Raw genomic sequence first — 57671 nt, 5'->3', positions numbered from 1 at the left:
AGTTGCGGACCCAACTGGTCGAAGATCTCGTAGAAGCAGTTGTGCACGAACCCCACACATACCGCGCCGACGACCGCGCCCCAGTCCCGGAACACGCCCAGGCTGCGCACCACTTCGTAGGCCACCGTCATCATCGCGGGGTACAGCGCGACGATGTAGATCGGCAGCCGGTCATACATGAACTGGACCGTGAAGACGTTGTGCGCGAAGACCGCTCCGATGGAGTCGTCGACGCCGAAGACCGTGGGAAAGTACAGGGGCGGCTCGACGATGAGCAGGTAGATGACCGTGGCAAACCAGATCACGATGTTGGCGGGGTCCCTGTCGCGGCGCAGCCGGCGGATCGCCCACCAGAGCGCCAGCGCCGCACCCGCAACGACCAGCAGTTCGAGCACCGGCAACGTCCAATTCACCAAGTGCAAGGGGTTCCGCAGTGTCATCCATGGCGACGTGTGCTCGCAGCTGAACCCCAGACGGTTGGCGAGGCGTTCGATGTCGTCGCTACATTGACCGCTCATCCGTGGGCGTCCTCAGGGTTGTGGCGTGCGTACGCGGATACGTGCTTACCGAAAGGCTGACGATACATGTCTAGCAAGAGTGTGTCGCCAATGTCCAGCCTCGATTACATTTGCAGCCATGCGGACCCACGGATGGCAGGGAAAACCGCCGAGTAGCGACGAGGACGCCGTCGCGCGGATCGTGGCGGCGGCGGACCGCTGCGTGCGACGCCGCGGCGGGCAGACCACCATCGCCGACGTCGCGGTCGAACTCGGCGTCAGCAGGAAGACGGTGTACCGGTACTTCCCCAGCACCACGGTGTTGCTGCGGGCGGCGGCCACTGAAGGCACGCGAAAGTTCTTGGAAACCATGGCCGAACGCTTGAGCGGGATCGACGATGTCGCCGAGGCCGTCGTCGAGGGGGTCGTCCTGACGGTCACCGCGGTGCCCGACGAGCCCTACCTGCAGCTCCTTCTGGACGAGCCGTCGCACGCGCTGCTGCGCAGCGTCACCTCGGAGACGGCGCGCCGCATCGGGCAGTCGGTTCTCGTCGAGAACACGTCGATCGACTGGGAGCGAACGCCGATGGCGTCGCAGACCTTGGACGAGCTGGTCGAATGGGCGCTGCGCGCCGTGCACTCGTTCATGGCCAACCCCAGCGATCCCCCACGGGACGAGGACGAACTCCGCGGCTACCTGCGGCGCTGGCTGGCCCCGGCGATCAGGGACTGGGCGCAACACTCGGCGGCCGGGGCCCTCGGCTGACGTCAACGCTTCGCTGACGCCCGTCATTGACGACCGTCAGTCATCAAGCGTACGGTGCCTCCATGAAGTCACCCCGCGCGCAGTCCGCGTCCGGGTCGCCGGCCGGGGGTGTCCGCGAAATGCGCCGGCTGGAAACCCGGGCGCGCTTGCTCGACGCGGCACTGGCCGAGATCTCCTGCCGCGGGCTGGCCGGCGCGGATGTCAGCGCGATCGTCGCGGACGCGGGTGTGGCCCGCGGGACGTTCTATTTCCACTTCCCGACCAAGGAGCACGTTCTCCTCGAAGTGGAGCGCGCCGAGGAGACCAGGATCATCAGTGAATTCGGCGACGCCACGGGCGATCTCGAGTCGGTCCTCTCGCAATTGGTGCATCATGTGCTCAGCGCCGAACGCCGTCTGGGCGAAGCGGTTTTCCGGGACATGCTCGGATTGCATTTCTCCTCAACTCGTCCGATCGAAGACGAGTTCGCGCAGCACCCCCTCGGACTATTCGTGGTGGACATCATCGGTCGAGCCCAAGAAGCAGGGCAGGTCAACTCCGCCGTCGACGCGGCCGAACTCGCGACGTTCTTTCTCACCGGGCTTTTCGCGCTGCTCGCGACCGGGGCACACGATTCCGCGCTGTTACGCCGTTACGTGACAACGACCGTCAAGGGAATGGAGAAACGATGAATCGCACCAGTATCGAGGGCTACCGCGACTTCCTGGCAAGGCGTGACGGCGACGCCGATCTGCTCAACAGACGATTGGCCAATCGGGAGCGGTTCTTCACCGACCTCGAATCAAATCCCATCAGGTCAGCCCACCCCGCCGACCGAAGCACCTTCCTGCGCAACCTGCGCCGCCGGCGACCCGAACCCGGCCTCGACGGCAAGATGCTCTTCCTTCTGGCAACCGCCAAGCTGAATCAAGCGGAGCGGTTCGGCGTGGGGCTGGGTGAAACCTACGGACGCAACAGTGACGAAAGCGTGCCGCCCGAGCGCGTGTACGTCGAACTGGAAGAGCACTACCACACCCGGCTGCTGGCATACGCGCTCGACGTGTTCGATCTGACCTTCCAAGTCGTCCCGCCGCCCTTCGTGCTGCGCCAGTTCGTCAAAGCGAACGTGTTCCTGCCCGAACGGCTCGGCTTCATGTTCGTCGGGGCCGCAGAGATGGCGGGCTGCATCATGTTCGACGAATTACGCCGTGCCGGCAGAAGGCTTTTCGCCGACGAACCCCAGGTCGCCGAACGCATCGAACTGCTCTACAGAGAAATCCTCACCGATGAAGTCGGCCACGTCGGCTACTGCGCGTCGCGCTGCACGTCCGCCGAGCGGGCGATCATGCGCCGAATCTATCCGTTCATCGGCAGGCTCTTGGCCCGTCAGACCGCGGAAATAAGCCTGCTGATCGATCCCAAGGAGTTGCACGCACGGCTCGACCGCCCCTTCGACGTCGAGGAACTCACCGCCGACTTGGGCAACGAAACCTATCTCGTCACACACCCCTGACGGTGGCGAAGGACCCCCTCATTCGATGCGTTCAACCCACTGCGCCCGGGACGGCCCAGGCTCGAAAGGATCGGCGAAGTACTGCGTCTCGCGGACCACTTCCCCGCCCTCGAATTCCATGACGCTGACCGTGTAAAACGGCTGTCCGTCATAGGTCAGGACGAGTTCGCTGATCCAGAGGTCACCGCCACCCAGCATGCGTCGGACGTTGAAGCGTTTGGCATTCGGCTGAGCGGCGCGTGACGCCTGGATGTTGGCGCGGCCCCGGATTCGCTCGCCCGATTGCGGATACTCGAGAACAGCGTCGACGCGATATATTTCGTGTTCCGTCGCAAAGTCGTTGGTGTCGGAAGCCGCCCAGTGGCGCAGCAGAGCGTTGCGTACATCGTCATCATTCATGGCCGTCCCCTCGCGAGTGGATGTCATTGATGTTCCGCCATCAGACGCCTGCGCGCAGCCCTTGCGACCTTTACCAGGGCGCATCGCGGGGGTATCGTTCGCGCGTGCAGCCAGGTGTGGTGAGCACGGTCGGAGGTGATGCCCGTGGGTCGTGTCGCGGTGATCACCGGAGCCAGCCGCGGAATCGGTGCGGCAACCGCAATGGTCCTGGCGGAGCAGGGATTTCGGGTCGTCGTCAACTACCGGTCCAGCGCCGAGGAGGCGGACGAGGTGGTCGCGGCCGCCACCGCCGCCGGTGGTGAGGCGATCGCGATCCGGGCCGATGTCACCGCACCCGACGATGTCGCAGCAATGGTCGACGAAACCAATGAAAAGTGGGGCGCGGTAGACGTACTGGTGCACAACGCATTGATTCCATACGATGTCACCTCGTTCGCCGACCTGAGCTGGGAGCAGCTCGGCGGCAAACTGGACCGAGAACTGCATGCAGCCTTCCTGGTGACCAAAGCCGTTGTCCCCGACATGATTTCGCGAAGCTATGGCCGGCTGGTCTATCTCACCACGGTACTGTCCCGCCGGCCCCGGCAGGGCATGATCACGGTGGGCACCGCCAAGGCGGCGATGGACCAGTTCGTCCGGTACGTCGCCCTCGAGCTGGCTCCGCACCAGATCACCGCCAACCTCGTGTCGCCAGCCACGGTCGCCGATCCCACGGCGAACGCATTGTTGACACCCGAGGAAGTGCATCAGCTCGCGGCGACAAACCCCATGGGACGGCTGGTGAGCCCCGAGGAGGTGGCCAAGACGGTGGCGTTCCTGGCCGGCGACGATTCCGGTTTCATCACCGGTCACTGCCTGGAGGTCAACGGCGGCCTCGCCATGGATTGACATCCGGCTACGGCCACTGGGCCTACCGGTTCGTCGGGAAAGGGGATGCGGCGTGCACACGATCGATCTCGCCTACGTCGGGCGTGGCATTCACGAGGAGCTGGTCGCCCACGTCGCCGACCAGGAAGGCTATTTCCAGGACGAGGGTGTCCACGTCGCCATCCACGACGGGATCGGCTGGACAGCCGAGCGGCTGCGCCATGGCGCGGTGATCGGCCTGGGCCGGGCCCTGCTGTCGCGGCTTCACGACGGGATCGGTTGGAAAGCGTTGAGCGTCAACACCGATCGCCCGCTGTTCTGGTTTCTGGGCAACGCCGAGGTGAAGTCCATGGCGGATCTTCGCGGGCGGCGACTGGCCGTACACGCCGCCGACAACCCCCCGGGCACCTTCGCCCGGATCGTCCTGCGTAAGCACGGCCTGGACCCCGACCGCGACCTGCGCTGTGTGGTGCGGCATCCGGGTGACTACCAGATGGACCTGCGCCGGCTGCGCGACGGCTCGATCGACGCCGCCTACGTGGGCAGCACCCTGTCCCCCGAACAGGTCGCCACCGAAGAGGGGTTTCACCTGCTGGCCTGGGTCGGCGATCACTTCCAGATCCCCACCGTGGGCGTCGCCGTGGACCCCGCCCACATCCCCCTGGACAGCCCCGCGCTGCGGGCCCTGCTACGGGCCAATCAGCGCGCACTGCGATTTCTCGCCGAACAGCCAAGCCGTGCAGTCGATTACATCCACTGGTTTCTCGACCGGCTAACGCCCGATGAAGCGCAGCGGCACTACGAGCGCTACGTCGGCCCGTACTTCACCCCCGACTATCGGGTTGACCTGCAGATCGCGCAGCGGGCGATCGACGCGGTGGCCGGCGAACTCGGCGTCGCCCCGATAGATGCTATGAACTTCTATGACTGCGGCACCGGCGCACTTTAACCGGAGAATGCCGATAGTCGCGATCAGACTGGGTACGCGACAGGAATGCCAGCGAACCGACGAATCTCTCGAGTGCTGGACGAACACCGCTTCCATGCGCTCACAGCGGCATTGGCGCCGAAGTCCGACAATTCCGCGCTGATGTTTTTGGACCGCGACCTGTGCATTCGCGGACTGAACGGACCCTACGAAACGATCTCCCTGCGCAAGCGCGACGAGATGCTCGGCGGCTTCGTCGCCGACGTCTTCCCGGAGAATCCCGACGACCCGCAGGCCAGCGGCCTGGAGCTGCTGGTGGCGTCCGTCGAGTCCGCGCTGGGCCGCAATGGGACCGACGTCATGCCGATCATGCGTTACGACATCACCGATCCGCACAATCCCGGCGTCTTCCTGCCGAAACTGTGGACCGCCCGCAACGTTGCAGTCCACGACGGCGACGGGACCATTGGCGTGCTGCACCAAGTTGCCGAGATCACGTCATTCGACCAAGCCCTATCGGCGCTGTCGCTCACCAACGCGGGTGGCCGAGCGTTCGACGGGGCCGAACAACTCCATGTGCTGGCCGCGCTGTCCGCGCAGGCCCGCGCGGGCCCGGACGGTGCGTCGGCAATGGCCCACGAGATCCGGCAACTTCAGCGCGCTCTCGAAACCCGCGACATCATCGGCCAGGCCAAAGGCATGCTGATGGAACGTTTCGACATCGATGCCGCCTCAGCCTTCGATCTGCTGGTGAGGTTGTCGCAAACCTCTAACACTCCGCTGGCCGAGCTGGCCGCCAAGCTGATCCGGATCGACCACCCCAGCAGATGACGGTCCCGCTCGAAAAGCCAACGGGCGGTTAGGCGGCCAGGTCGTCGTTGCCGGCCCGGCCGGCAGCGTCCGCGCGCTTCCCGCGCCGCCAACCACGCACCGCGGCAATCGCGGACTTGAGCCCGCGACGGCGGCCGGTGGCCGGATCCGTGCCCAAGAAGCCGGGCTCGAGTTCGGCGAACATCCGCTCGCTGCGCGTCTCCGGCGCGTTGTCGGCGTCGTCGCGCAGGTACTTGTTCGGCAGCGACAGCTTGGCCAGCGTCCGCCACGTCTTGGCGTACTGGAACAGGAATGAGCCTGTGGTGTAAGGCAAGTCGTACTTGTCGCACACCTCACGCACCCGGACCGCGATCTCGGCGTACCGATTGCTCGGCAGATCCGGGAACAGGTGGTGCTCGATCTGGTGGGACAGGTTGCCGCTCATGAAGCGCAGCGCCGGGCCGGCCTCGAAGTTGGCGCTGCCCAGCATCTGACGCAGATACCACTGCCCCTTGGTCTCGCCGATCATGTCGGTTTTGGTGAATTTCTCTGCGCCATCAGGGAAATGGCCGCAGAAGATCACGGCGTTCGCCCACACGTTGCGAATCACGTTGGCGAGCGCGTTGGCCTTCAACGTGGACATGTAGGTGGCGCCGGGCGACAACGAGGTCAACGCCGGGAACGCGACATAGTCCTTGAGCACCTGACGGCCGGCCTTGGCTAAGAACTCGTCCACGCGTTGCCGGGCGTCGTCGTTGTCCATGCGGCGCTTGGCGATCTTGCCGAGTTCCACATGCTGCAGGCCGACCCCCCATTCGAAAAGCAGCGCGAGCAGGGTGTTGTACACCAGGTTGAAGATGTTGAAGCGCTTCCAGCGCTGGTCGCGTGTGACGCGCAGCAGGCCGTAGCCGACGTCGTCGTCCATCCCGAGGATGTTGGTGTACTTGTGGTGCACGAAGTTGTGGGTGTAGCGCCAGTGCTTGGACGACCCGCTCATGTCCCACTCCCACGTCGAGGAATGAATCTCCGGGTCGTTCATCCAGTCCCACTGGCCGTGCATGACGTTGTGGCCGATCTCCATGTTCTCGACGATCTTGGCCACGCCCAGGGTCGCCGTCCCCGCCCACCAGGCCGAGCGCCGCGAACTGGCGGCCAGCAGCAGCCTGCCGGTCACCTCCAAGGCGCGCTGAGCCGCGATGGTGCGGCGGATGTAGCGGGCGTCCCGCTCGCCGCGCGAGTCTTCCACGTCCTGGCGGATGGCATCGAGCTCAACGGCCAGGTTTTCGATATCGGCGTCCGTCAGATGGGCGAATACGTCGACGTCGGTGATCGCCATCGTCCTTCTTCTCCCTACGGTCGTTTGTCGGTCTTCAACGTGTTCCAGACCTACGCTATCGTAACCTACGAAGCCGTAGGTTACCTATGAGTAGCCTTTATATGTCCAGCACGCAATCGCCGGAAGCGGCGGACACACAGGTCTGCACCCGGGTCCCCGGATCATGCTCCTGACCGGTCCGCAGATCGCGCACGTGACCCTCCACCAGGCCGACCACGCACGACTGGCAGATCCCCATCCGGCACCCGAAGGGCATCTGCACCCCCGCGCCCTCGCCGGCATCCATCAACGACGTCGCGGCATCGGCGGTGACGGTGCGTCCGCTGCGGGCGAACGTGACCGAGCCGCCGGCACCGGTGGGTGCGGCCTTGGACACCGCGAACCGCTCCAGGTGCAGGCGCTCCCCGGCACCCGCGGCCGACCACACCCGCTCGGCCTCGGCGAGCATGCCTTCAGGACCGCAGGCCCAGGTCTGGCGTTCACGCCAGTCCGGCACCTGCTCGTCCAGCAGGGAAAGGTCGAGCCGGCCCTGGGTGCGCGTTTCGCGAAGCCGCATCCGGTAGCCGGGGTGCTCGGCGCCCAGCGCGGCCAACTCGCCACGAAACATCACGTCGGACTCGGTGGGCGCCGAGTGCAGATGGACGATGTCATCGATTTGGTTGCGCCGCAACAAGGTTCGCAGCATCGACATCACCGGCGTGATGCCGGAGCCGGCGGTGAGGAACAGGATCGACGCGGGCGCCGGATCGGGCAGCACGAAGTTGCCCTGGGGCGCGGCCAGCCGGACGATGGTGCCCGGCTCGACACCGGCCACCAGGTGCGACGACAGGAACCCCTCGGGCATCGCTTTCACAGTGATGGTCACGGTGCGCGCCGAGCCGGATCCGGACGTCTCGGCCGGGCTCGACGTGAGCGAATACGACCGCCAGCGCCAGCGCCCGTCCATCAGCAGTCCGATGCCGATGTACTGACCCGGCTGGTAGCCGAAGTCAAAGCCCCAGCCCGGTCTGATGACCAGGGTCGCGGAGTCCTCCGTCTCGCGGCGCACCTGCAGGATCCGGCCCCGCAGTTCGCGGGCCGACCACAGCGGATTGGCCAGATGCAGGTAGTCATCGGGCAACAGCGGCGTCGTGATGCGCGCGGCGAGCTTGCGCAGCGCGTGCCAGCCCGGGTGCCGGTCCGCGCCGGCGACAACAGGTCGCGTGGTGTCGACGACGTTGCCCGTGATGGATGGGTTACGTCTGCCCAGGGGAAGCTCCTGCTCACTACGCGGCGTATGACTGACGCTCACATTGTGATCGATTCTGTGCGCTTCACGAAACCTACGGTACCGTAACCTACGGTTCCGTAGCTAGCTCTGTGGCTCGGAATGCCTCACATTCGGCGTCACATCAGCTCGAGCAGGAATGGCAGTTCCTGGTTGGCGTACCAGGCCAAATCGTGGTCTTGCGCATCGCCGACGATCAGGTCGGCATCCTCATCGCCCAGGTCGGCGGCGTCGACGGCCTCGATGGCCCTCGCCACCGCGGGTTCGGCGCCGGCGTTGTCGACGTAGGCGGCGATCACGTCGCCGATTCCGACCGGCCCCGCCAGCCTGACCACCGCGTCGTCGAGGTCGGGACGGTACGTGACGTCCTCGACCTCGGCTGCCAGCACCGCGCGGCGGGGCGGGGCGGATTCCGAAGACGCGCCGGCCCCCTCCGCCGCTTCGGCCTCCCGGGCCGCGAGCAGGCGCAGCGACGCCAGCGCCGCCTCGCGCAGTGCGACGTCGGCGAGCTCGTCGTCGTCGCCCTCCGCGTAGGCCTCGCGCAACATCGGCGTCAGGGCGAATGCGGTGCCGTTGACCGGCCACAACGAGCCGTCGGCGACGAGCTGCTGCAACATGGGCAGCGTGGCGGGAATGTAGACGACCGTCATACCTATCCCTGCCGACCCGCTGCGACCGGCTGCGCCGCTCTTGCGATCGTCATGAATCCCCGATCAATGTGGCCGCGTAGTCCTCGACGTACTTGGACAGTTCACGCGGCGGGCGTTGGTAGTTCCCGCTCACCACCGGCTCTTTCGGCAGTTTCACGTGCGGTCGCTCGACGTCGTGGTACTCGATCGTAGACAGCAGATGCGCCATCATGTTCAGCCGCGCATGCTTTTTGATGTCCGATTCCACGACGTACCACGGGCTGACCGGGGTATCGGTGTGCACCATCATCTCGTCCTTGGCGCGCGAATAATCCTCGCGCCGATACAGCGATTCCGCATCCATCGGACTGAGTTTCCATTGCCGCACAGGGTCATTGCGCCGCGCCCTGAATCGGCGCAACTGCTCGGCCGCGGAGACCGAAAACCAATATTTGCGCAGCAGTATCCCGTCATCGATCAACATCTGCTCGAAGATCGGGGTTTGCCGCAAAAACAGCACATGCTCCTGCGGCGTGCAAAATCCCATGACTTTCTCCACGCCGGCGCGGTTGTACCAAGACCGGTCGAACAGCACTATCTCCCCTCGGGCGGGAAGGTGGGCGATGTAGCGCTGGTAATACCACTGACCGCGTTCACGATCGGTCGGCGCGGGCAACGCCACGATGCGGGCGACGCGCGGGTTGAGGTACTCGGTGATCCTCTTGATGGTTCCGCCCTTGCCCGCCCCGTCGCGGCCTTCAAAGATGATCACGAGACGTTGGCCGGCGTAGCGCACCCACTCCTGCAATTTCACCAATTCCGTTTGCAGCCTGAATAATTCGGCTTGATATACCTCGTCGGAAATCTTGTGCGGGTTCGGCGCCGTTGGTTTCGCCGGCTTCGCCGGCGCCCCGTCGCTTTTCGCGGTGCTCACAGCACGAATACTAGCCCCACGCAGGGGTTTTCACTGCCGACTAGGACCGGGAGGCCTCCAGCAGTTCGTCGAGCGCTTGATTGAGCAATCCGGGCAGCAATTCGACATCGCTCATCGCTTCGCGGTCGGCGTTGATCCCGTAGTACAGCTCGCCGTTGTACGACGTCACACCGATGGCCAGCGCCTGATTGTGCAGCAGCGGCGGCACCGCGTAGGTCTCCAGCAGTTTGGTGCCGGCGATGTACATCTGCGACTGGGCGCCGGGGGCGTTGGTGATCAGCAGATTGAACGTGCGCCTGGAGAAGCTCGGGAAACTGGTCGCCACCCGGATGCCCATGGCGTGCAGCGTCGGTGGGGCAAAACCCGACAGGGTGACGATCGTCCTGGCGTCCACCAGTTGGGCGGCCGTCGGGTTCGACTCGGTGGCGTGCGCGATCTGCGACAGCCGCACCACGGCGTTGGGCTCCCCCACCGGCAGATCGACCAGGAACGGCATCACCTGGCTGATCGCCTGACCGGGGCCCGTCGCGTCGAAGTCGTCGTCGTATACCGACAGCGGCGCCATCGCGCGCACCGTCGCGGTCGGCGACACCGCCACCCCGCGTGACATCAGCCAGTTGCCCAGCGCGCCGGCGATCACCGCCAGCACCACGTCGTTGATGTCGCAGTCGTAGCGCGCCCGCACGGCGCGGTAATCGTCGAGGCTGCCGCGCGCGACGGTGAAACGGCGGTGCCGCGACACGGTGGCATTGAGCGGGCTGCTGGGCGCGGTGCCCCGGGCCACCGTGCGCACGAAATCGACCGCGCGGCGGCCGACATCGAGCAGCTCGCCGTGGTTGGTCACCAGGCCGCCGATCATCGACCCGACGGACTGCAGCTGGGCGCCGGGGCCCACGACCCACTCACTGATCGCGCCCAGCACCAGCCGGGTGTTCCCGGGGTCGCGCTCCGGTATCCAGATGTCCTCGGGAAACGGCGCCGGGCGCTTGGTCCGATCGGCGATGACGTGGTTGATCTCCAGCGCCGACATGCCGTTGATCAGCGCCTGATGCGATTTGGTGTAGAGCGCGACCCGGTTCTTGGACAGGCCTTCGACCAGGTACATCTCCCAGAGCGGGCGCGTTTTGTCCAGCGGGCGGGCGGCCAGCCGCGCGATCAGCTCGTGCAGCTGCTCGTCGCTGCCCGGAGAGGGCAACGCCGAGCGCCGCACGTGATAGGTGATGTCGAAGTCGTTGTCGTCGATCCACACCGGCCGGGCGGTGCCGACGGGCACTTGCCGAACCTTTTGCCGGTAGCGCGGTATCTGCGGCAGCCGCTGCTCGACCGTGGCCAGCAGCGTCTCGTAACTCAAGCCGGCACGGGGGCGGCGCAGGATCGACAGCGATCCCACGTACATGGGGGTGGCGGTGTTTTCCAGGCGGTAGAACGACGCGTCCGGCGGGGACAAGCGACTCACCATGTGGCGCTGTCCTCCTGGTCAGTTCGTCGCCGCTGCGCCGGGGGGGCCTGCGGGGCCCGGAACCCGATGTCCCGCCCACGGTAATCGGGTGCCCGCGCACAAGTCAGCGTGGGTACGCGTGCGGTCGAGTTGTGCCATGATGACCACTGACTAACCACTGTCTGCCCCTCTCCAGCAGGCTTGAAGGTCCGGCCGAGACTTGGAGAGTGCGCGTTGAACACTAGTCCTGCGAAGCCATCCGGCGCTTTCACCGTCATACCAGTCGTCGACTATGAGCCGCCGACGCAGGACGCGCCGCGCCCCGTTCCGCAGTGCCGGCAATCCTCGCGCCCGCCGTTGCGGCGCCGCAGCGGCCACGCGCCGCCCCGGGCCTACACCGGGGCGCCCAGCAAGCCTGCGGCACCGGATTCCGCCCCGGTCATGTCCGCGCGGCTGCGCCAGGCGGCCGTCTTCGCCGACGCGGCGCTGCGCCGGGTGCTGGAGGTCATCGACCGTCGCCGTCCCGCCGCCCAGTTGAATCCGCTGCTGGCGCCCAGCCTGGTGGATTCGGTGGCCTCGGTTGCCCGTTCGGCCGCGGCTCACGGGGGCGGAAACCGAGGTGCCGCGGTGTTGCGCGGCATGCGGCTGCAGCCGGCCGGCCACCGCGACCCGGACTCGGCCGCTGAAGTCTTCGGTTCCTACAGCCGCGGGAACCGGATCCACGCCATCGCCTGCCGGGTCGAACAGGTCAGCGGGGCGGGCGCAACCCGGTGGATGGTGGTGGCCCTGCACATCGGTTGATCCCGTCGGTCGGAGGCCGCAGGTCAGGTCGCCGCGCCGGCCGGCCGCGGGCCGCCGGCATAGCGAGTGAGCACGGGCCCCGCGATCGCCATGATGAAGACGTAGGACGTCGCCAGCGCCGCCACCGCGGGCAGCGACTTGCCGGCCAAGCCGATGATGATCAACGAGAACTCGCCGCGGGCGATCAGCGCGGTGCCCGCGCGCAGCTGCCCGCGCCGGGCGACCCCGTCGCGGCGGGCGGCGAAGATCCCGGTGGCCACCTTGGTCGCCGCCGTCACCGCGGCCAGGACCAGCGCCACTGGAAGCATCGGAACCAGCTCGTGCGGGTCCACCGAGTACCCGATCGCCAGGAAGAAGATGGCGGCGAACAGATCGCGCAGCGGGCCCAGCACCTGGCGGGCCCGCTCGGCCGTCTCGCCGGTCAGGGTGAGGCCGACCAGGAACGCGCCGACCGCGGCCGAGGCATGCAGGGACTCGGCCATCGCCGCCACGATCAGGGTGATGCCCAGCACCCGCAGCATCAGTTGTTCGGAGTCGGGGTGTTCCACCAGCCGTTCGACGTGGTGGCCCCACCGGTAGGAGGCGGCGAACGCCGCCACCAGGGCGCCCACCGCCACGACCATGCCGCCGACGGCGTGCAGCCATCCGCCGCCGGAAGCCAGGACCGCGAACAGCGGCAGGTAGGCGGCCATCGCGAAATCCTCGAGCACCAGCACCGACAGCACAGACGGCGTCTCGCGGTTACCGAGCCGGTGCAGGTCCTCCAGCAACCGGGCGATGACCCCCGACGAGGAGATGTAGGTGACGCCGGCCAGACACAGGATCGCCACGCCGTCCAATCCCAGCAGCCAGCCGGCGATTGCGCCTGGCGCGGCGTTGAGGACGATGTCGACGGCCGCGGACGGCAGGTGGTGGCGCATGCTGCTGGAGAATTCGGCGGCCGAGAACTCGCACCCCAGGGTCAGCAGCAGCAACACGACACCGATGGGCGCGCTCGTCGTGATGAACTGGCCGCCGGCGGCCAGCGGAAGGATCCCGCCCTTGCCCAGGGCCAGGCCGGCCAGCAGGTAAACGGGTATCGGGGACAACGCGAAACGGCGTGCGGCGGCGCCCAATACGGCCAAGGTGGCCAGGAGGGCGCCGAGTTGCAGCAGCAGCGTCCCCGAAATCTGCACCGGCTCAACCTTTGTCGATAATTTTCTCGACGCCCGCGATGCCTTCTTCGGTGCCGATCACGATCAGAACGTCTTGGGCGTGCAGCGTTTCGGCGGGGCCGGGCGAGGCGAGCACTTCCTCGTTGCGCACGATCGCCACGATGGACGCCCCCGTCCGGGTGCGGGCCTGGGTATCGCCCAGCGGATGATCCGCGAAGGGGCTGCCGGCCGGGATGTGCACCTGCCCCGTCTCGAGCCCCGGTATTTCCCGCGCCAGCTCGGTGAACCGCTCGGCGATCCGCGGCGCCCCCAGGATCTGGGCCACGGCCTCGGCCTCCTGGTCGCTGAGGTGCAGCAGCGGCCGGGCCTCGTCCGGATCCTCGCGGGCATACACGACCACGTCGAAATCGCCGCTCCGCCGCGCGATGATGCCGATGCGGTCACCCCGTTGATCGGTGAATTCGTAGCGGAGACCGACGCCGGGAAGCAGCACCTCCTTGACATCCATACCGTCAATCCTGACAGGTCGCTCGGCGCTACTGTAAGCGGATGGATGGAAACACGGTCAGCGTCGAGCGTGTCATCAAGGCGCCGCCGAGCGCGATCTTCGCGTTGCTGGCCGACGCCGGCAAACACGCCAGCTTCGACGGCTCGGGATCGCTGAACCACGCGTCGGAGAAATCGATCCCCCTGACCACGGGTTCGAAATTTTCGATGGCCATGCGTGGCCGCAAGGAGACGCTGTTCCTGCCCTACCGCACCACCAACACCGTCGTCGAGTACGAACCGGACCGCCGCATCGCGTGGCAGACCGCCGCGTTGGGGGGCCTGGTCGGCGGCCGCATCTGGCGTTACGAACTGACACCGGCCGAAGGCGGCGCCGGCACGTTGGTGCGCGAAACCTGGGACGTGTCACGCGACAAGCAGAAGCGGATGATCACCAGCGGTTCGATGCCTCGTCAAACCGAACAGGGCATGGCCGCGACGCTGGAGCGGATCGCCGCGCTGCTCGAAAGCTAATGCTGGCCGGCCGGTTGGGCCGGTTGGGCCGGTTGCCGACCAAGCCGGCGTTGCGGCCGACGGGCGAAGGGCACCAGCATCGACACACTGCGGCGGTACTCGTGGTAATCATCGCCGAGCACCGTGACCAGATCGCGCTCCTCCAATTGCACCGCGATCAGGATGTAACTCGTCATGCCGATCGAGAAGAGTAGGTGTCCGGCCGTCATGGTCGGCGTCGCCCAGAAGGCGATGAGGAAGCCCAGCATGAGCGGATGACGCACCAGGCGGTACAGCAGTCGAGCGTGAAAACCTATGTGGGTGTAGGGCTTTCCGCGCCACGCCAGATACACCTGGCGCAGTCCGAACAGATCGAAGTGGCTGACCATGAAGGTCGAGGCCAGCGCGATCGCCCAGCCCAGCCAGAACAACGTCCACAGCGCCAGACGCCCGGCCGGCAGCCGCACATCCCAGATGACGGCCGGCATCGTCCGCCATTGCCAATAGAGCAGCACCAGCACAGCGCTTGACAGCACCACGTACGTGCTGCGCTCGATCGACGCCGGCACGAATCGCGTCCACCACGCCTTGAACGCCGGCCGCGCCATCACACTGTGCTGGGCGCCGAACGCGGCAACCAGCAGCACGTTGACCAGTACCGCCTGGCCGATGGGCGCGGAGAGCCCGTGATCGACGGTGCGCGGCACCCAGAGCCCGGCCACGAAAGCGACGAGATATAAGAATGCGGCGAGAAACATCAGATATGCGCCGGCGCCGTAACCGACCGTCAAGTATCGCTTCATAGGCCAAGTGTGGGCCGCCGGCGGGCGCTCGCCTATGGGCCATTTGCCTCATTTTTTCCCTGCCGGGCTCTAGCCAATTTTGACTAGTCCATGTCGGCGCGTCCCCGCCGGCGGACTCTGCGATTTGAGGCAAACGCCTCATGCGAGCACGGTCTCCCCAGACCGATGATCGGCCGGACAAAGCCACTTCGAAAGGCACGGAGGCCAGATCATGACCGAATCGACATGCACCGCAGCGACAATGGATCGGCTCGGTACTCAGCGACCGGATCACGCGGTAAGGGCGCCCGGCGGCGCACGGGTCGACGCGATCGACATCAGCCGGCGGGTGGGCGGGCGCCAACTCCTCCACACCCTGTCGCTGTCGGTGGAACCGGGCGAATTGGTCGCGATCGCCGGCGGCAGTGGCGCGGGCAAGACCACCTTGCTGGAAATCCTCGCGGGCCTGCAACCGCCGAGCGCCGGGGAGCTTCGGCATGACGGCCGTCCGCGCGTCGGCTCCCACGTCGGCTACGTGCCCCAGGACGACATCATCCACCTGGAGATGCCCCTGCGCCGCACGCTGCACTACGCGGCGCTACTCCGCCTTCCCGCGGGCACGTCCGCGGCGGAGGCGGACCGGGTGGTCGAGGAGACCCTGGCCGACCTCGACCTGACCGACCGGGCCGACGTGCCGGTGCGCGCGCTGTCCGGCGGTCAACGCAAGCGGGCCAGCATCGCCGTGGAGCTCCTGACCCGGCCCCGCCTCTTCTTCCTCGACGAACCCACCTCGGGACTCGATCCCTCCACCGCCGCCGAAGTGATGCGCCTGCTGCGCCGCCTCAGCCAACGCGGGGTCACCGTCGTGCTGACCACCCACGAGCCGGCCGGCATCGACCGGTGCGACCGGGTCGTGTTCCTGGCTCGCGACGGCCACCTGGCCTTCACCGGCAGCCCGGCCGCGGCGCGGCGCTACTTCGGGGTGGACACCCTCGCCGAGGTGTACGAGCGCCTGTCCGGCGAGCACACTCCGCGCGGCTGGGCGGAGCGATTCGCCGCGAGCCGCGTGAATTCGGCAAACCGCGGCGGCTCTCCTGGACGGTCGGCACCGACCACCCCGTCCGGCGTCAAGGGCACGGGCGCGATCCGGCAATGGTGGCTCCTCACGCGACGCAATGTCGATGTCCTGGCGCGCAATCGGCTGACCCTGGCGATCCTGCTCGGCTCGCCCGTCCTGGTGACGGCGATGATGGCGACGCTGTTCAAACGCGGCGAGTTCGATGCGGGCAGCGCGGCCGGCGTCGGCCCGGCCCAGATCGTGTTCTGGATAGCTTTCGACGGCTTCTTCTTCGGCCTGACCTACGGCCTGCTCCAGATCGTCGGTGAGATGGCCGTTTTCCGTCGTGAACGCCTGGCCGGGCTCAGCGTGGGCGCTTACGTGGCCTCGAAAGTGACCGCGCTGCTTCCGGTTCTGGCGGGAGTGAGCGCGGTGCTGCTGGTTGTGCTGCGCGCACTCGGTCGGCTCCCCGCGGCCGGATGGGACGTGTACGCCTCGCTGTTCGCGACGATCCTGGTCGAAGCGACCTCGGCGCTGGCGCTGGGACTGCTCGCCTCGGCCGCCGTCTCCAACGCCGCGCAGGCGGCCCTCGCCCTGCCGATGCTGTGCTTCCCGCAGGTGCTGTTCGGTGGCGCAATCGTCCCCGTCGACCGGATGGCCACCCCCGGACGGATGATGAGCCTGGTCCTGTCCAACCGCCACGCCTTCGATGCGCTGGGCCGCGACCTGGGGCTCGACCGCTACACCGCCACGCTGCCGGCGATGTCCGCCTACCGCAGCACGTTCCATGGCGGCACCGCCGCCAGTCTGATCGCGCTGGCCTCGTTCGCCGTCGCGCTCACGCTGGCCACCGCCTGGGTACTGCACCGTCGCTCCCGGCCCGGCGCATCCCGACGGTGATCCCCGCGCGTTCCGGGCCCGCGACACTCAGCAGAGGTCGCGGGCCCGGGCGTTCGGCTCAGGACTTGTGGACGAAGACGTCGACCGGCACTTCGTGTCCCCGCAGGTTCAGCGTGCGCGGCTGCAGGTGGGCGGTCATTTCATCGGCGACCCCCGCGGCGATCAACAACTCGCCGCCGGCGGCGCGTTGCTGCAACCGGGCAGCGGCGTTGACGGGCCGACCGAGGGCGGTGAAATCGACGACGGCGTCGCCGACGTTGCCGACGAAGGCAACGCCCGCGTGCACGGCGACGCCGACGTCCAGCCAGGGACCACCCGGTGTGCCGTACCCGACCGCGTCGAGCAGGTCGACTCCCGCCTCGATGGCCCGTTGCCGGTACCGGGGGCCGCTGATGCCTCGGACGAAAAACGCCATGACCTCGTCGCCGATCAGCTTGTCGATCACCGCGTCGTGGCGCAGCAGTGTCTGCGTGGCGGCGCCGTAGAACCGGTTGAGCAGCGCGGCGAAGTCCGCGGCGGCCCGACGCTGACCCAGCGCGGTGGAGCCGCGAACGTCGGCGAACAGCACCGCGATATCGACCTCCGCTCCCCCGCGCGGCAGCGCATCGCAGCAGCGCATGCACAGGTTCGGGTTCTTGCGCGATCGGCGGAATCCGGCGGCGGCGAAGAGGCGGCCGACGGGGCCGCCGAACGGGTTGTTGCACAGCTTGCATCGCGGTGCGGAGGGCAGGTAGCGGAACGCGTGCCGCGCTTTGACCAGGGACGCGTGGCCGTCGGTGAGCACCTTGTCCCACAGTGCCGACTGGCGTTCGTACGGGAATGCCGCACCGCCGTAGTCGATCTCGTCGCGCTTCGGCAACACGCGAACGCCGCGTGAACCCGGGTTCGGCGAGGGGCGCAGGGTTGCTTGGTGACGGCCGCCGCTGGTCATGCGGAAATGGTCGCCCCGATCCGCCGAACGCACATGGGGCATCCGCCCCAAAACCTCCGCGCGTTCGGCGAGTGACCTCTGGCCGGGTGGCCTCTAGCCGGGTGGGCTCTGGTCTGATGCGCTTCCGGTCAGGCCGTGCCGGGTCGCGTACAGGCTGGCCCCGATCCGGTTCGAGACCCCGATCTTGGCATAGATGTGCTCGACGTGATTGCGCACGGTCTTCTCGGAAATCCAGAGCGCCGAGGCGATCTGCCGGTTCGACAACCCCTGTGCGACGTGGACCAACACCTCGGCCTCGCGCCGGGTCAGCCCGGCCGGCCTGGCGGCTCTGCGCGACGGCCGGTGGCCCGCGGCTTCCAGCACAGCTTCGACCGCGTCGCCGTCCAGGAGCCCGCCGGCCGCCTCACTTCGCAGTTGCCTCGCCGCGGCGTCCCCGTCCCGTGCATCGCGATACGGTCGCGGTTCCATTGAGGCGCAATAACTTTCGGCCGCAGCGAGCAGACGGTCGCCGACGGAAAGGTCCTCGCCCCGCAGACCGTTGGGATAACCCGAACCGTCCAGGCGTTCGTGATGGTTCACCGCGACTTCCCGGACGGCCTTCAGTCCACCGACCCGGGCCAGGATCCGGCCGGTCAGATAGGGATGCAGGTGCACGCGCTCACGCTCCGCGTGGGTCAGTTCACCCGGCTTTTCCCACACCCTGTTCGACACACCGATCCGACCGAGATCGTGAACGTAGCCCGCGCGGCGCAGGACGTCGATATCGTCGGGCGGCAGGCCGGCGCACTTCCCGGCGTTTTCCGCAAGCTGCGCCACGGCGCGCGAATGACCAAGCGTGAAGGGACATTTCAGATCCGCGAAATCCCCCATCGCGCACAGCAGCCGGTCCAGCGCGGGATCGCTCAGCGGCTCACCCGGATCCGGCGCCAGGCCGGCGGCGGTCGACCACACGTCTTCGTTCTCGCGCAGCAGGTCGTCGGCGGCCTCGGTGAACGCCGCGACGATGTCCGGGTCGAACTGTTTGCCGCTGCGGCGGCGAACCTCCGCGATCGCGGCGCTCGCGCCGAACGCGCGATGGTGCACCTCGGCGATGTCGGCGAGTTGCGCCACCCGCATCGCCACCGGTATCTGGCTTCCCGCCGCCCCGTCCGGAAGTCCGTTGCCATCCCAACGTTCGTACGCGTAGGGCAGGGCCTCACACACCTCGGCGCCCAGCCCGATCTCCTCGGCGAGCAGTGCGGCCGAAAGGCAGTGCGACTGCACCAACCCGCCCAGATTCCCGCGGGCGTCCCAGAAAACCTTGGCCGCCAATCGGGCTCGTTTCGGCAGACTCGCACCCCGGCCCAGGTTGCTCACCAGAAAACGCCGGTAAGGCGCGCCGGACCAGTCGATGTAGTGGCTGGCCCGTCGCACCGCGATGTCGTCGCCGAACCACCGCGCATACTCGTGCGAGTCGGCGTGGCAACCGATCCACATCACCAGGCCCGTATAGAAAACCGTCCCGCGGTCACGCTCGTCGAGCCCGAGCCGCTCGGCCAGCCTCGAGCCCATCGCCGCCGACCGGAGCATGTGATCCATCGGCTGCCCAAGCCCAAGGTCGATCGCCAGCGATAGCGCCGCCAGGACCTCGGTCCGCGACACGGCTCCGCCGAAGGGCATGGAACTCGCCCCTTTCTCGACCAGTCAGGGCTGCAGCGTCGGTGTAGCCACACGGAGGCCGATGCCTGATAACCCTAGGGCATCGGCGTTGCTGCCGTATCGAGAAGTGCTCGTCGCGCGAGGGCCTGGCCGCGAATGTGCGGCCAGCCGCACACCGGATGGCGAATGTGCGGCCAGCCGCACACTCGTGCCGAACGTGGGGCGGCTAGCGCCGCTTGACCGACTTGGGCGGCTTGGCGCCGCGGCCCTGTTGCCGCGCCGCCGCGCGCCGCTCGCGCCGGCTGGCGCCCCCGGGGACCCCGGCCGGCGCCTTCGCGCCGTCGCCGCCGTTGCGCTGCACCGCCGCCGAGCCGTCCTCTGACGGTCCGGAGTAGGTCATGGCCGGGGCCTCGTTGTCAATTCCCTTGGCGCGCAACTGGGGTGGGGCCTCTTCGCGCACTGCCGTCCCGGTACCCCCAGTGCCGCCCTGGCCGGCGGCGGCCGTGGCGAATTCCTGCAGCCCCTCCGGCGTCTGGACCGGCGCGACCTGCGGGGGCGGCACCGCCTCGACGGTGACATTGAACAGGAAGCCGACCGACTCCTCCTTCATGCCGTCGAGCATGGCCATGAACATGTCGTAGCCCTCGCGCTGGTACTCCACCAGCGGATCGCGCTGCGCCATCGCGCGCAGGCCGATGCCCTCCTTGAGGTAGTCCATCTCGTAGAGGTGCTCGCGCCATTTGCGGTCGATGACGTTGAGCAGCACGTTGCGTTCCAGCTGACGCATCGCGCCCTCGCCCGCGATCTCCTCGAGCTCGGCTTCCCTTGCGGCATAAGCGTTTTCCGCGTCCTTGACTAGCGCCTCGAGCAACTCCTCACGGGTGAGGTCGTCGCGGTCGGAGTCCGCGTCGTGGTGCGTGAGCGTCTCGTGGCTGATGCCGACCGGGTACAGCGTCTTCAGCGCCGTCCACAGGGCCTCCAGATCCCAGTCCTCGGCGTAGCCGTCGGCGGTCGCGCCGTCGACATAGGCGGTGACCACGTCGCGCACCATGTCCAGCGCCTGCTCCTTGAGGTTCTCGCCCTCCAGGATGCGGCGGCGCTCGGCGTAGATCACCTTGCGCTGCTGGTTCATCACCTCGTCGTACTTCAGGACGTTCTTTCTGACCTCGAAGTTCTGCTGCTCGACCTGGGTCTGGGCGCTCTTGATCGCGCGGGTGACCATCTTGGCCTCGATCGGCACGTCGTCGGGCAGGTTCAGCCGGTTGAGCATCGCCTCGAGCGCGGCGCCGTTGAACCGCCGCATGAGTTCGTCGCCCAGCGAGAGGTAGAACCGCGACTCCCCCGGGTCACCCTGCCGGCCGGAGCGGCCGCGCAACTGGTTGTCGATGCGGCGCGACTCGTGGCGCTCGGTGCCCAGCACGTACAGGCCGCCGGCCTCGATCACCTCGGCGGCCTCGGCGCTTACCTCCTCCTTGACCTTGGGCAGTTCCTCGTGCCAGGCGGCGTCGTACTCGTCGGGCGTCTCGACCGGGTCCAGACCCCGCTCCCGCAGCCGCTGGTCGGTGAGGAAGTCGGCGTTGCCGCCCAGCACGATGTCGGTGCCGCGGCCGGCCATGTTGGTGGCCACGGTGATGCCGCCGCGGCGGCCGGCGACGGCGACGATGGTCGCCTCCTGCTCGTGGAACTTCGCGTTGAGCACGTTGTGCGGCACGCGGCGCTTCTGGAACTGCCGCGACAGGTACTCCGAGCGCTCGACGCTGGTGGTACCGATCAGCACCGGCTGGCCCTTTTCGTAGCGCTCGACGACGTCGTCGACCACCGCGATGTACTTGGCTTCCTCGGTCTTGTAGATCAGGTCGGACTGGTCGGCGCGGATCATCGGTTTGTTGGTCGGGATGGGCACCACGCCGAGCTTGTAGATCTCGTGCAGCTCGGCCGCCTCGGTCTGGGCGGTACCGGTCATGCCGGCCAGCTTGTCGTAGAGCCGGAAGTAGTTCTGCAGGGTGATGGTGGCCAGCGTCTGGTTCTCGGCCTTGATCTCGACGTGCTCCTTGGCCTCGATGGCCTGATGCATGCCCTCGTTGTAGCGGCGGCCGTAGAGCACGCGGCCGGTGAACTCGTCGACGATCAGGACCTCGCCGTCGCGGACGATGTAGTCCTTGTCGCGATTGAACAGCTCCTTGGCCTTCAGCGCGTTGTTGAGGTAGCTGACCAGCGGCGAGTTGGCGGCCTCGTAGAGGTTGTCGATGCCGAGCTGGTCCTCGACGAATTCCACGCCGAGCTCGTGCACACCGACCGTGCGCTTGCGCAGGTCCACCTCATAGTGGGTGTCTTTCTCCATCAGCGGCGCCAACCGGGCGAACTCGAGGTACCAGTTGGAGGCGCCGTCGGCGGGTCCCGAGATGATCAGCGGGGTGCGGGCCTCGTCGATCAGGATGGAGTCGACCTCGTCGACGATGGCGAAGTTGTGCCCGCGCTGGACCAGATCGTCGAGCGAATGCGCCATGTTGTCGCGCAGGTAGTCGAACCCGAACTCGTTGTTGGTGCCGTAGGTGATGTCGGCGTTGTAGGCCACCCGGCGCTCGTCGGGCGTCATCTGGGCGAGGATCACCCCGACGTCCAGGCCGAGGAAGCGGTGCACGCGGCCCATCCACTCGCTGTCACGTTTGGCCAGGTAGTCGTTGACGGTGACGACGTGCACGCCCTTGCCGCCGATGCCGTTGAGGTAGGCCGGCAGCACCGAGGTCAGGGTCTTGCCCTCACCGGTCTTCATCTCGGCGACGTTGCCGAAGTGCAGCGCCGCCGCGCCCATCACCTGGACGTCGAAGGGGCGCTGGTCGAGCACCCGCCAGGCCGCCTCCCGGGCCACCGCGAACGCTTCGGGCAGCAGGTCGTCGAGGCTTTCGCCGTCGGCGTGCCGCTTCTTGAACTCGTCGGTCTTGGCCCGCAACTCGGCGTCGGTGAGCTTCTCGATCTCGTCCGACAGGGTGTTGACGTAGTCAGACACCCGCTTGAGACGCTTGAGCATGCGACCTTCGCCGAGGCGCAGCAACTTCGACAGCACAGCTATGTCCCCTGTTGGTAGGAGTCTTCTTTAAGGCGACTCCCATGGTAGGCGACGACGCCCCGAGGGCCGCCGAACCTCAGGAGAGCCCGATCAGCCCAGCCGGATCAGGCCGTAGTCGTAACCATGGCGGCGATAGACCACGCACGGCCGTTCGGTCTGCTTGTCGTGGAACAGGAAGAAGTCGTGCCCGACGAGCTCCATCTCGTAGAGCGCGTCGTCGACCGTCATCGGCGTGGCCGGGTGTTCCTTGGTCCGCACGATCCGTCCGGGCTCGTGGTCCGTCTCGGCGCCATCGACCGATGCACCGCCTTCAGCGGGCGGCGGCGCGCTGCTCGACGGGGCGGGAGGGGGCACCGCGGTGGCGGCGGCCAGTGACACCGGGGTCTTGTCCCCGTAGTGAACCTTGCGGCGATCCTTCACGCGGCGCAGCCGGTTCTCCAGCTTGTCGACCGCGGACTCGAATGCGGCGTAGAAACTGTTGGCGCAGGCCTCCGCCCGGGTTACCGGACCCCGGCCGCGGGCGGTGATCTCCACGCGTTGACAAGATTTGCGCTGACGCCGGTTGGGCGCGTGCTTGAGCTCGACATCGAAGAGATAGATGGAGCGATCGAACCGCTCGAGACGGGCGAGTTTTTGCGAGACGTACAGACGGTAATGATCGGGGATTTCTACGTTGCGCCCCTTGAACACAACATCGGCGGTGGTTGTCGGCGGGGCTTGCCCATCGGTGACGGGCGGTTGGTCCAGAATCTGACCGGAATCCACGGATAGCCTTGACATACGTGACAACTCGTTTCTCTTTTCACGTCGCACGCGCCCTGCGTGCCCGGCTGCTCAATGCGCCGACGAGGTGGGAGCGGTTCGAGACTGGCTACCGCCGCAGGCTGCCCGCCGGTGCAAGGTGTCGATTACTCACCCCTTCCCGCGAATGGGTCTCACCTGGAAAATCAGCGACCAGTGAGTCAGACCGATGAGTCGTTCTTCGTTGTTCTCGACGTTAGCTCTTGTTCGCCTGCCGATGCCACTGATTTGGTCGAGCTGTTGCGAGTTCTTCACATCCTCTTGGCCGGCTCCTGGGTTTGGCCCAAGCCGCGCTCGGTTCACACGGCGGCGATCGCCAGCACCGCGGTGACCCGGACCCCGGCGGCATGCAGGATCCGCACCGATTCTCGCGCCGTCGCGCCGGTGGTGACGATGTCGTCGACGAGCAACACCTCGGCGCGCGGCGGCCGACCGCGCAGCACCACCCGGCCGGCGATGTTCCGCTGGCGCGCGGCGGTACCCAGGCCCACCGAGTCACGCGTCAGCGCCCTGAGCCGCAACGCCGGCGCGACGGTGATGTCCGGATGCCCTGCCACCGCGGCGCGCACCAGGCGGGCGACGGGATCACCGCCGCGCCGGCGCGCGTCCGCACGCCGAGTGGGCGCGGGCACGACGGACAGCGGGGTCGGCACGATGCCCCACGACAGCAGCCGGTGCACCCCGACGGCCAGCGCACACGCCAGCGGTGCGACGAGATCGGCGCGGCCCTGCTCCTTGAGCGCCAGGATCGCGCGACGGCGCGCGTTCGCGTAGCGGCCGAGCGCGAACACCGGGACTTCCGGGTCGATGCGCGGGTTCACCACGTGCGGCTGGTCGGCGGCCACCGACAGCTCGCCGGCGCACGCGTCGCACCAACGGGTCGACGGCGCCCCGCAGCCGCCGCATTCGGCGGGCAGGAACAGGTCGAGCATGGCGCCAGTGTGACCGACGGGGGTGACATGTGCGGACCGCCGCCAGCCCGATGGTGGCGACCCACTGCGCCCGGCATTTCGCCGGTCAGCCCGGCAGCACGGGGGCCGCCCCGGGCACCGTCAGCCCGGGCACCTCCGACCAGCCCTGCTGACCGTCGGCCGACGGCGAATACTGCAGCACCCCTTGCGGACCCGCGACGTAGGCCGTCGACGGGTTGGCGACCACCGTCGTCACCGGCATCTGCAGACCATGCGGCGGCGCGTCGGAATTCACGCCGTCGATGTTCACGTAGGACACCGGATGGCTGGCGTCGGTGCGGGTCACTACGATGTCGTCGCCGGTGCGCCACGACAGCGACACCACCGAATTGCCCAGCCCGAAACCGAGCCGGCGCGGGAAGGTCAGGGCGTACTGCCCGGCCTGGGTCTGCTCGACGCTGGCGAGGATCACCTGGCCGCCGATCACCATCGCGGCGCGGGTGCTGTCCCGGGACAGCTGCAGGTCGGTGATCGGTCCCGGGAACCGGGTGGCCACCGCCACCGAATCCACCGGAAGGCGCGCGGGCTGCCCGGACGCCGGCTCCTGGATGGCCCGCAACACGTTGTTGCCGTCGACCACCACCCAGACCACGTCGTCCAGCGACCAGGTGGGCCGCGACAGGCTGTGCCCGTCCGCGGCCTGCACCGCTTCCTGGCCGAGGTCACCGATCCACAGGGAGGCGGCCATGTCCGGGGCGCCGCGGTGCAGCGTCACCACCGACGCCACCTGCCGGCCGGTGCGCGACAGCGCGGCGCCCGTCTGGTCGCCCACGCGCCCGAACGCACCGGGCACGGTGACGGTGTGCTGGCCGTCCAGCGACACCAGCGAGCCGTTCACCAGGGCATGCAGCCCCGCACCCGCACCGTCGGCCGCGCCGGGATCGGTGGCCGCGACGTCGGAGGTGGTCCACCCGTCGCGGAATCGGTCGTCCAGCGGTGCACCGTCGGCGCTGATCACATACGGGCCCCGGATGTCGGCCCGGGCCAGCGTCCAAATGATCTGTGCCGCAAGCAATTGCCGGCTGTGCGGATCGGTGGTGGACAGCTTCTCGAGATCGACCCGCGCCCCGCCGTAACCGCGCCCGATGCCGTTCTTGCCGCCGTCGGCCCGGGTCACCGGCCCGCGCAGCCGCAGCGGCGGGGCGAGCAGATTGCGGACCGTGTGCGCCATCTCCGGCCGCGGCCCGGCGATCACCTTGGAGATCAGTTCGGTGGCCAACTGGTCGTGGTCGGGCACCGCGACGTAGCGCGGATCGGGCACCACCGTCTTGCCGGTCGGGTCGGCGAAGTAGAGGGTGTTGCGTTTGTAGGTGGACTGGAACTGCTGCCAGTCCAGGAAGACCCCGTTGGGCAACCGGTCGATGCGCCAGCCGCCGGAGGTTTTGACCAATTCGATCGGACCGGGGTCGGGCAGCACACCCTCGGCGGTTTCGAACACGCCCATGTCGGACAGCGAACCCAGGATGTCGGCCCGCATTGTCGCCGAAACCCGTTCGGCCGCACGGGTTTCGACGAACACCACGTGGTCGATCAGCAGCGCGCTACCGGCGTCGTCCCAGGCGTTGGAGGCCGACTGAGTGAGGAACTGGCGGGCGGCAAGGTGCCGGTTCGCGGGATCGGATGTGGCCTTGAGGAATTCGCGCAGCAGCACGTCGGGGTCCATGCCCGGGGTCGGCTTGGGCAGGTTCGACGGCGCCGGCCGCTCGACGGTGCCGATGGCTTGCGGCGCCGACGAGCTGGGCACTCCCGCGCAGCCGGCGAGCAGCATGGCCAGCATCAGCAGGCCCAACAACCGCCGCATCACAGGGTCCTCTCGGCGTGCTCTCGTTGGCGCGGACGGTCTTTCGCGTGCTGCGGGCCGGACGGGGCCGGCTGCGGTACGGGCTTCATCGGCAGCGGGCTGGTGGTGACCTTGTGTCCGCGAACCAGCGGCAGCGTCAGGCGGAAGCACGAGCCGTCGCCCGGTTCGCCCCACGCCTCCAGCCGGCCCTGGTGCAGTCGCGCGTCCTCGATGCTGATCGCCAGGCCGAGCCCGGTGCCGCCGGAGCGGCGAACCCGCGACGGGTCGGCCCGCCAGAACCGGCTGAACACCAGCTTCTCCTCGCCGGGCCGCAGCCCGACGCCGTAGTCGCGCACGGTGACGGCGACCGTGTCCTCGTCGGCGGCCATCCGGATCTTGACCGGCTTGTGCTCGGCGTGATCGATGGCGTTGGCGATCAGGTTGCGCAGGATGCGCTCCACCCGCCGGGTGTCGACCTCGGCGATCACCTCTTCGGTCGGCAGGTCCACCTTCAGTTCGATGCCGGCGTCTTCGGCCAGATGCCCCACGTTGCCCAGCGCGCTCTGCACGGTGGTGCGCAGGTCGACCGCCTCCACGGACAGCTCGGCGACACCGGCGTCGTGCCGCGAGATTTCCAGCAGGTCGTTGAGCAGCGACTCGAACCGGTCCAGCTCGTTGACCATCAGCTCGGTGGAGCGCCGCAGCGTCGGGTCCAGGTCTTCGCTGTGGTCGTAGATCAGGTCGGCGGCCATCCGCACGGTGGTCAGCGGGGTGCGCAGCTCGTGGCTCACGTCGGATGTGAAGCGGCGCTGCAGATTACCGAACTCCTCCAGCTGGGTGATCTGGCGCGACAGGCTTTCGGCCATGTCGTTGAACGACACGGCCAGCCGCGCCATGTCGTCCTCGCCGCGCACCGGCATGCGTTCGGACAGATGCCCCTCGGCGAACCGCTCGGCGATGCGCGACGCCGATCGCACCGGCACCACCACCTGCCGCGAGACCAGCAGCGCGATCCCGGCCAGCAGCACCAGCAGCACCGCGCCGCCGGTGATCATCGTGCCGCGCACCAGCTGGATGGTGGCCTGCTCGTTCTTGAGCGGGAAGATCAGGTACAGCTCGAGGTTGGCCACCTGCGACGACGCCGGCGTCCCCACGATGAGCGCCGGGCCGGCGAACCCGTCGGTGTGCACGGTGGCGTACTGGTAGGACGCCTGCCCGGCCTTGACGAAGCCGCGCAGGGAATTGGGCACCTGGTCGACCGGACCGGCCGTGGTCGCGGCGCGCGGGCCGTCGCCCGGCACCATCAGCACCGCGTCGAAGGCGCCGGCCATCCCCGCGCCCGACGCCGGGTCGGTCTTGGACGTCAGGGTGTTGCGCGCCAGCTGCAGGCTGCTGTCCAGCGAGCGTGCCTCTTCACCGTTGACGATCCCGCCGACGGTGGTGCGGGCCCGCTCGATCTGTTCGATGGCGGCCTTGACCTTCACGTCGAGCACGCGGTTGGTGACCTGACTGGTCAAGACGAAGCCGAGCGCCAAGATGACCGCAAGCGACAGCCCCAGCGTCAGAGCCACCACCCGCAGTTGCAACGAGCGCCGCCAGGCAGTCCCGACGACTCGGCTCACGGCGCCCATGCCGCGAGTCATCGGGCCAGAACGCCCCCAGCGGCTCCGAGTGCGTCGCCGGGAGCCCCAGATCACGTGAGGCGCTCCTCCTCGCGACGCTCAGCAATGTCGCCGAGGATCACGGAGGTCCGGCCTTGTAACCCACTCCTCGAACGGTCAACACCACGGTCGGGTTCTCAGGGTCTTTCTCAACCTTGGCCCGCAGACGCTGGACGTGCACGTTCACCAGGCGGGTATCCGCCGGGTGTCGATAGCCCCACACCTGTTCGAGCAGCACATCACGAGTAAACACCTGCCGCGGCTTGCGCGCCAACGCCACCAGCAGGTCGAATTCCAGCGGCGTCAGGGAGATCTGCTCGCCGTTGCGTGTGACCTTGTGCGCAGGCACGTCGATCTCGACGTCGGCGATGGACAGCATCTCGGCGGGCTCGTCGTCGTTGCGCCGCAGCCGCGCCCGCACCCGGGCCACCAGCTCCTTCGGCTTGAACGGCTTCATGATGTAGTCGTCGGCGCCCGACTCGAGGCCCAGGACCACGTCGACGGTGTCGGTCTTGGCGGTCAGCATCACGATCGGCACGCCGGAGTCGGCGCGCAACACCCGGCACACGTCGATGCCGTTCATGCCGGGCAGCATCAGGTCCAACAGCACCAAATCGGGGCGCAGTTCGCGCACCGCAGTCAGGGCCTGGGTGCCGTCACCGATGACCGCGGTGTCGAAACCCTCCCCACGTAGCACGATGGTGAGCATCTCGGCTAGCGAAGCGTCGTCATCGACGACCAAAATCCTTTGCCTCATGGAGTCCATGGTGTCACCAGATCGGGACAAAATTGGGGCGCCACACGGGCGTTTCTCGGCTCGATGGGCGATTTTGGATGCAAATTCGGGTAAAAGCGCCTATTCGGCCGCCCCGGCGCGCCCGTCCCGCGCGGTCGCGGCGCCCTCAGTGCCGGTCAACGCGGCGGCCAGCCACCCGGGGTCGACGTCCGGGTCGACGGCCAGCCAGGGGCCACCCCAGCCCGCGGCGGCCAGCTCGGCGTAGACCGCGCCGGTGCGTTGCTGTAGCCCGTCGTCGCGTTCGTAGCTGTCGCGCGCGCGGCCCGGATCGGACTCGGCCCGGCTGCGGGCGCGCTGCCCGGCCAGCTCGGCCGGCACCGCGAGCAGCACCTGCCAGTCGGGCGGCGGTAGCGCGAGGCGCTCGTATTCCAGCGCGTGGACCCATTGCACGGCCGGGCCGTCCGCGCCCTGGTGCAGACGGGCGGCGGTGTAGGCCGCGTTGGAGGCGACGTAGCGATCGAGGATGACCACGTCGTGTTCGCGGCGCAGCGCCTCGATCTCGGCGACCGCCCCGGCACGGTCGAGCGCGAACAGCGTCGCCATCGCATAGACCGACGACGCGAGATCTCCGTGCTCGCCGTGCAGGGCCTCGGCCGCGAGGTCGGCGGTCACCGATTGCCCGTAGCGCGGGAAGGCCAGCATGGCCACCGACTTGCCGTCCGCCGCAAAGAGGTTGCGCAGCTTGTCGGTCAGCGTCCGCTTACCGGCGCCGTCGATGCCTTCGATCGCGATCAGCACGGCGCGAGCCTATCGCCGGTCTGGGTGCACGAGTGTGCGGCTAGCCGCACACTCGGCGCCCAGTGTGCGGCTAGCCGCACACTCGGCCGCGTGCACCTGCTCAGTACCGGTAGTGGTCGGCCTTGTACGGGCCGTCGACGTCGACACCGATGTACTCGGCCTGCTCCTTGGTGAGCTTGGTCAGCTCGCCGCCGAGGGCCTCCACGTGGATGCGGGCCACCTTCTCGTCGAGGTGCTTGGGCAGCCGGTAGACCTCGTTGTCGTACTCGTCGTTCTTGGTCCACAGCTCGATCTGGGCGATGACCTGGTTGGAGAAGCTGTTGCTCATCACGAACGACGGGTGTCCGGTGGCGTTACCCAGGTTCAGCAGCCGGCCCTCGGACAGCACGATGATCGACTTGCCGGTGTCGGGGAAGGTCCACAGGTCGACCTGCGGGCGGATGTTGGTCTTGGTGGCACCGGAGCGCTCCAGCCGCGCGATCTGGATCTCGTTGTCGAAGTGGCCGATGTTGCCCAGGATCGCCTTGTCCTTCATCTGCTTCATGTGCTCGAGGGTGATGATGTCCTTGTTGCCGGTGGTGGTGATGATGATGTCGGCCTCGCCGATCACGTCCTCCACCCGCTTGACGTCGAAGCCCTCCATCAGCGCCTGCAGGGCGTTGATCGGGTCGATCTCGGTGACGGTCACCCTGGCGCCCTGGCCGGCCACCGACTCGGCGGACCCCTTGCCGACGTCGCCGTAGCCGCAGATCAGCACCTTCTTGCCGCCGATCAGCACGTCGGTGCCGCGGTTGATGCCGTCGATCAGCGAGTGCCGGCAGCCGTACTTGTTGTCGAACTTGCTCTTGGTGACCGAGTCGTTGACGTTGATCGCCGGGAAGGCCAGGTCGCCGGCGGCGGCGAACTGGTAGAGCCGCAGCACGCCGGTGGTGGTCTCCTCGGAGACGCCCTTGATGGACGCGGCGATCTTGGTCCACTTGTCCTTGTCGGTCTCGAAGCGCTTGCGCAGCAGGTTCAGGAACACCCGGTGCTCGGCCGAGTCGTCTTCTTCGTCCGGCGGCACCACGCCGGCCTTCTCGTATTGCGCGCCGCGCAGCACCAGCATGGTGGCGTCACCGCCGTCGTCGAGGATCATGTTGGCCGGCTCGTCGGGCCAGGTCAGGATCTGCTCGGCGGCCCACCAGTACTCCTCGAGCGTCTCGCCCTTCCACGCGTACACCGGGACGCCCTTGGGCTCCTCGGGGGTGCCGTGCGGGCCGACGACCACCGCGGCGGCGGCGTGGTCCTGGGTGGAGAAGATGTTGCAGGACGCCCAGCGGACCTCGGCGCCCAGCGCGACGAGTGTCTCGATCAGCACCGCGGTCTGCACGGTCATGTGCAGCGAACCCGAGATGCGCGCCCCCTTGAGCGGCTGCACGTCGTGGTACTCGCGGCGCAGCGACATCAGACCCGGCATCTCCTGCTCCGAGAGTTCGATGTCCCGGCGACCGTAATCCGCCAGCGACAGATCGGCGACCTTGAAATCGATGCCGTTTCGAACCTCGGGGGTGAGTGCGTTTTCGGTCGTCGTCATAGCGTGTTCTTCCTTCTTCGGCTCGCTCGCCTGTGGCTCGCTCGGATGAAAGCGGTAATTAGCTTAGGTATGTTCTTGCGCCACTGTAGTCGCGGGTCGGCGCGCACCTTCGATCAGGGAAGGGACCGGGAAGCGCTCAGGGAACGTTGATGACGCCGTGACGTTCGGCGAACGGCGTCATGAGCCGCGCCAGGTCCGCCGCGACATCGTGGTCGGCCTCGGGCGGCATCGACACGTAGCTCAACGCCAGCCGCACGATGGCGCGCGCCAGCACCCCGGCGTCCTCGTCGCTGGTGGCCACCCAGCTGTGGGTCAGCGCCGCGGTCAGCCGTTCCGACGCGCGGGTGATGATCGGGGCGCTGTCGGTGGTGATGATCTGCAGCAGGTCCGGCTTGGCCACGCCGGTGAGCAGCGAGATCACCAGCGGGTCCGCCGACAACTCGGTGAACAGGTCGCGGAAGCCCTGCAGAAACGCCTCGTAGAGGTTGCCGACGTTGGCTTGCAGCGCGGCGTTGACGGCGTCGACCAGCCGGTCGGCCAGGCGCAGCCCATACCCCTGCGCCAGGCCCTGCCGTGAGCCGAACTCGTTGTAGATCGTCTGCCGGCTGATGCCCGCGGCGCGGGCCACGTCGGACAGCGTGATCGCCGACCAGTCCCGGGTTACCAGCAGATCCCGCATCGCATCCAGCACCGAGTCGCGCAGCAGCGCCCGCGACGCCTCGGCGTACGGCATCCGCTTCACAGGCGCGACAATAGCGGCTTTCGCAATGGCGTTGGTGCCGATCAACGCGCCGCTCCTCCTCATCGCTACGCTCTGCATCGTCGCCCGGCGGTCACGAACGGGCGATCTCCACCATCTCGAAGTCGGTCTTCGCCGCGCCGCAATCCGGGCAGCTCCAGTCGTCGGGGATGTCGTCCCACCGGGTGCCGGGGGCGATGCCGTCCTCCGGCCATCCCTTGGCCTCGTCGTACTCGAATCCGCACTGCACGCAGATGAAGAGCTTGTAGTCGCTCATTGACTCACTCCTATCCCAAATTCTTCGAAATCGGCCTTCTCGCGCACCGCGCAATCGGGGCAGCACCAGTCGTCGGGGATGTCACTGAAGGGCGTGCCCGGCCGAAAACCTTCCCGCGGTGCGCCTTTGGCTTCGTCGTACGTGTAGTCGCAGCCGGGGCAGCGGTAGGCGGTCATGCCGCTTCCCCAGCCGCCCCGTAGCGCGCCAGCACCCGCTCGCGCAGCCGCGGCTGGATGTTCACGCGCGTGATGTCGCCGTCATAGTGCGCCAGCACCCGGTGGTCCATCACCTTGCGCCACAGCGGCGGGAAGTAGGTGAGCGAGATCATCGACGCGTATCCGCTCGGCAGGTTGGGCGCGCCCGTCATGCTGCGCAGCGTCTGGTAGCGGCGGGTGGGGTTGGCGTGGTGGTCGCTGTGCCGCTGCAGGTGGTACAGGAACAGGTTGGTGACGATGTGGTCGGAGTTCCAGCTGTGCACCGGCGCGCAACGCTCGTAGCGCCCGCCGGCGTTCTTCTGCCGCAGCAGCCCGTAGTGCTCCAGGTAGTTGACCGACTCCAGCAGGCTGAAGCCGAAGACCGCCTGGACGATCACGAACGGGATCAGCGCCGGGCCGAAGATCGCGATGAGCGCCCCCCACAGCACCACCGACATCAGCCAGGCGTTGAGGACGTCGTTGGACAGGTACGTCTTGGGGTGCCAGGGGCTGGCGCCCTGCCGGCGAATCCGTTGCGCCTCCAGCCGCAGCGCGGAGCGCAGGCTGCCGAACACGCTGCGCGGCAGGAACTCCCAGAAGGTCTCGCCGAAGCGCGCCGACGCCGGGTCCTCCGGGGTGGCGACGCGGACGTGGTGGCCGCGGTTGTGCTCGATGTAGAAGTGCCCGTAGCAGGTCTGCGCCAGGGTGATCTTGGACAGCCAGCGCTCCAGCGAGTCCTTCTTGTGGCCCATCTCGTGCGCGGTGTTGATGCCGACGCCGCCGAGCACGCCGACCGACAGCGCCAGCCCCAGCTTGCCGCCCCAGCCCAGGGCGCCGTCGAAGCCGAGCCAGTGCAGGTTCGAGGCGGTGAACAGGTAGGCGCCCATGACCACGCTGAGGTACTGGAACGGAACGTAGACGTAGGTGCAGTAACGGTAGTACTTGTCGTTCTCCAGCTGCTCCATCACCTCGTCCGGCGGATTCTGTCCGTCGGGCCCGAACCGCAGGTCCAGGATCGGCAGCAGGACCCAGAGCAGGATCGGCCCGATCCACAGCGGCACCTGCGCGGCGGCGTGCCAGCCCAGCCGGTTCAGGCCCCAGACCAGCGGCAACATCACGAACAGTGCCGTCGGGGCGATCAGCCCCATCAGCCATAGGCGACGCTTCTTGTCCCGCCAGACGACCGGCCCGGTTCCCTGGCTCAGTTGCGGTTCGAATGTGGTCATATGCCAAACCTCCTTGTGAGTCACACCACGTTGAGGTTGGACAATACCGACGTTTGCGTCTCCTGTCTAGACAAAAGGCGGTTTTTTGTAAACGACCGGCGGCTAGGGCACCGGGCTGTGCGGATCGGCCTCGAGGGGTTCGCTGCGTGCGGTCTCCCCCACGTCGCGCCGGCCCTGCACCGAGTGCCAGTAGCCGTACCCGGCGTAGATCGCCGTGCCCACCACCAGCCACACACCGAACCGGACCCAGGTGAGCGCGGTGAGGTTGAGCATCAACCACGCACACGCGGCGATCGATGCGATCGGGAGCAGCGGCACCCACGGCGCCTTGAATCCGCGCTCCAGGTCCGGCCGCGTTCGGCGCAGGACGATCACCCCGGCCGAGACCAGGACGAAGGCGAACAGCGTTCCGACGTTCACCATCTCCTCGAGCTTGGTGATGGGGAACACCGACGCGGTGACGGCCACCACCAGGGCGACCAGCACGGTGATCCGCACCGGGGTGCCGTGCGAACCGGTCTTGGCCAGCGACCGCGGCAACAGCCCGTCGCGCGCCATCGCGAACAAGACCCGGCACTGGCCGAGCATCAGCACCATCACCACGGTGGTCAGGCCCGCCAGCGCGCCGATGGAGATGATCTTGCTGGCCCAGTGGATGCCGTTCGCGGTGAAGGCTGTGGCCAGGTTCGCCTGGCCGTGGCCCGGGACGGTCTTGAGTTGGGTGTAGGACACCATGCCGGACAGCACGATCGCGACGGCGACGTAGAGCAGAGTCACGATGCCCAGCGACGCCAGGATTCCCCTGGGCACGTCGCGCTGCGGATTCTTGGTCTCCTCGGCCATGGTGGCGACGATGTCGAACCCGATGAACGCGAAGAAGACGATGGACGCCCCCGCGAGCACGCCGTACCAGCCGTAGTGGCTGCTGTGCGCGCCCGTCAGCAACGACAAGACGGACTGGTCGATCCCCTTGGCCTCGCGACCGGCCTCGGGTTTGGGGATGAACGGCGAGTAGTTGGCGCGCTTGATGTAGAAGGCGCCGACCACCACGACGAAGATCACCACCGACACCTTGATCGCGGTGATCACCGCCGAGAACCTCGACGACAACTTGGTGCCCAACGCGATCAGGGTCGCCACCCCCCCGACGATCACCAGCGCCCCCCAGTCCACCTGGACCGAGCCGAATTTGGCCGTGCCGCCGGCGAATCCGAACACGGTGCCCAGATAGCTCGACCAGCCTTTGGCCACCACGGCGGCGCCGATCGCCAGTTCCAGCAGCAGGTTCCAGCCGATGATCCAGGCCAGGAACTCCCCGAAGGTGGCGTAAGAGAAGGTGTAGGCGCTGCCGGCCACCGGCAGCATCGAGGCGAATTCGGCGTAGCACAGCGCGGCCAGCGCGCAGGTGCCCGCCGCGATCACGAACGACACCCAGATGGCCGGGCCGGTGATGTCACCGGTGGTCGACGCGGTGACCGTGAAGATGCCGGCGCCAATCACCACCGCGACGCCGAACACGACCAGGTCGCGCCAGGTCAGATCCTTGCGGAGCTTGGTGTCGGGTTCGTCGGTATCGGCGATTGATTGCTCGATCGACTTGGTCCGCCATCGATTGGCCATGCACTCGCCCTTTCCCAGCGCTGGGAGCCGTTGGTCCGTCACAGTACTGGGTACCCTCCGCAAATGCCGGATAGAGCAACGGCCAGGGATCACGCCGTCGTCATTGGGGGAAGCATCGCCGGTCTCTGCGCGGCGCGGGTGCTCTCGGATTCGTATTCGCGGGTGACGGTGTACGAGCGCGACGAGTTGCCGGATGCACCGGCGAACCGGGCGACGGTGCCCCAGGACCGGCACCTGCACATGCTGATGGCGCGCGGGGCCAGCGAATTCGAGAGCCTGTTCCCCGGGCTGCTGGACGACATGGTGGCCGCCGGCGTCCCCAAACTCCACAACCGGCCCGACTGCATTTATCTGGGCGCCGCGGGCCACGTCCTGGGCACCGCGCACACCCTGCGCGACGAGTTCACCGCGTATGTGCCCAGCCGCCCCCACCTCGAGTGGCAGTTGCGCCGCCGGGTCCGCGACCTCGCGAACGTGAACGTGGCGCGGCGCTCGGTGGCCGAGCCGCGGTTCGACCGCGCGCGACAGCGAGTGACCGGTGTGCTGCTGGATCCGGTCGATCCCGAAAGCAAGGACCCGGAATTCATAGCCGCGGACCTGGTCGTCGACGCCGCGGGCCGAGGCACCCGGCTGCCGGTGTGGCTGGCGGACTGGGGATTTCAGCGCCCGGACCAACAGGAGCTGGACATCGGCATCCATTACGCCACCCAGCAGTTCCGCATCCCCGACGGGCTGATCGCGGAGAAGGTGGTGGTCGCCGGCGCCTCCCACGACATGTCCCTGGGGCTGGGCATGCTCGGCTACGAGGACGGCACCTGGGTGCTCACCACGTTCGGCGTGGCCAACGCCAAACCGCCGAAGACCTTTCCCGAGATGCTCGTGCTGGCACAGCGGCTGCTCCCCGCCCACTTCAACGCCGCGCTGGCGCGGGCCGAGCCGCTGGGCGATCCGGCGTTTCACGCCTTCCCCGCCAGCAAATGGCGCCGCTACGACAAGCTGGACCGCCTGCCGGCAGGCATCATCGCCTTCGGCGACGCGGTGGCCAGCTTCAATCCCACCTTCGGGCAGGGCATGACGATGACGTCGCTGCAGGCCGGTCATCTGCGCCGAGCGCTGCAATTGCCCGACGATCAGGTTGTCGCGGCGCTGAACCGGGCCACCGCCAAGAGCACCTTCCCGGTGTGGACGATGAACGCCATCGGCGACGTCACGTTCCACCATGCCGGCACCAAGGGGCCGATCCCCTGGTGGTGGCGGCCCTCAGGAGCGCTGTTCGACCAATTCCTGGGCGCCGCCGAGACCGAACCCGTTCTCGCCGAATGGTTCTTGCGGCGGTTCTCCCTGCTGGACAGCCTTTATATGGTGCCGCCGCCCCGGATCGTCGGCCGCGCGATGGCGCACAACCTCCGGCTCTGGCTGGCCGAGCGGCGTCAGGCCGCCAAAGAAAAGCGCGCCCTCACAACCCAACCGTCGCCCTGAACAGCTTGGTGGGTTCGTGGGCGACCAGCCGGATCGGGGCGTCGTCGGCCGCCACCCACGCGGCCATCCCGCGTTTCAGCGTCAGCGAGCCGGACTTGCCGTGCACCGACGTGCAACCCTGGCTGCACAACAGGATCTGCGGACCGTCGTGGCTGCACGTCGCGTCCACCTCGTGGCCGACATACTCGTCGTCAAGCTGCAGCAGCGCGACGGCGAACTCGTCGGTGGGCGTCTCATAGATCAGCCCGAAGCCCTCGCGGCGGATGCGAGGGCGCAGCTGCTCCTCGGTGGTGGGCGCGAAGTCCAGCACGCGCAGCAGCTCGGGCACATCGACGTGCTTGGGGGTCAGGCCGCCGCGTAACACGTTGTCGGAGTTGGCCATCACCTCCACCGCGAAGCCGCGCAGGTAGGTGTGCAGGTTGCCGGCGGAGACGAAGATGGCCTCGCCGGGGGCCAGGGTGACGCGGTTCAGCAGCAGCGCCGCCAGCACGCCGGCGTCACCGGGATAGCGTTCACCGAGCTCGAGCACCGTCTTGGCCTCGGCCGCGAATTCGGTTGCCCCGGAGCTGAGGTAGGCGATGGCGCCGTCCAGCACGGCGGTCACCAGCACGTCGATGTCGGGCTGCGGCGCGGTGATCCAAGTGGTGAACAACGCGCGCAGGCCGTCGGCGTCGGACTGGTCGTTGAGCAGGTCGATGTAGGGGTCGAGGTCGGAGACGGCCAGGGCGCGCAACAGCTCGACGGTGCGCGAGGCCTGCCGGAATCCGGCCAGCGCCTCGAACGGGTGCAACGCCACCAGCAACTCGGGCTTGTGCGACGTGTCGCGGTAGTTGCGCACCGGCGAGTTCAGCGGGATGCCGACCCGCTCCTCGCGCAGATAACCCTCGGCCGCCTGCGCGGCGCTCGGGTGGGCCTGCAGGGACAGCGGCTCGTCGGCGGCCAGCACCTTCACCAGGAACGGCAGCACGTCGCCGAAGCGCGCCCGGGACGCCGGCCCGAGCTGTCCCTCCGGGTCGTCCATCAGTGCCTCGAGCAACGTGACTTCGCCGTTGTCCGTCTCCAGCCAGGCCGGATCGCCGGGGTGCGCTCCGAACCACAGCTCGGCCTCCGGATGCGCCGCCGGCACCGGGCGTTCGGTGAACTCGGCGATGGCGGTACGCGAACCCCAGGCGTACGTTCTCAAGGCCCCGCGAAGCAGTTCCACTGTTGTATCTATCCCCGCACCAGTCGCATATAAACCGCGGCCATCTCCAGCCGGACGGCCAATACTGCCAGTTGCTGCTCGGGGCGCCCGGGTCCCCCCAGCGCCGGCGATACGCCGTAGCCGGCCGAGCCGCCGGGCCCGTCGGGCACGTCCTCGGCGGCGAGCAGGTACACGTCGTCGAGCCCGGCGGTCCGGGCGGCCACGCCCGGCTGCTCGTCGGCCAGGACGACGGCCAGGATCCGCAACCGCGGCGGCAGGGGTCCGTCGATCTGTTCGTCGTGGAACAGCGCGGCGTCGGGATCCGTCAGGCCGCCCGTCGCGCCGGCGCGCATGGCGACCAGGGCGTCCGCCAGCCCGGCGGCCGGGATCACCTGGTTCGCGACCCGCAACAGCACCGAGCTGCCGTGCCGGGCCAGCGCAAGCGTCGCGGCGGCGTCGCCGGCCAGCGCCAACTGGCGCTCGGCGATCCGCGCGGCCAGCAGCTTGGCCGGATTGGTGAACAGCTCGCGGCCGGCGCTGTTGCGCAGCGCCTCGGCGTCCAGCTCGTCGGCGAGCAACGCGAGGTCGACGTCGGGTCGCGGGTCGATGGCGTGTAGCACGGCCAGCCCGGCGGCCAGGTAGCGGCACAGGCCGAATTCGTCGGGAACCCACAGCCGGGGCGCCAGCACCGCCGCGCGTCCGGCGGTGGCGTCTCGCAACGGGCCCTCGTACGGCGCCGCCACCACCACCCGGGCGCCCCGGCGTAACCCGGTTGCCGCGGCGGCGACCAGCGCGGGATCGCCGGGGTCGCCGCCCGCGACGACCAACACGTCGAGGGGACCCACCCATGGCGGTGCTTCGCCCGCGAGAGTGAAGGGCTCCGAAGCGGTTCCACCTATGGTCGCGGCCAGGATCGTCCCGGCGGTCTCGGCGGTACCGCGGCCGGCCACCCAGATGACGCTGCGCGGGCGATCGTCGGCGCGCAGCGGATCGAGCGCACCCTCCTCGACCGCGGTGGCGATCGCTCGCACCTGGGCGCCCGCCGACGACGCGGCCCGCAGCAGGCCGTCGCGGTCGGCGGCCAGCAGCCCCTCGGCGTCCTGGAGATCGATCGCCCGGGTGGCGCTCACGGCGCGGCCTTCACGCCCGCCCCAGCGGCCGAGGTCGCGGTGATCTCGGCGCTGATCTGGGCGACGACTGCGGCCACGTCCTCGGCCGTGCGCGCCTCCACGTTCAGTCGCAGCAGCGGCTCGGTGTTGGAGCTGCGCAGGTTGAACCAGCTGCCGTCGCCCAGGTCGGCCGTCACCCCGTCCACGTGTTCCAGGGAGTGGATCCGGGTGCCGAACGACTTCAGCACCGCTTCCGTGCATTGCCCGGCGTCGGTCACCGTGAAGTTGATTTCGCCCGACGATTCGTAGCGCTGGTAGTCCGCGGTCAACTCCGACAGCGGGCGGTCCTGCTCGCCGAGGGCGGCCAGCACATAGAGCGCCGCGAGCATCCCGGAGTCGGCGCCCCAGAAGTCGCGGAAGTAGTAGTGCGCCGAATGCTCCCCGCCGAAAATCGCGCCCGTGTCGGCCATCAGCGCCTTGATATAGGAGTGCCCCACCCGGGACCGCAGCGGTGTGCCGCCGCGCTCGGCGACCAGTTCGGGCACCGCGCGCGAGGTGATCACGTTGTGGATGATCGTCGCGCCGATCTCGCGGCTCAACTCGCGGGCCGCCACCAGGCTGGTCACCGTCGACGGCGACACGGGGTTGCCGCGCTCGTCGACCACGAAGCAGCGGTCGGCATCCCCGTCGAAGGCCAGCCCGATATCGGCGCCGGTCTCGCGCACGAACGCCTGCAGGTCCACCAGGTTGGCGGGGTCCAGCGGGTTGGCCTCGTGATTGGGAAACGAACCGTCGAGTTCGAAGTACAACGGCTCCAACGTGATCGAACCGATCGGGCCGAGCACGGCGGGCGTGGTCAGACCGGCCATGCCGTTGCCGGCGTCCACGGCCACCCGCAGCGGACGCAGCCCGGAGGTGTTCACCAGGGAGCGCAGGAAGTCCCCGTAGTCGGCCAGCACATCGCGATCGCTGACGGTGCCGGGCTCCCCGTCGTGGCGGTCGACGCCGGCGATCACGTCGTCGGCGACGAGGCGCAACCCGGTCTCGGCGCCGACCGGTTTGGCCCCCGCCCGGCACAGCTTGATGCCGTTGTAGGCCGCCGGGTTGTGGCTCGCGGTGAACATGGCGCCGGGGCAGTCCAGCAGCCCGGAGGCGAAGTAGAGCTGATCGGTGGACGCCAGGCCGATGCGCACCACGTCCAGTCCCTGGCCGGTCACCCCGTCCGCGAACGCCGCGGCCAGCGGGGGCGAACTGTCCCGCATGTCGTGGCCGATCACGACCTGCCGGGCACCCTCGGCGCGCATCAGTTTGGCGAAGGCCGCACCGAGATCGGTGACCAGCGGCTGGTCGAGCTCTTCGCCGACTAGGCCACGCACGTCGTACGCCTTGACGACACGGTGGACAGTCGCGGCGGGCCGAGACATGCGGGACTCCTGACGACGTGAACTCTTGGCCGTCAGCCTATCGGGCCACGGAGACCTGGGGCCGAGTAGTGGCGAGTGCGGATCTAGTCACTGGGATCGGGCAGCACGCGCAGATGTCCGCGGCGCCGTCCGGACCGATGCTCGGGCGGTGCCAGCAGGCTGCTGCTGGGCGCGGTGGCCTGAGCGCCGCCGTGATGGATGTGCGAATCGGCGAAGCCCTTGACCGGCGTCACGTTGCCGGCGAAGGGCACGCCGCGATCGCCGCCTTCGCGCACCGCGTCGGCGAGGGCGACCAGGTCGTCATCGTCAGGGTGGGCGGGCTCAGAAAGGAGGGGCCCGGCATGGCGCACCAGCTCCCACCCGCGGGGCGCGGTGATCCGGCCGGCATGGTTGACGCACAAGTCCCAGGAATGCGGTTCCCGCGCGGTCGCCAACGGACCGACGACTGCCGTCGAATCCGAATAGACGAACGTCAGGGTCGCCACGGCGTAGTGCGGGCACCCGGGCCGGCAACAGCGACGGGGAACGTTCACGAGCGAAAGGCTATCGTGCGCAAACGCCGCCGAAGCGCCGGACACGCGCAACTCCCCGACCCTCGATGTGCAACCGTTACCATCGGCGCGTGGGCGATTCGCGCAGCTCCCCGCGAAGAGATCGGTATCCAGACGGATCGGCTCCGCGCCGAACCGCTAGCCATCGACTCTTCCGCAGGGGCCGCGAGATGCGCGGCCCGCTGTTGCCCCCGACCGTGCCGGGATGGCGCAGTCGCGCCGAGCGGTTCGACATGGCGGTGCTGGAGGCCTACGAACCCATCGAGCGGAGCTGGCAGGACCGGCTGGCCGAACTGGACGTGGCCGTCGACGAGATTCCGCGGATCTCGGCCAAGGATCCCGACAGCGTGCAGTGGCCGCCCGAGGTGATCGCCGATGGGCCGATCCCGCTGGCGCGGTTGATCCCGGCCGGCGTGGACGTCCGCGGCAACTCCACGCGGGCCCGAATTGTGTTGTTCCGCAAGCCAATTGAACGACGGGCCAAAGACACCGTCGAGCTCGGCGACTTGCTGCACGAAATCCTGGTGGCCCAGGTCGCCATCTATCTTGACGTTGAGCCGTCGGTCATCGATCCCACGATCGACGACGAATAACAGCGCGCGGTGCGCTCAGCGTGCGTCGCGCTCGGGGTGGATCAGATGATGCCGCGCTTGAGGCGGCGGCGCTCGCGTTCGGACAATCCGCCCCAGATACCGAAGCGCTCGTCGTGCTCGAGGGCGTACTCGAGGCACTCATGACGCACCTCGCACCCTAGGCAGATCTTCTTGGCCTCGCGGGTGGAGCCACCCTTTTCCGGGAAGAAGGCCTCGGGGTCGGTCTGGGCGCACAGCGCCCGGTCCTGCCACTGGTCTGCGGCCGGCTCCGGCATGGGCTCGGGCTCGAAAGCGATTGGCGCGTCAGGGACAACGGTCAAATGCGGCCGAGCGGGGCGGTCCAGCGCCGGGGTCAGGTCGGTGTGCGGCGTGCTCGCCATGGCGCCTCGAAAAGTTTCGTAAGACATACGGTCGTCCGCCTCCTCAGCTTGATTGAGAGAGAGTGATTGGTTTCCCACTGTTCTGATGTACAGACAATTCGAACAAGTGATCGAATCTCGGTCTGCGACACCGGAGTCGGCCGGCCAACCGGGAAATGACACTGATGTGATTAGACACGGGTTGATCTGCCGGGTCAAGCACTTCGGCGCATTTCCATACCATCTCGTGATCGAATTTCGGCGTTTCTGTTGTTTTGCGCCTTCGGCGTGTCGATCACAGGGCCATCAACTTTCCCACAAGTTCGCGACAAGCGGTGGGGAACCGCAACTTTGAGGCACCCCCGATGGGCCCGCCGCAGCACCGCCGCCGGGCAGTACTGTCGTGCAATGTGAAGGTCACCGTTCTGGTCGGTGGGGTTGGCGGCGCCCGCTTCCTGCTGGGGGTTCAACAGCTGTTCGGGCTCGGTCAATTTCATACGCGGCGGCATCCGGACACCGGGGCCGGCAGCCACGAGCTTACGGCGATCGTCAACGTCGGCGATGACGCCTGGATCCACGGACTGCGGGTCTGCCCCGATTTGGACACCTGCATGTACACCTTAGGTGGAGGTGTAGATCCGGAGCGAGGGTGGGGGCACCGCGACGAAACCTGGCACGCCAAAGAGGAATTGGCGCGCTACGGCGTGCAGCCGGACTGGTTCGGGCTCGGCGACCGCGATATCGGCACCCACCTGGTGCGCACCCAGATGCTCAGCGCCGGCTACCCCCTGTCCCAGATCACCACCGCGCTGTGCGACCGCTGGCAACCCGGCGCGCGCCTGCTGCCGGCCAGCGACGACCGCTGCGAGACCCACGTGGTGATAACCGATCCCGACGACGGCAGCCGGCGGGCCATCCACTTCCAGGAGTGGTGGGTGCGCTACCGCGCCCAGGTGCCCACGCACAGCTTCGCCTTCGTCGGCGCCGAAAAGGCGGCCGCCACAACTGATGCCACGGCGGCCATCGCGGACGCGGACATCATCCTGTTGGCCCCGTCGAACCCGGTGGTGAGCGTCGGCGCCATCCTGGCCATACCCGGCATCCGCGGCGCCTTGCGCGCGGCGCGCGCACCGATCGTCGGCTACTCGCCGATCATCGGCGGAAAGCCATTGCGCGGCATGGCCGATGCGTGCCTGTCGGTCATCGGGGTCGAATCCACCGCCGAGGCGGTCGGCCGCCACTACGGCGCGCGCCGGGACACCGGCATCCTGGACGGCTGGCTGGTGAGCGAGGACGACCGCGCCGACATCGACGGCGTGGCGGTGCGCTCGGTGCCGCTGGTGATGACCGACCCGGCGGCGACGGCCGAGATGGTCCGCGCCGGGCTGGACCTGGCGGGGGTCACGCCATGACCCCTTCGCCGGGCGAGCACGGCACCGCCGCCGCGATCGAGATCCTGCCCGTCGCCGGCCTGCCCGAGTTCCGGCCCGGCGACGATCTGGGCGCGGCCCTCGCCGCGGCCGCACCGTGGCTGCGCGACGGTGACGTCGTCGTGGTCACCAGCAAGGCGGTGTCCAAATGCGAGGGCCGGCTGGTGCCGGCGCCGCGGGATCCCGAGGAGCGCGACCGACTGCGGCGCAAGCTGGTCGACGACGAGGCCGTCCGGGTGCTCGCGCGCAAGGGCCGCACCCTGATCACCGAGAACCGGATCGGGCTGGTGCAGGCCGCCGCCGGGGTGGACGGATCCAACGTCGGAAGCGACGAACTGGCGCTGCTGCCCGTCGACCCGGACGGCAGCGCCGCGGCCCTGCGGGACCGGCTGCGCGAACGGCTCGGTGTCGAGGTCGCGGTGGTCATCACCGACACCATGGGCCGCGCCTGGCGCAACGGCCAGACGGACGCGGCCGTGGGCGCGGCGGGTCTGGCTGTGCTGCACGGGTATTCGGGGGCCGTCGATCAGCACGGCAACGAGTTGCTGGTCACCGAGGTGGCGGTCGCCGACGAGATCGCGGCGGCGGCCGATCTGGTGAAGGGCAAACTGACCGCGATGCCGGTGGCGGTGGTGCGCGGCCTGTCCTCCCATGTGGTGACCGACGACGGCTCGACGGCCCGGCGGTTGGTGCGGCCGGGCACCGAAGACCTGTTCTGGCTCGGCACCGCCGAAGCCCTCGAGATGGGCCGCCGCGAGGCGCAGCTGCTGCGCCGATCGGTGCGCCGGTTCAGCGCCGAGCCGGTGCCGGCGGACCTGCTGGAAGCCGCCGTCGCCGAAGCCCTCACCGCACCGGCTCCGCACCACACCCGGCCGGTGCGGTTCGTCTGGCTGCAGTCATCCGACGTTCGGCTGCGGCTGCTGGACCGCATGAAGGACAAGTGGCGCGCCGACCTCGCCGGCGACGGCCGGCCCGCCGACTCCATCGAGCGCCGGGTGGCCCGCGGCCAGATCCTCTACGACGCGCCCGAGGTCGTCATCCCGATCCTGGTGCCCGACGGCGCCCACTCCTATCCCGACGCCGCCCGCACCGACGCCGAGCACACCATGTTCACCGTGGCGGTCGGCGCGGCCGTGCAGGCCCTGCTGGTCGCGCTGGCGGTGCGCGGGCTCGGCAGCTGCTGGATCGGCTCGACGATATTCGCCGCCGACCTGGTGCGCGCCGAGCTCGAGCTGCCCGCCGACTGGGAGCCGTTGGGCGCCATCGCCATCGGCTATGCCGCCGAACCGGGCGGCCCGCGCGATCCGGCAGACCCCGGTGATCTGCTGATCCGCAGGTGATACTGAGCCCATGAAGTTCGCGGGCAAGGCGGCGGCCTCGGCCGACAAGGTCCGCGGCGGCTACTACACCCCCGCGCCGGTGGCCCGCTTCCTGGCCGCGTGGGTCCGCGCGGCTGGACCCAGGATCCTCGAACCCTCCTGCGGCGACGGCGCCATCTTGCGCGAGCTGGCCTGGCTCAGCGACCGGGTCCACGGCGTCGAGCTGAGCGCGGACGAGGCGGCCAAGTCGCGCCGGTACGCGCCCGTCGACGCCGAGAGCCTGTTCGCCTGGCTCGCCGGCACCGAGGCCGGCGGCTGGGACGGGGTCGCCGGCAACCCGCCCTACATCCGGTTCGGCAACTGGTCGCCGCGGCAGCGCGATCCGGCGCTGGACCTGATGCGGCGCGAGGGCCTGCGCCCCACTCGGCTGACCAACGCCTGGGTCCCGTTCGTTGTGGCGAGCACCGTCCTGGTGCGCGAGGGCGGACGGGTCGGGCTGGTGCTACCGGCCGAGCTGCTCCAGGTCGGCTACGCCGCACAATTGCGCGACTTTCTGCTCGGCCGATTCCGCGAGATCACCCTGCTGACCTTCGAGCGCCTGGTGTTCGACGGCATCCTGCAGGAGGTCGTGCTGTTCTGCGGCGTCGTCGGCACCGGTCCCGCGCGCATCCGCACCGTCCACCTGCAGGACTCCGACGCACTGGCGCGCGCGGACCTGGACGTCGCACGCCGTCCTTTCGGGCCCGCGCTCCTGCACGAGGATGAGAAGTGGACCAAGTACTTTCTGGACCCCGCCGCGATCCGGCTGCTGCGCGCGCTCAACGGGTCGGGCACCCTGCCCCGGCTGGGGTCGATCGCCGAGGTCGACGTCGGCATCGTGACCGGACGCAACGCCTTTTTCACCCTCACCGACGCCCAGGCCGGCGAGCTGGGGTTGCGCGCGCACTGCGTCCCGCTCGTCTCGCGCAGCGCCCAGCTGTCCGGGCTGGTCTACGACACCGATTGCCGCGCAAGCGATCTCGCCTCCGGACAGCGCAGCTGGCTGCTCAACGCGCCGCGCGAGCCGGCCGACCCCGCCCTGATCGCCCACATCCGCGCCGGCGAGGCGGCCGGGGTGCACCGCGGCTACAAGTGCTCGATCCGCACGCCCTGGTGGAAGACGCCGTCGCTGTGGGAACCCGACCTGTTCCTGCTGCGCCAGATCCACCGGGCACCGCGGCTGACCGTCAACGCCGCCGGGGCCACGAGCACCGACACCGTGCACCGGGTCCGCCTCGCCGCCGGGGTCGACGCGGCCGCGCTGGCCGCGGTTTTCCACAACAGCGTGACGTTCGCGTTCACCGAGATCATGGGCCGCAGTTACGGCGGCGGCGTGCTGGAGCTGGAACCCCGCGAGGCCGAGCGGCTGCCCGTTCCCCCGCCGGCACACGCCGATGCCGAGCTCGCCTGCGATGTGGACCTGTTGCTGAAGGCCAACGAGATCGAGAAGGCGCTCGACGTCGTCGACCGCCGCGTGCTGATCGACGGCCTGGGGTTGCCGGCCGGGGTGGTGGCCGACTGCCGTGCGGCCTGGGTGTCGTTGCGGGATCGGCGGAAACGGCGGAGGTCGCGGTGAGCGTTCGGGAATCGGCGATCGCGATCCTGTCCAGCTGGGAACCCCCCGACTCGGGCCAGGATTCGTTGCGGCACGCGGTGCTGGCGTTCGTGCACGCCCGCGCCGACGCGTGCCTGCGCGAGTGCGTGCCCGGCCACGTCACCGCGTCGGCGCTGGTGTTGGACCACTCCGGCAGCCGGGTGCTGCTGACGCTGCATCCCCGCGTGGGCCGCTGGGTGCAGCTGGGCGGCCACTGCGACGAGGACGACGCCGACATCGTCGCCGCCGCGTTGCGCGAGGCCACCGAGGAGTCGGGGATCGACGGGCTGCACATCACACCGGAGTTGGCGGCGGTGCATGTGCATCCGGTGACCTGCTCGCTGGGCGTGCCGACCCGCCATCTGGACCTGCAGTTCGTCGCGCACGCGCCGGCGGGCGCGCAGATCGCGATCAGCGACGAGTCCGAGGACCTGCGCTGGTGGCCCGCCGACGCCCTGCCGGACGGAACCGACCAGGCGCTGGCACATTTGGTCGCCCGGGCCACCGGCCTCTAGCCGCCGAGTGTGCGGCTACCTTCACACTCGCGCTCGAGCGTGCGGCTAGCTTCACACTCGGCGCAGAAGGGTGGCTCTAGACGTCGGACGAGTAGCGGATGCCGCCGTCGGGAATCGACACACCGGGCCACACCCGGGCGCCGCGCAGCAGTTCGCAGCGCGCACCGATGTCGGCGCCGTCGCCGATCACCCCGTCGCGGATCAGCGCCCGCGGGCCGATGCGCGCGCCGAACCCGATGATCGAGCGTTCGATCACGCTGCCGGCCTCGACCTTGACACCGTCGAAGATCACCGCGCCATCCAGCCGGACGCCGGGGCCGATCTCGGCGCCGCGCCCGACGACGGTTCCACCGACCAGCACCGCGCCCGGCGACACCGCCGCGCCGTCGTGCACCAACTGCTCGCCGCGGTGGCCGTGCAGCGCCGGCGACGGCGCGATGCCGCGCACCAGATCCGCCGAGCCCCGGACGAAGTCCTCGGGGGTCCCCATGTCGCGCCAGTAGGTGGCGTCTACGTAGCCGCAGACCTTGACGTCGGGGTCGGCGAGCAGCGCGGGAAACACCTCACGTTCCACCGACACCTCGCGGCCGCGCGGGATCCGGTCGATCATCCGGCGCGAGAACACGTAGGTGCCGGCGTTGATCTGGTCGGTCGGCGGGTCCTGCGTCTTCTCCACGAAGGCGGTGACCCGGCCGTTGTCGTCGGTGGTCACACAGCCGAACGCGCGCGGGTCGCCGACCCGGACCAGATGCAGGGTGACGTCGGCTCGCTGGTCCCGGTGGAACTCGAGCATCTGGCCCAGGTCGGCCCCGGAGAGCACGTCGCCGTTGAACACCATCACGGTGTCGTGCCGCAGCTGGTCGGCGACGTTGGCGATGCCACCGCCGGTGCCCAGGGGCCGCTCCTCGGTGACGTATTCGATCTGCAGGCCCAGCTTCGAGCCGTCACCGAACTCCGCCTCGAACACCGCGGCCTGATACGACGTGCTCAGGATGACGTGCTCGATGCCGGCCGCGGCGACCCGCGACAGCAGATGCGTCAGGAACGGCAACCCCGCGGTGGGCAGCATGGGCTTGGGCGCCGACAGTGTCAGCGGCCGCAGCCGGGTGCCCTTGCCCCCGACCAGGATCACCACATCGACTTCTGGAGTTCCCACCTCAGTGTCGCCCTTCTACCAGTTTCCGCCGGCCGGATGAGCGCAGCGCACCGCGCACCATCAGGCGGGAACGTACCGCCAGCGACGCGCGCAGGGTCCAGCGCAGCGGAGCGCGCAACCAACCCGAATGCCGGTCGGCCAGAAACATATACGTGCTCTTGTGATGGGCGGCCAGGTGGTTGGCCGGGTCCCCGCCGGTGGAGTGGCCCTTGTGGTGCAGCACCTCCGCCGACGGCACGTAGACGGACAGCCACCCGGCCTTGCCGAGCCGGTCGCCCAGGTCGACGTCTTCCATATACATGAAGTAGCGCTCGTCGAACCCGCCGATCTGGCCGAACGCCGAGCGGCGCACCAGCAGGCACGACCCGGACAGCCAGCCCACCGGTCGCTCGCTGGGCTCCAGCCGCTCCTGGCGGTACGCCGCCGACCACGGGTTGCTCTTCCAGAACGGGCCGACCACCGCGTGCATGCCGCCGCGGATCAGGCTGGGCAGGTGCCGCGCCGACGGATACACCGACCCGTCGGGATCCCGCACCAGCGGCCCCAGCGCGCCGGCGCGCGGCCAGCGCGCGGCGGCGGCCAGCAGCTCGTCGATGCTGCCCGGGCCCCACTGCACGTCCGGGTTGGCGACGATCACCCAGTCGGCGTCGCGGTCCAGCTGCGCGACGGCGCGATTGACCGCGGTCCCGTAGCCGAGGTTGGCTCCGGTGTGGAACAGCCGCACGTTGGGATAGCGCTCGACGGCGGCCTGCGGGGTGCCGTCGGTGGAGCCGTTGTCGGCCAGCAGCACGCACACCTCTCGCTCCGTGGCCAGCGACAGCGAGGCCAGGAAGCGCTCCAGGTGCGGGCCCGGTGAGTAGGTCACCGTCACGACCGGCAGGACGTCAGTCACGCGTAGAGGGTAACGGTCGATCGGCCGCGGCATCGCTATCGGACGCGGCCAGCGCCGCGACAAGCGCAGGGCGCCAGGGTCGTAGCGGCCGCATCCCCGCCGCGACGGACTGGCCACTGGAGAGCGCGGAGTAGGCCGGTCGGGGGGCGGGCCGGGGAAAGTGGTCGGTGGTGACCGGCCGCACCCGCTGCGGGTCGGCACCGCATTCCTCGAAGACGGCGCGGGCCTGTTCGAACCGCGAGCAGGCGCCCTCGTTGGCGGCGTGCAGGATCGGGCCGGGCACGCGGTCGTCGACGATCTGCAGCAGCGCTGCGGCCAGGTCGCCGACGTAGGTGGGGGACCCGATCTGGTCGTCGACCACGTCCACCGGCTTGTCGCCGGCGGCCAGCCGGCGCATGACGGCGACGAAGTCCTTGCCGGTGCCGCCGGTGTAGACCCACGCGGTGCGGACCACGACAGCCTCCGGCAGCGCCGCCAGCACGGCCCGCTCCCCCGCGACCTTGCTGCGCGCGTACACCCCTTGCGGCGCGGTGTGATCGGTGGGCTCGTACGGTCGCGGTGCCGCGCCACCGAAGTCGCCGTCGAACACGTAGTCGGTGGAGACGTGCACCAACTGGGCGCCGGCCTGCGCGCAGGCGCGGGCGATGTTCCCGGGACCGGTTTCGTTGACCGCGAACGCGGTCTTCTCGTCGCTTTCGGCGCCGTCGACGTTGGTGTAGGCCGCGCAGTTGATCACGACGTCGCCGGGCTGCACGATCCGCTCGGCGGCGCCGTGTTCGGTGATGTCCCACTGCGACGACGTCAGGGCCAGCACGTCGCGGCCCTGACTTTGCGTCAACGAGGTCAAATAGCCGCCCAGCTGCCCACCCGCGCCCGCGATCACGATCCTGCCTGACATGGTTCGAGTTTGGCATGGCCTGGCGACGCCGGCGGAAGGGCGGGCCGAGCCCGGGGCGCGCGGGGTCCGGCTACCCGTGAAGCTCCTGTGTCGCAAGTAATGTAGTGGGATGCCTGTGCAACGTGTGGTTCGTGTGATTGCCACCGCGCTGACGCTCGCGGTCGTCCTCGGCACCGGGATCGCCTGGAGCAACGTGCGGTCCTTCGAAGACGGCATCTTCCACATGTCCGCGCCCTCGCTGGGCAAGGGCGGCGACGACGGCGCGATCGACATCCTGCTGGTCGGCTTGGACAGCCGCACCGACGCGCACGGCAACCCGCTGTCGCAGGAAGAACTCGACACCCTGAAGGCCGGCGACGAAGAGGCCACCAACACCGACACGATCATCCTGATCCGCATCCCCAACAACGGGAAGTCGGCCACCGCGATCTCGATCCCGCGCGACTCCTACGTCGCCGCCCCGGGCCTGGGCAAGACCAAGATCAACGGCGTCTACGGCCAGACCCGGGAGGCCAAGCGCACCGCCCTGGTCCGGGCGGGCGACTCCGCCGCCGACGCCGCGGCGCAGGGCACCGAGGCCGGTCGCGAGGCGCTGATCAAGACCGTCGCCGACCTCACCGGCGTCACCGTCGACCACTACGCCGAGATCGGCCTGCTCGGCTTCTCGCTGATCACCGACGCGCTCGGCGGTGTCGACGTGTGTCTCAAGGAGCCGGTCTTCGAACCGCTTTCGGGGGCGGACTTCCCGGCCGGCCCGCAACGACTCAGCGGCCCCGAAGCGCTCAGCTTCGTGCGCCAGCGCCACGAGCTGCCGCGCGGCGACCTGGACCGGGTGGTGCGCCAGCAGGTGGTGATGGCCTCGCTGGCCCACCGGGTCATCTCCGGCCGGACGCTGTCCAGCCCCACCACGGTCAAGCGGCTGGAGGCCGCCGTCCAGCGCTCGGTGGTGATCTCCGCCGGCTGGGACGTGATGGATTTCGTGCAGCAGATGCAGAAGCTGGCCGGCGGCAACGTCGCGTTCGCCACCATCCCGGTGCTCGACGGCGCCGGCTGGAGCGACGACGGCATGCAGAGCGTGGTGCGGCTGGACCCGCATCAGGTCGCCGACTGGGTCGGCAGCCTGCTGCACGATCAGGAACAGGGCAAGACCGAGGAGATCGCCTACACCCCGGCGAAGACCACCGCCAGCGTCGTCAATGACACCGACATCAACGGGCTGGCCGCGGCCGTATCAGACGTGTTGAGCGCCAAGGGCTTTGCCGCGGGTACGGTGGGCAACAACGATGGCGGGCACGTCAAGGCCAGCCAGGTGCGCGCCGCCAAGAGCGACGACCTGGGGGCCAAGGAGGTCTCCAAGGAATTGGGTGGGTTGCCGGTGGTCGCCGACACCTCGCTGGCGCCGGGCGCGGTGCGGGTGGTGCTGGCCAACGACTACAGCGGTCCGGGCTCGGGCCTGTCCGGCAGCGCGACGATCATGCCCGCCCGGGTGTCCACGGCCGGAGCGGTGGCGGCCGACCCCAAGGTTCCCGCGCCGTCGCCGATCCTGACCGCCGGCTCCGACAAGCCGGAGTGCATCAACTGATCACGCTGAGCGGGGCCATCCTCGATCCGATGCTGCGGGCCGACCCGGTCGGCCCGCGCATCACCTACTACGACGACGCCACCGGCGAGCGCATCGAATTGTCCGCCGTGACGCTGGCCAACTGGGCCGCCAAGACGGGCAACCTGCTGCGCGACGAGCTGGGCGCGGGGCCGGCCAGCCGGGTGGCGATCCTGTTGCCGGCGCACTGGCAGACGGCGGCGGTGCTGTTCGGGGTGTGGTGGATCGGCGCCGAGGCGGTCCTCGAGCCGGGCGCGGCCGATGTGGCTTCGGACATAGCACTGTGCACCGCCGAACGTCTGGACGAGGCGGACAAGACCGGGGCCGGTGAGGTGGCGGTGCTGTCGCTGGACCCGTTCGGCCGAGGTGTACCCGACCTGCCGATCGGGGTGACCGACTACGCGACCGCGGTGCGGGTGCATGGCGACCAGATCGTCGCCGAATCGCATCCGGGCGCGGCGCTGGGTGGGCGATCGGCCGACGAGGTGCTGGCCGATTGCCAAAGCTCGGCCGCGACAAGGGGTTTGACGTCGGGTGACCGGGTGCTGTCCAGCGCGTCGTGGTCGGGGCCGGCCGAACTGGTGGACGGACTGCTGTCGATCATGGCCGTCGGCGCCTCGCTGGTGCAGGTGGCCAACGCGGACCCGGCCGGGCAGGCGCGCAGAATCGAAACCGAAAAAGTCACCCGGGTGCTGTGAGGGCCCGCGGCACTGACCGAGCCCGGCCAATACATATTGATATCGCTATATTTCGATGTTAACGTCGTGCAAGCATGGGCTAAACGCTTCAGACGACGGGAAGGTTGCGGCAATGGCGGTGTATGGGCTCCTGGCGAAGGCGGCGGGCACGGTGGTCACCGGGCTGGTCGGCGTGACGGCCTACGAGGCGGTGCGCAAAGCCGTGGCCAAGGCGCCGTTGCACGAGACCGCGGTCAAGGGGGCCGAGCTCGGACTGCGCGGCACCCGCAAGGCCGAGGAAGCCGCCGAGTCCGCCCGTCTCAAGCTCGCCGACGTCATGGCCGAGGCCCGCGAGCGCATCGGCGAGGAGGCGCCCACGCCCGCCGTCGGTAATGGCCACGACCACGACCACTAACCGGTCGTCATGACCCTCGCCCTCACTCGAGAACCAGTACCCACCGAAGTCGCTGCGCTGCAAGTCATTTCGGATGCGGCCGGGCGCATGCGGGTCGCGGTCGGGTGGATGCGCGCCAACGCCCGGCGCGCCGTCGCGGTCGAAGAGGCCGTCGCCAAATGCGCTGGCGTGCGCGTGGTACATGCCTACCCGCGCACCGGGTCGGTCGTCGTCTGGTATTCGCCCCGGCGCTGCGACCGCTCCTCGGTGCTGGCCGCCATCGACGAGGCGGCGCACGTCGCCGCCGAGCTGATCCCGGCCCGCGCGCCGCATTCGGAGGAGATCCGCAACGCCGACGTGCTGAGGATGGTCATCGGGGGTGCCGCGCTGGCCCTGCTCGGGGTGCGCCGCTACGTCTTCGCCCGGCCGCCGCTGCTGGGCCCCAGCGGCCGGCTGTTCGCCACCGGTGTCACCGTCTTCACCGGCTATCCCTTCCTGCGCGGCGCGCTGCGCTCGTTGCGCTCCGGCCGGGCCGGGACCGACGCGCTGGTCTCGGCCGCGACCGTGGCGAGCCTGGTGCTGCGCGAGAACGTCGTCGCGCTCACCGTGCTGTGGCTGCTCAACATCGGCGAGTACCTCCAAGACCTCACCCTGCGCCGGACCCGCCGCGCCATCTCCGAACTGCTGCGCGGCAGCCAGGACACGGCCTGGATCCGGCTGACCGACGGACCCGGCGCTAGCACCGAGGTGCAGGTACCCATCGACACCGTGCAGATCGGCGACGAGGTGGTCATTCACGACCACGTCGCCATACCGGTCGACGGCGAGGTGGTCGACGGCGAGGCGATCGTCAACCAGTCCGCGATCACCGGCGAGAATCTGCCCGTGTCCGTCATGGTCGGCGCGAACGTGCACGCCGGGTCGGTGGTGGTGCGCGGACGCCTGGTGGTGCGCGCCCGCGCGGTCGGCAACCAGACCACCATCGGCCGAATCATCACCCGGGTCGAAGAGGCCCAGCACGACCGCGCGCCCATCCAGACCGTCGGCGAAAACTTCTCGCGCCGTTTCGTTCCCACCTCGTTCATCGTCTCGGCCCTGACGCTGGCGGTCACCGGTGATGTCCGCCGGGCGATGACCATGCTGCTGATCGCCTGCCCCTGCGCGGTGGGCCTGGCCACCCCGACCGCGATCAGCGCGGCGATCGGCAACGGCGCGCGGCGCGGCATCCTGATCAAGGGCGGCTCGCACCTCGAGCAGGCCGGCCGGGTCGACGCGATCGTGTTCGACAAGACCGGTACGCTGACCGTCGGACGCCCGGTGGTCACCAATATCATTGCCCTGCACAAGGATTGGGAGCCCGAGCAGGTGCTGGCGTACGCGGCCAGCTCGGAGATCCACTCCCGCCACCCGCTGGCCGAGGCGGTGATCCGCTCGACCGAGGAGCGCCACATCACCATCCCGCCACACGAGGAGTGCGAGGTGTTGGTGGGCCTGGGCATGCGCACCTGGGCCGACGGCCGCACGCTGCTGCTCGGCAGCCCCGGGCTGCTGCGCGCCGAAAAGGTGCGGGTGTCCAAGAAGGCCTCGGAGTGGGTGGACAGGCTGCGGCACCAGGCCGAGACCCCGCTGCTGCTCGCGGTCGACGGCAAGCTGGTGGGGTTGATCAGCCTGCGCGACGAGGTACGCCCCGAGGCGGTCGAGGTGCTGAAGGAGTTGCGGGACAACGGGATCCGCCGGATCGTCATGCTCACCGGCGATCACCCCGACATCGCGCAGGTGGTCGCCGAAGAGCTGGGCATCGACGAGTGGCGCGCCGAGGTCATGCCGGAGGACAAGCTGGAGGTGGTGCGCGGCCTGCAGGACGACGGCTACGTGGTCGGCATGGTGGGCGACGGCATCAACGACGCTCCGGCGCTGGCCGCCGCCGACATCGGCATCGCCATGGGCCTGGCCGGCACGGACGTCGCGGTCGAGACCGCCGACGTGGCGCTGGCCAACGACGACCTGCACCGCCTGCTCGACGTGCGCGACCTGGGCGCCCGCGCCGTCGACGTCATCCGGGAGAACTACGGCATGTCCATCGCGGTCAACGCCGCCGGGCTGATCATCGGCGCGGGCGGTGCGCTGTCCCCCGTGCTGGCCGCGATCCTGCACAACGCGTCGTCGGTGGCGGTGGTGGCCAACAGCTCCCGGCTGATTCGGTACCGACTGGACGCACCGGGCGGCTCGCTCAACGGCGACCGCGCGGGCTGAAAGATCCAACGCCCCGGCGAGGCCCCGCGGCGCTGCGCCGCCCCGGGCCGCGAGTCCCGCCCCGGCGCTGGTAGTTATTGTGGCTAACCAGTAGATCGGAAGGGATGTCCTGATGGCGCGCACCGACGACGACACCTGGGACCTGGCGACCAGCGTGGGAGCGACCGCCACCATGGTGGCCGCCGGGCGGGCCCGGGCCACCCTGGACGGGCTGATCGACGATCGGTTCGCCGAGCCGCTGGTGCGCGCGGTCGGCGTCGACTTCATGACCCGGTGGGCCGCCGGTGAACTCGCCTCCGCCGACGTCGACGAGCCCGACGCCCCCTGGGGCATGCAACGCATGACCGACATGCTGGCCGCCCGCACCCGGTACATCGACGCGTTCTTCGCCGAGGCGGGGGCCCAGAAAGATCCAGCCATCCAGCAGGTGGTCATCCTGGCCTCCGGCCTGGATGCGCGCGCCTACCGGCTGCCGTGGGCGCCGGGCACCCGGGTGTTCGAGATCGACCAGCCCCAAGTCCTGGAGTTCAAGGCCGCCACCATCGCCGAACTCGGCGCCGAGCCCACCGCCGAAGTGTGCGCCGTTCCGATCGACCTGCGCCACGACTGGCCGTCGGCGCTGCGGCAGGCCGGCTTCGACACCGGGCGGCCCGCCGCCTGGGCGGCCGAGGGCCTGATCGGCTTCCTGCCGCCCGAGGCTCAGGATCGGTTGCTGGACAACATCACCGCCCTGTCCGCCGACGGCAGCCAGCTGGTGGCCGAGGTCTTCGCGAACACCGGGGTCAGCGGCGACGCGCTGAATGCCGCGAGCGAGAAGTGGCGACGCAACGGCCTCGACATCGCGCTGGGCGAACTGGGCTTCCCCGGCGAGCGCAACGACGTGGCGACCTATCTGCAGCACCGGGGCTGGCAGCCGGTTCGCACCCCGCTGAATCAGATGCTGGCCAACAACGGGCTGCCGCTGCAGTCGACCGACCCGGATGCACCCTTCGCGCAGAATTACTACTGCACAGCGGTGTTGCACCGGGCGAATTAGCGGACGCCCCCGGTACTCAGGAAGGCAATGACGATGCCAAACAGCAAGCCCGCCAAGCCACTTGACGGTTTCCGGGTGCTCGACTTCACCCAGAACATCGCCGGGCCGATGGCCGGACAGGTATTGGCCGACCTGGGTGCCGAGGTCATCAAGATCGAGGCGCCCGTCGGTGAGGCGGCCCGGCACATCACCGCGGTCCTGCCCGGGCGGCCGCCGCTGGCCACCTTGTTCCTCCCCCACAACCGGGGCAAGAAGTCGGTGATGGCGGACCTGCGCAGCGACGAGGCCAAGCAGCAGATCCTGCGGCTGGTCGATACGGCAGACGTTGTGCTGGAAGGGTTTCGGCCCGGCGTGATGGAACGCATGGGCCTGGGACCGCAGGAGCTGCAGTCCCGCAATCCCAAGCTCATCTACGCGCGCCTTTCCGCCTACGGCGGCAACGGCCCGGAGGGCAGCCGGCCGGGCGTGGACCTGATGGTCGCCGCCGAGTCGGGCATGACCACCGGGATGCCCACGCCCACCGGCAAACCCCAGATCATCCCGTTCCAACTCGTCGATGCCGCCAGCGGTCACGTGCTGGCGCAGGCGGTGCTGGCCGCACTGCTCAACCGTGAACGCCACGGGATCGCCGACGTGGTGCGGGTCGCCATGTATGACGTCGCGGTCAGCCTGCAGGCCAGTCAGCTGACCATCCACCTGAACAAGCCGAGCGACGCCCCCAAGCCGGACTCGGCACCAAAGCCCAAGCGGCGCAAGGGAGTTGGGTTCGCCACCCAACCGTCGGACGCCTTCAAGGCCGCCGACGGCTACCTGGTGATCAGCGCCTACGTGCCCAAGCACTGGGACAAGCTGTGCGAGATCATCGGCCGGCCCGACATGCGCGACGACGAGCGGTTCGCCGACCAGCGCGCGCGGGCGCTCAACTATCCCGAGCTGACCGAGGAACTCGAGAAGGCCCTGGCCGCCAAGACCGCGGACGAATGGGTCCGGCTGCTGCAGGAGGGCGGCCTGATGGCCTGCCACGCCTACACCTGGAAGCAGGTGGTCGGCACCGCGCTGTTCGCCGAGAACGAGCTCGCCCTGGCGGTCGGCGAGGGCGCGGACGAGGTCACCGTAATCCGCACTCCGGCACGCTATTCCAGCTTCGACGCCGCGTCCGCCGAACCCCCACCGGCGCTGGGCCAGCACACCGAGGAGTACCTGGGCGCACCGCAGCCGGCGCCGTAGCCTCACGGCGTCAGCTTGACCACCCGGTCGTTGCCGCGGTCGGCGACGTAGACGTTCCCCGCGTTGTCGACTGTTACGTCCAGTGGAGTGTTGAGGCCGGTGAACTTCAGCTCCATCGGGGTGTTCGACCCTGCGGCCAACTTCATCACTTTGTTGCTGTCGTGTTCGGTGACGTAGACGTTGCCCGCGCCGTCTACCGCGATACCCCATGGAACGGAGACACCGGTGAACGGCAGCACGGTCTGGGCGCTCGCCCCGGCCGCCAGCTCCAGCACCCGGTTGTTGTCGGTGTCGGTGACGAAAACGTTGCCGGCGGTGTCCACGGCCACCCCATCGGGGTTCTTGAGACCGGTGAACGGGAGCACGTCCTGGGCGCTCGACCCCGCCGCCAACTTCACCACCCGGCTGTTGCCCCGGTCGGCGACGTACACCGCGCCGGCGCCGTCCACCGCCACGCCCTCGGGGTAGTTGAGGCCGGAAAACGGCAGCACGACCTGACTGTTCGACCCCGCCGCCAACTTCACCACCCGGTTGTTGAAATCGGCGACGTACACGGCGCCGGCGCTGTCCACCGCCAGGCCCTGGGGTTGATAGAGGCCGGTGAACGGCAGCACCGTCGCAGTGCTCGACCCGGACGCCAACTCCACCACCCGCCCGTACATGCCCTGGTTGGTGACGAACACGTCGCCGGCCTTGTTCAGCGCTACCCCGCCCGGCGACAGGCGGAAGTCGATTCCGTTGAACGGCAGCACCGATTGGCCTGACGCGGGCGTCGAGGGCTGCGCGGACAGGTAACCGATGACCGCCACGACGAAGGCGACGAGAGCGACGAGAGCGATGGCGCTGACGATGATCCACTGTCTTCGTTTGCCGTC

At 68.8% G+C, this 57671-nt stretch carries 55 protein-coding genes (2 of these 55 cut by a window edge); 21 read left to right on the top strand and 34 right to left on the bottom strand.

Annotated elements, in window-relative coordinates; genetic code table 11:
- Positions 1–518 carry the start of a hypothetical protein gene (locus A5688_RS08240; protein ID WP_067907619.1) on the bottom strand. The gene continues 631 nt to the left of window position 1, outside the view, so only the first 518 of its 1149 coding nucleotides appear in the window; its start codon is at positions 516–518; its stop codon lies off the left edge, out of view.
- Between the two features lie 118 nt (positions 519–636).
- Between A5688_RS08240 and A5688_RS08235 the strand changes: the two genes are divergently transcribed.
- The 3 genes from A5688_RS08235 (at position 637) to A5688_RS08225 (ending at position 2755) form a co-directional block, all read left to right on the top strand.
- Positions 637–1263 (top strand): TetR/AcrR family transcriptional regulator, encoded by a 627-nt coding sequence (locus A5688_RS08235; RefSeq protein WP_067907616.1) that lies wholly within the window; start codon positions 637–639, stop codon positions 1261–1263.
- Positions 1264–1325: 62 nt separating this feature from the next.
- On the top strand, positions 1326–1934 hold the full coding sequence (locus A5688_RS08230) for a TetR/AcrR family transcriptional regulator (RefSeq protein WP_067907612.1): 609 nt from the start codon (positions 1326–1328) through the stop codon (positions 1932–1934).
- On the top strand, positions 1931–2755 hold the full coding sequence (locus tag A5688_RS08225) for a hypothetical protein (protein ID WP_067907609.1): 825 nt from the start codon (positions 1931–1933) through the stop codon (positions 2753–2755). The genes A5688_RS08230 and A5688_RS08225 overlap by 4 nt, the downstream gene beginning before the upstream one ends.
- Before the next feature lie 18 nt (positions 2756–2773).
- Here A5688_RS08225 and A5688_RS08220 read toward each other — a convergent pair whose 3' ends face one another.
- Positions 2774–3154 (bottom strand): nuclear transport factor 2 family protein, encoded by a 381-nt coding sequence (locus tag A5688_RS08220; RefSeq protein WP_067833063.1) that lies wholly within the window; start codon positions 3152–3154, stop codon positions 2774–2776.
- Between the two features lie 144 nt (positions 3155–3298).
- Here A5688_RS08220 and A5688_RS08215 point away from each other — a divergent pair, with 144 nt between their 5' ends.
- From A5688_RS08215 to A5688_RS08205, 3 genes are read left to right on the top strand one after another with little or no spacing between them, the layout of a single operon-like run.
- Complete coding sequence (locus A5688_RS08215; protein WP_207546624.1) at positions 3299–4042, top strand: SDR family NAD(P)-dependent oxidoreductase; 744 nt, start codon at positions 3299–3301, stop codon at positions 4040–4042.
- Between the two features lie 52 nt (positions 4043–4094).
- Positions 4095–4970, top strand: coding sequence for an ABC transporter substrate-binding protein (locus A5688_RS08210; RefSeq protein WP_067907600.1), 876 nt, complete (start codon positions 4095–4097; stop codon positions 4968–4970).
- Between the two features lie 45 nt (positions 4971–5015).
- Positions 5016–5780, top strand: a complete 765-nt coding sequence (locus tag A5688_RS08205) for an ANTAR domain-containing protein (protein WP_082951178.1) — start codon at positions 5016–5018, stop codon at positions 5778–5780.
- 28 nt (positions 5781–5808) lie between these two features.
- Here A5688_RS08205 and A5688_RS08200 read toward each other — a convergent pair whose 3' ends face one another.
- The 5 genes from A5688_RS08200 to A5688_RS27890 form a co-directional block, all read right to left on the bottom strand.
- On the bottom strand, positions 5809–7095 hold the full coding sequence (locus tag A5688_RS08200; RefSeq protein ID WP_067833053.1) for a fatty acid desaturase family protein: 1287 nt from the start codon (positions 7093–7095) through the stop codon (positions 5809–5811).
- 97 nt (positions 7096–7192) lie between these two features.
- On the bottom strand, positions 7193–8344 hold the full coding sequence (locus A5688_RS08195; protein ID WP_067907731.1) for a ferredoxin reductase: 1152 nt from the start codon (positions 8342–8344) through the stop codon (positions 7193–7195).
- 137 nt (positions 8345–8481) lie between these two features.
- Positions 8482–9012, bottom strand: coding sequence for a DUF6912 family protein (locus A5688_RS08190; RefSeq protein WP_067833049.1), 531 nt, complete (start codon positions 9010–9012; stop codon positions 8482–8484).
- 49 nt (positions 9013–9061) lie between these two features.
- A complete protein-coding gene (ppk2, locus tag A5688_RS08185; protein ID WP_067833046.1) occupies positions 9062–9925 on the bottom strand; it encodes a polyphosphate kinase 2 in 864 nt (287 codons plus the stop codon).
- A 40-nt stretch (positions 9926–9965) separates the two neighbouring features.
- The gene (locus A5688_RS27890) at positions 9966–11384 is read right to left on the bottom strand and encodes a WS/DGAT/MGAT family O-acyltransferase (protein WP_067833043.1); all 1419 of its coding nucleotides are present in this window, start codon (positions 11382–11384) and stop codon (positions 9966–9968) included.
- Positions 11385–11597: 213 nt separating this feature from the next.
- On the opposite strand from A5688_RS27890, the gene A5688_RS08175 reads away from it, so the two are divergent.
- Positions 11598–12164 (top strand): Rv3235 family protein, encoded by a 567-nt coding sequence (locus A5688_RS08175; protein ID WP_242660171.1) that lies wholly within the window; start codon positions 11598–11600, stop codon positions 12162–12164.
- Positions 12165–12187: 23 nt separating this feature from the next.
- Here A5688_RS08175 and A5688_RS08170 read toward each other — a convergent pair whose 3' ends face one another.
- Positions 12188–13339, bottom strand: a complete 1152-nt coding sequence (locus A5688_RS08170; RefSeq protein WP_067907595.1) for a cation:proton antiporter — start codon at positions 13337–13339, stop codon at positions 12188–12190.
- A gap of 4 nt (positions 13340–13343) precedes the next feature.
- Positions 13344–13826, bottom strand: coding sequence for a cation:proton antiporter regulatory subunit (locus A5688_RS08165; protein ID WP_067833037.1), 483 nt, complete (start codon positions 13824–13826; stop codon positions 13344–13346).
- A gap of 41 nt (positions 13827–13867) precedes the next feature.
- On the opposite strand from A5688_RS08165, the gene A5688_RS08160 reads away from it, so the two are divergent.
- The gene (locus tag A5688_RS08160; RefSeq protein WP_067907592.1) at positions 13868–14338 is read left to right on the top strand and encodes an SRPBCC family protein; all 471 of its coding nucleotides are present in this window, start codon (positions 13868–13870) and stop codon (positions 14336–14338) included.
- Here A5688_RS08160 and mddA read toward each other — a convergent pair.
- On the bottom strand, positions 14335–15120 hold the full coding sequence (gene mddA, locus A5688_RS08155) for a methanethiol S-methyltransferase (protein WP_067907589.1): 786 nt from the start codon (positions 15118–15120) through the stop codon (positions 14335–14337). The two genes, A5688_RS08160 and mddA, sit on opposite strands and share 4 nt — an antisense overlap.
- Positions 15121–15361: 241 nt before the next feature.
- Here mddA and A5688_RS08150 point away from each other — a divergent pair, with 241 nt between their 5' ends.
- The gene (locus A5688_RS08150; protein WP_067907584.1) at positions 15362–17056 is read left to right on the top strand and encodes an ATP-binding cassette domain-containing protein; all 1695 of its coding nucleotides are present in this window, start codon (positions 15362–15364) and stop codon (positions 17054–17056) included.
- 58 nt (positions 17057–17114) lie between these two features.
- On the opposite strand, the gene A5688_RS08145 is transcribed toward A5688_RS08150, so the two are convergent.
- From A5688_RS08145 to A5688_RS08075, 15 genes are all read right to left on the bottom strand, one after another.
- A complete protein-coding gene (locus A5688_RS08145; protein ID WP_082954996.1) occupies positions 17115–17987 on the bottom strand; it encodes an adenylate/guanylate cyclase domain-containing protein in 873 nt (290 codons plus the stop codon).
- Between the two features lie 93 nt (positions 17988–18080).
- Complete coding sequence (locus tag A5688_RS08140) at positions 18081–19646, bottom strand: HD domain-containing phosphohydrolase (RefSeq protein ID WP_067907581.1); 1566 nt, start codon at positions 19644–19646, stop codon at positions 18081–18083.
- Positions 19647–19851: 205 nt separating this feature from the next.
- Complete coding sequence (gene secA / locus A5688_RS08135; protein WP_067833022.1) at positions 19852–22689, bottom strand: preprotein translocase subunit SecA; 2838 nt, start codon at positions 22687–22689, stop codon at positions 19852–19854.
- A 93-nt stretch (positions 22690–22782) separates the two neighbouring features.
- Positions 22783–23457 (bottom strand): ribosome hibernation-promoting factor, HPF/YfiA family, encoded by a 675-nt coding sequence (gene hpf / locus A5688_RS08130; protein ID WP_067833019.1) that lies wholly within the window; start codon positions 23455–23457, stop codon positions 22783–22785.
- 335 nt (positions 23458–23792) lie between these two features.
- A complete protein-coding gene (locus tag A5688_RS08125) occupies positions 23793–24425 on the bottom strand; it encodes a ComF family protein (RefSeq protein ID WP_067907578.1) in 633 nt (210 codons plus the stop codon).
- 85 nt (positions 24426–24510) lie between these two features.
- On the bottom strand, positions 24511–26265 hold the full coding sequence (gene lpqB / locus A5688_RS08120) for an MtrAB system accessory lipoprotein LpqB (protein ID WP_165607461.1): 1755 nt from the start codon (positions 26263–26265) through the stop codon (positions 24511–24513).
- A complete protein-coding gene (gene mtrB / locus A5688_RS08115; RefSeq protein WP_082951175.1) occupies positions 26265–27941 on the bottom strand; it encodes an MtrAB system histidine kinase MtrB in 1677 nt (558 codons plus the stop codon). The genes lpqB and mtrB overlap by 1 nt, the downstream gene beginning before the upstream one ends.
- Positions 27942–27984: 43 nt before the next feature.
- A complete protein-coding gene (gene mtrA, locus A5688_RS08110) occupies positions 27985–28671 on the bottom strand; it encodes a two-component system response regulator MtrA (RefSeq protein ID WP_007168097.1) in 687 nt (228 codons plus the stop codon).
- A 90-nt stretch (positions 28672–28761) separates the two neighbouring features.
- The gene (locus A5688_RS08105; RefSeq protein ID WP_067907572.1) at positions 28762–29439 is read right to left on the bottom strand and encodes a dTMP kinase; all 678 of its coding nucleotides are present in this window, start codon (positions 29437–29439) and stop codon (positions 28762–28764) included.
- A 100-nt stretch (positions 29440–29539) separates the two neighbouring features.
- Entirely contained in the window at positions 29540–31012 is a 1473-nt protein-coding gene (ahcY, locus tag A5688_RS08100) for an adenosylhomocysteinase (RefSeq protein ID WP_067833003.1), read from the bottom strand.
- A 136-nt stretch (positions 31013–31148) separates the two neighbouring features.
- Positions 31149–31817: a TetR family transcriptional regulator AlkX gene (alkX, locus tag A5688_RS08095; RefSeq protein ID WP_207546623.1), complete on the bottom strand. Its 669-nt coding sequence runs from the start codon at positions 31815–31817 to the stop codon at positions 31149–31151.
- 28 nt (positions 31818–31845) lie between these two features.
- Positions 31846–32028, bottom strand: coding sequence for a rubredoxin (locus tag A5688_RS08090; protein WP_067832997.1), 183 nt, complete (start codon positions 32026–32028; stop codon positions 31846–31848).
- A complete protein-coding gene (locus tag A5688_RS08085) occupies positions 32025–32204 on the bottom strand; it encodes a rubredoxin (protein WP_067832994.1) in 180 nt (59 codons plus the stop codon). Before A5688_RS08085 ends, A5688_RS08090 begins: the two co-directional genes overlap by 4 nt.
- Positions 32201–33448 (bottom strand): alkane 1-monooxygenase, encoded by a 1248-nt coding sequence (locus tag A5688_RS08080; protein WP_067832991.1) that lies wholly within the window; start codon positions 33446–33448, stop codon positions 32201–32203. The genes A5688_RS08085 and A5688_RS08080 overlap by 4 nt, the downstream gene beginning before the upstream one ends.
- Before the next feature lie 102 nt (positions 33449–33550).
- Positions 33551–35068, bottom strand: a complete 1518-nt coding sequence (locus A5688_RS08075) for an amino acid permease (protein WP_067832988.1) — start codon at positions 35066–35068, stop codon at positions 33551–33553.
- 63 nt (positions 35069–35131) lie between these two features.
- Here A5688_RS08075 and A5688_RS08070 point away from each other — a divergent pair, with 63 nt between their 5' ends.
- On the top strand, positions 35132–36547 hold the full coding sequence (locus tag A5688_RS08070) for an FAD-dependent oxidoreductase (protein ID WP_067907569.1): 1416 nt from the start codon (positions 35132–35134) through the stop codon (positions 36545–36547).
- Here A5688_RS08070 and manA read toward each other — a convergent pair.
- The 4 genes from manA to A5688_RS08050 form a co-directional block, all read right to left on the bottom strand.
- Entirely contained in the window at positions 36525–37751 is a 1227-nt protein-coding gene (gene manA / locus A5688_RS08065) for a mannose-6-phosphate isomerase, class I (RefSeq protein ID WP_067907566.1), read from the bottom strand. The two genes, A5688_RS08070 and manA, sit on opposite strands and share 23 nt — an antisense overlap.
- Positions 37752–37759: 8 nt before the next feature.
- On the bottom strand, positions 37760–38860 hold the full coding sequence (locus A5688_RS08060; protein ID WP_068268115.1) for a TobH protein: 1101 nt from the start codon (positions 38858–38860) through the stop codon (positions 37760–37762).
- On the bottom strand, positions 38857–40263 hold the full coding sequence (locus tag A5688_RS08055) for a phosphomannomutase/phosphoglucomutase (RefSeq protein WP_067914305.1): 1407 nt from the start codon (positions 40261–40263) through the stop codon (positions 38857–38859). Before A5688_RS08055 ends, A5688_RS08060 begins: the two co-directional genes overlap by 4 nt.
- 83 nt (positions 40264–40346) lie before the next feature.
- A complete protein-coding gene (locus A5688_RS08050) occupies positions 40347–40796 on the bottom strand; it encodes a DUF3499 domain-containing protein (protein ID WP_207546622.1) in 450 nt (149 codons plus the stop codon).
- A gap of 188 nt (positions 40797–40984) precedes the next feature.
- On the opposite strand from A5688_RS08050, the gene A5688_RS08045 reads away from it, so the two are divergent.
- Entirely contained in the window at positions 40985–41407 is a 423-nt protein-coding gene (locus A5688_RS08045) for a metallopeptidase family protein (protein ID WP_067832966.1), read from the top strand.
- A 41-nt stretch (positions 41408–41448) separates the two neighbouring features.
- On the opposite strand, the gene A5688_RS08040 is transcribed toward A5688_RS08045, so the two are convergent.
- Positions 41449–41787, bottom strand: coding sequence for a WhiB family transcriptional regulator (locus A5688_RS08040; RefSeq protein WP_067833272.1), 339 nt, complete (start codon positions 41785–41787; stop codon positions 41449–41451).
- Between the two features lie 389 nt (positions 41788–42176).
- Here A5688_RS08040 and cofD point away from each other — a divergent pair, with 389 nt between their 5' ends.
- The 4 genes from cofD to A5688_RS08020 are packed head-to-tail and all read left to right on the top strand — an operon-like array spanning position 42177 to position 46663.
- Positions 42177–43178, top strand: coding sequence for a 2-phospho-L-lactate transferase (gene cofD / locus A5688_RS08035; protein WP_067832963.1), 1002 nt, complete (start codon positions 42177–42179; stop codon positions 43176–43178).
- Positions 43175–44536: a coenzyme F420-0:L-glutamate ligase gene (locus A5688_RS08030; protein ID WP_067832959.1), complete on the top strand. Its 1362-nt coding sequence runs from the start codon at positions 43175–43177 to the stop codon at positions 44534–44536. Before cofD ends, A5688_RS08030 begins: the two co-directional genes overlap by 4 nt.
- 10 nt (positions 44537–44546) lie before the next feature.
- Positions 44547–46130: a class I SAM-dependent methyltransferase gene (locus tag A5688_RS08025; protein WP_067832956.1), complete on the top strand. Its 1584-nt coding sequence runs from the start codon at positions 44547–44549 to the stop codon at positions 46128–46130.
- Positions 46127–46663, top strand: coding sequence for an NUDIX hydrolase (locus A5688_RS08020; protein ID WP_067832953.1), 537 nt, complete (start codon positions 46127–46129; stop codon positions 46661–46663). Before A5688_RS08025 ends, A5688_RS08020 begins: the two co-directional genes overlap by 4 nt.
- Before the next feature lie 76 nt (positions 46664–46739).
- Here the strand turns inward: A5688_RS08020 and A5688_RS08015 are convergent, their stop codons facing one another.
- Genes A5688_RS08015 through rfbD form a run of 3 tightly spaced genes read right to left on the bottom strand, consistent with a single transcriptional unit; the run spans position 46740 to position 49609 of the window.
- Positions 46740–47819 (bottom strand): sugar phosphate nucleotidyltransferase, encoded by a 1080-nt coding sequence (locus A5688_RS08015; protein ID WP_067832950.1) that lies wholly within the window; start codon positions 47817–47819, stop codon positions 46740–46742.
- 1 nt (position 47820) lies between these two features.
- The gene (locus A5688_RS08010) at positions 47821–48744 is read right to left on the bottom strand and encodes a glycosyltransferase family 2 protein (protein WP_120312500.1); all 924 of its coding nucleotides are present in this window, start codon (positions 48742–48744) and stop codon (positions 47821–47823) included.
- A complete protein-coding gene (gene rfbD / locus A5688_RS08005; protein ID WP_067832944.1) occupies positions 48704–49609 on the bottom strand; it encodes a dTDP-4-dehydrorhamnose reductase in 906 nt (301 codons plus the stop codon). The genes A5688_RS08010 and rfbD overlap by 41 nt, the downstream gene beginning before the upstream one ends.
- A gap of 109 nt (positions 49610–49718) precedes the next feature.
- Here rfbD and A5688_RS08000 point away from each other — a divergent pair, with 109 nt between their 5' ends.
- The 6 genes from A5688_RS08000 (at position 49719) to A5688_RS07975 (ending at position 56796) form a co-directional block, all read left to right on the top strand.
- A complete protein-coding gene (locus A5688_RS08000; protein WP_067832941.1) occupies positions 49719–51191 on the top strand; it encodes an LCP family protein in 1473 nt (490 codons plus the stop codon).
- Positions 51179–51907 carry a TIGR03089 family protein gene (locus tag A5688_RS07995; RefSeq protein ID WP_207546621.1) on the top strand — a complete coding sequence of 243 codons (729 nt, stop codon included), beginning with the start codon at positions 51179–51181 and terminating at the stop codon, positions 51905–51907. The genes A5688_RS08000 and A5688_RS07995 overlap by 13 nt, the downstream gene beginning before the upstream one ends.
- Positions 51908–52019: 112 nt before the next feature.
- Positions 52020–52301 carry a DUF1490 family protein gene (locus A5688_RS07990; RefSeq protein ID WP_067832938.1) on the top strand — a complete coding sequence of 94 codons (282 nt, stop codon included), beginning with the start codon at positions 52020–52022 and terminating at the stop codon, positions 52299–52301.
- 9 nt (positions 52302–52310) lie between these two features.
- The gene (gene ctpC / locus A5688_RS07985) at positions 52311–54533 is read left to right on the top strand and encodes a manganese-exporting P-type ATPase CtpC (protein WP_067914302.1); all 2223 of its coding nucleotides are present in this window, start codon (positions 52311–52313) and stop codon (positions 54531–54533) included.
- Between the two features lie 112 nt (positions 54534–54645).
- Positions 54646–55569, top strand: a complete 924-nt coding sequence (locus tag A5688_RS07980) for a class I SAM-dependent methyltransferase (protein ID WP_067832931.1) — start codon at positions 54646–54648, stop codon at positions 55567–55569.
- 33 nt (positions 55570–55602) lie between these two features.
- Positions 55603–56796: a CoA transferase gene (locus tag A5688_RS07975; RefSeq protein WP_067914327.1), complete on the top strand. Its 1194-nt coding sequence runs from the start codon at positions 55603–55605 to the stop codon at positions 56794–56796.
- A 2-nt stretch (positions 56797–56798) separates the two neighbouring features.
- On the opposite strand, the gene A5688_RS07970 is transcribed toward A5688_RS07975, so the two are convergent.
- Positions 56799–57671, bottom strand: the 3' portion of a protein-coding gene (locus A5688_RS07970) for a serine/threonine-protein kinase PknD (RefSeq protein WP_067914299.1). It continues 1083 nt past the right edge of the window; 873 of the gene's 1956 nt are visible here — the last part of the coding sequence; its start codon lies beyond the right edge, outside the window; its stop codon occupies positions 56799–56801.

Origin of the sequence: Mycobacterium mantenii (assembly GCF_001667865.1) — a bacterium.
Lineage (GTDB): Bacteria > Actinomycetota > Actinomycetes > Mycobacteriales > Mycobacteriaceae > Mycobacterium > Mycobacterium mantenii_A.
Note: the sequence above shows the minus strand (reverse complement) of the source record. Positions and strands in the feature narration are given on the sequence as shown.

Excerpts from the sequence above, each read along its gene's own strand:
- A5688_RS07990 (WP_067832938.1), top strand. The coding sequence starts at position 52,020 with ATGGCGGTGTATGGGCTCCTGGCGAAGGCGGCGGGCACGGTGGTCACC.
- A5688_RS08010 (WP_120312500.1), bottom strand. The coding sequence starts at position 48,744 with ATGCCGCGGCCGATCGACCGTTACCCTCTACGCGTGACTGACGTCCTG.
- mtrA (WP_007168097.1), bottom strand. The coding sequence starts at position 28,671 with ATGGACTCCATGAGGCAAAGGATTTTGGTCGTCGATGACGACGCTTCG.
- A5688_RS08045 (WP_067832966.1), top strand. The coding sequence starts at position 40,985 with ATGCGCGGCCCGCTGTTGCCCCCGACCGTGCCGGGATGGCGCAGTCGC.
- A5688_RS08150 (WP_067907584.1), top strand. The coding sequence starts at position 15,362 with ATGGATCGGCTCGGTACTCAGCGACCGGATCACGCGGTAAGGGCGCCC.
- lpqB (WP_165607461.1), bottom strand. The coding sequence starts at position 26,265 with ATGCGGCGGTTGTTGGGCCTGCTGATGCTGGCCATGCTGCTCGCCGGC.
- ctpC (WP_067914302.1), top strand. The coding sequence starts at position 52,311 with ATGACCCTCGCCCTCACTCGAGAACCAGTACCCACCGAAGTCGCTGCG.
- A5688_RS08070 (WP_067907569.1), top strand. The coding sequence starts at position 35,132 with ATGCCGGATAGAGCAACGGCCAGGGATCACGCCGTCGTCATTGGGGGA.
- alkX (WP_207546623.1), bottom strand. The coding sequence starts at position 31,817 with ATGAGGAGGAGCGGCGCGTTGATCGGCACCAACGCCATTGCGAAAGCC.
- A5688_RS27890 (WP_067833043.1), bottom strand. The coding sequence starts at position 11,384 with ATGGTGAGTCGCTTGTCCCCGCCGGACGCGTCGTTCTACCGCCTGGAA.
- A5688_RS08140 (WP_067907581.1), bottom strand. The coding sequence starts at position 19,646 with ATGCCCTTCGGCGGAGCCGTGTCGCGGACCGAGGTCCTGGCGGCGCTA.
- mddA (WP_067907589.1), bottom strand. The coding sequence starts at position 15,120 with ATGAAGCGATACTTGACGGTCGGTTACGGCGCCGGCGCATATCTGATG.
- A5688_RS08025 (WP_067832956.1), top strand. The coding sequence starts at position 44,547 with ATGAAGTTCGCGGGCAAGGCGGCGGCCTCGGCCGACAAGGTCCGCGGC.
- A5688_RS08075 (WP_067832988.1), bottom strand. The coding sequence starts at position 35,068 with ATGGCCAATCGATGGCGGACCAAGTCGATCGAGCAATCAATCGCCGAT.
- A5688_RS08030 (WP_067832959.1), top strand. The coding sequence starts at position 43,175 with ATGACCCCTTCGCCGGGCGAGCACGGCACCGCCGCCGCGATCGAGATC.
- A5688_RS08220 (WP_067833063.1), bottom strand. The coding sequence starts at position 3,154 with ATGAATGATGACGATGTACGCAACGCTCTGCTGCGCCACTGGGCGGCT.
- A5688_RS08090 (WP_067832997.1), bottom strand. The coding sequence starts at position 32,028 with ATGAGCGACTACAAGCTCTTCATCTGCGTGCAGTGCGGATTCGAGTAC.
- A5688_RS08190 (WP_067833049.1), bottom strand. The coding sequence starts at position 9,012 with ATGACGGTCGTCTACATTCCCGCCACGCTGCCCATGTTGCAGCAGCTC.
- A5688_RS07980 (WP_067832931.1), top strand. The coding sequence starts at position 54,646 with ATGGCGCGCACCGACGACGACACCTGGGACCTGGCGACCAGCGTGGGA.
- A5688_RS08080 (WP_067832991.1), bottom strand. The coding sequence starts at position 33,448 with ATGACCACATTCGAACCGCAACTGAGCCAGGGAACCGGGCCGGTCGTC.
- ahcY (WP_067833003.1), bottom strand. The coding sequence starts at position 31,012 with ATGACGACGACCGAAAACGCACTCACCCCCGAGGTTCGAAACGGCATC.
- A5688_RS08085 (WP_067832994.1), bottom strand. The coding sequence starts at position 32,204 with ATGACCGCCTACCGCTGCCCCGGCTGCGACTACACGTACGACGAAGCC.
- rfbD (WP_067832944.1), bottom strand. The coding sequence starts at position 49,609 with ATGTCAGGCAGGATCGTGATCGCGGGCGCGGGTGGGCAGCTGGGCGGC.
- A5688_RS08145 (WP_082954996.1), bottom strand. The coding sequence starts at position 17,987 with ATGACCAGCGGCGGCCGTCACCAAGCAACCCTGCGCCCCTCGCCGAAC.
- A5688_RS08235 (WP_067907616.1), top strand. The coding sequence starts at position 637 with ATGCGGACCCACGGATGGCAGGGAAAACCGCCGAGTAGCGACGAGGAC.
- A5688_RS08230 (WP_067907612.1), top strand. The coding sequence starts at position 1,326 with ATGAAGTCACCCCGCGCGCAGTCCGCGTCCGGGTCGCCGGCCGGGGGT.
- A5688_RS08225 (WP_067907609.1), top strand. The coding sequence starts at position 1,931 with ATGAATCGCACCAGTATCGAGGGCTACCGCGACTTCCTGGCAAGGCGT.
- A5688_RS08165 (WP_067833037.1), bottom strand. The coding sequence starts at position 13,826 with ATGGATGTCAAGGAGGTGCTGCTTCCCGGCGTCGGTCTCCGCTACGAA.
- A5688_RS08000 (WP_067832941.1), top strand. The coding sequence starts at position 49,719 with ATGCCTGTGCAACGTGTGGTTCGTGTGATTGCCACCGCGCTGACGCTC.
- A5688_RS08205 (WP_082951178.1), top strand. The coding sequence starts at position 5,016 with ATGCCAGCGAACCGACGAATCTCTCGAGTGCTGGACGAACACCGCTTC.
- A5688_RS08125 (WP_067907578.1), bottom strand. The coding sequence starts at position 24,425 with ATGCTCGACCTGTTCCTGCCCGCCGAATGCGGCGGCTGCGGGGCGCCG.
- A5688_RS08160 (WP_067907592.1), top strand. The coding sequence starts at position 13,868 with ATGGATGGAAACACGGTCAGCGTCGAGCGTGTCATCAAGGCGCCGCCG.
- A5688_RS08200 (WP_067833053.1), bottom strand. The coding sequence starts at position 7,095 with ATGGCGATCACCGACGTCGACGTATTCGCCCATCTGACGGACGCCGAT.
- A5688_RS08055 (WP_067914305.1), bottom strand. The coding sequence starts at position 40,263 with ATGTCTCGGCCCGCCGCGACTGTCCACCGTGTCGTCAAGGCGTACGAC.
- A5688_RS07975 (WP_067914327.1), top strand. The coding sequence starts at position 55,603 with ATGCCAAACAGCAAGCCCGCCAAGCCACTTGACGGTTTCCGGGTGCTC.
- A5688_RS08040 (WP_067833272.1), bottom strand. The coding sequence starts at position 41,787 with ATGGCGAGCACGCCGCACACCGACCTGACCCCGGCGCTGGACCGCCCC.